49 protein-coding genes and 1 riboswitch (2 of these 50 only partly in view) are annotated in these 57,115 nt (G+C 64.0%); of the genes, 20 read left to right on the forward strand and 29 right to left on the reverse strand.

Annotated features, from left to right (window positions below; translation table 11 throughout):
* Positions 1–477, forward strand: partial view of an ABC transporter ATP-binding protein gene (locus tag ACOCG7_RS15640; protein ID WP_027801963.1) — the 3' portion only. The gene continues 243 nt to the left of window position 1, outside the view; 477 of the gene's 720 nt are visible here — the last part of the coding sequence; its start codon lies off the left edge, out of view; its stop codon occupies positions 475–477.
* 101 nt (positions 478–578) lie between these two features.
* Here ACOCG7_RS15640 and ACOCG7_RS15645 read toward each other — a convergent pair whose 3' ends face one another.
* From ACOCG7_RS15645 to ACOCG7_RS15660, 4 genes are all read right to left on the reverse strand, one after another.
* Positions 579–1,631 carry a methyltransferase domain-containing protein gene (locus ACOCG7_RS15645; protein WP_114161961.1) on the reverse strand — a complete coding sequence of 351 codons (1,053 nt, stop codon included), beginning with the start codon at positions 1,629–1,631 and terminating at the stop codon, positions 579–581.
* Positions 1,632–1,690: 59 nt separating this feature from the next.
* On the reverse strand, positions 1,691–2,923 hold the full coding sequence (locus ACOCG7_RS15650) for a glycosyltransferase family 4 protein (protein WP_114161962.1): 1,233 nt from the start codon (positions 2,921–2,923) through the stop codon (positions 1,691–1,693).
* On the reverse strand, positions 2,916–5,663 hold the full coding sequence (locus tag ACOCG7_RS15655; RefSeq protein WP_114161963.1) for a class I SAM-dependent methyltransferase: 2,748 nt from the start codon (positions 5,661–5,663) through the stop codon (positions 2,916–2,918). The genes ACOCG7_RS15650 and ACOCG7_RS15655 overlap by 8 nt, the downstream gene beginning before the upstream one ends.
* Before the next feature lie 167 nt (positions 5,664–5,830).
* Entirely contained in the window at positions 5,831–6,970 is a 1,140-nt protein-coding gene (locus ACOCG7_RS15660; RefSeq protein WP_114161964.1) for a hypothetical protein, read from the reverse strand.
* A 378-nt stretch (positions 6,971–7,348) separates the two neighbouring features.
* Between ACOCG7_RS15660 and ACOCG7_RS15665 the strand changes: the two genes are divergently transcribed.
* From ACOCG7_RS15665 to ACOCG7_RS15680, 4 genes are read left to right on the forward strand one after another with little or no spacing between them, the layout of a single operon-like run.
* A complete protein-coding gene (locus ACOCG7_RS15665; RefSeq protein ID WP_114161965.1) occupies positions 7,349–8,194 on the forward strand; it encodes a glycosyltransferase family 2 protein in 846 nt (281 codons plus the stop codon).
* Complete coding sequence (locus ACOCG7_RS15670; RefSeq protein WP_114161966.1) at positions 8,191–9,147, forward strand: UDP-glucose 4-epimerase family protein; 957 nt, start codon at positions 8,191–8,193, stop codon at positions 9,145–9,147. Before ACOCG7_RS15665 ends, ACOCG7_RS15670 begins: the two co-directional genes overlap by 4 nt.
* Before the next feature lie 8 nt (positions 9,148–9,155).
* Complete coding sequence (locus ACOCG7_RS15675; protein WP_083085737.1) at positions 9,156–10,178, forward strand: MraY family glycosyltransferase; 1,023 nt, start codon at positions 9,156–9,158, stop codon at positions 10,176–10,178.
* Positions 10,179–10,189: 11 nt separating this feature from the next.
* Positions 10,190–12,067: a polysaccharide biosynthesis protein gene (locus ACOCG7_RS15680; RefSeq protein ID WP_083085738.1), complete on the forward strand. Its 1,878-nt coding sequence runs from the start codon at positions 10,190–10,192 to the stop codon at positions 12,065–12,067.
* Between the two features lie 61 nt (positions 12,068–12,128).
* On the opposite strand, the gene ACOCG7_RS15685 is transcribed toward ACOCG7_RS15680, so the two are convergent.
* Entirely contained in the window at positions 12,129–13,229 is a 1,101-nt protein-coding gene (locus ACOCG7_RS15685) for an MraY family glycosyltransferase (protein WP_114161967.1), read from the reverse strand.
* Positions 13,230–13,501: 272 nt separating this feature from the next.
* On the opposite strand from ACOCG7_RS15685, the gene ACOCG7_RS15690 reads away from it, so the two are divergent.
* The 8 genes from ACOCG7_RS15690 (at position 13,502) to atzF (ending at position 25,144) form a co-directional block, all read left to right on the forward strand.
* Positions 13,502–15,052 carry a methyl-accepting chemotaxis protein gene (locus ACOCG7_RS15690; RefSeq protein ID WP_114161968.1) on the forward strand — a complete coding sequence of 517 codons (1,551 nt, stop codon included), beginning with the start codon at positions 13,502–13,504 and terminating at the stop codon, positions 15,050–15,052.
* Between the two features lie 172 nt (positions 15,053–15,224).
* A riboswitch (guanidine-I (ykkC/yxkD leader) is annotated at positions 15,225–15,324 on the forward strand.
* 57 nt (positions 15,325–15,381) lie between these two features.
* A complete protein-coding gene (locus ACOCG7_RS15695; RefSeq protein ID WP_073431710.1) occupies positions 15,382–16,452 on the forward strand; it encodes a putative urea ABC transporter substrate-binding protein in 1,071 nt (356 codons plus the stop codon).
* Between the two features lie 36 nt (positions 16,453–16,488).
* On the forward strand, positions 16,489–17,304 hold the full coding sequence (locus ACOCG7_RS15700) for an ABC transporter permease (RefSeq protein WP_114161969.1): 816 nt from the start codon (positions 16,489–16,491) through the stop codon (positions 17,302–17,304).
* Entirely contained in the window at positions 17,301–18,116 is an 816-nt protein-coding gene (locus ACOCG7_RS15705; RefSeq protein ID WP_114161970.1) for an ABC transporter ATP-binding protein, read from the forward strand. The genes ACOCG7_RS15700 and ACOCG7_RS15705 overlap by 4 nt, the downstream gene beginning before the upstream one ends.
* 18 nt (positions 18,117–18,134) lie before the next feature.
* Entirely contained in the window at positions 18,135–18,839 is a 705-nt protein-coding gene (locus ACOCG7_RS15710; protein WP_374709808.1) for an urea amidolyase associated protein UAAP1, read from the forward strand.
* A 14-nt stretch (positions 18,840–18,853) separates the two neighbouring features.
* Positions 18,854–19,495, forward strand: coding sequence for an urea amidolyase associated protein UAAP2 (locus ACOCG7_RS15715; protein WP_208645232.1), 642 nt, complete (start codon positions 18,854–18,856; stop codon positions 19,493–19,495).
* Positions 19,496–19,680: 185 nt separating this feature from the next.
* Positions 19,681–23,307 (forward strand): urea carboxylase, encoded by a 3,627-nt coding sequence (gene uca, locus ACOCG7_RS15720; protein WP_114161972.1) that lies wholly within the window; start codon positions 19,681–19,683, stop codon positions 23,305–23,307.
* Positions 23,308–23,332: 25 nt separating this feature from the next.
* Positions 23,333–25,144 carry an allophanate hydrolase gene (atzF, locus tag ACOCG7_RS15725; protein WP_114161973.1) on the forward strand — a complete coding sequence of 604 codons (1,812 nt, stop codon included), beginning with the start codon at positions 23,333–23,335 and terminating at the stop codon, positions 25,142–25,144.
* Positions 25,145–25,178: 34 nt separating this feature from the next.
* Here the strand turns inward: atzF and galE are convergent, their stop codons facing one another.
* The 4 genes from galE to ACOCG7_RS15745 form a co-directional block, all read right to left on the reverse strand.
* On the reverse strand, positions 25,179–26,201 hold the full coding sequence (gene galE / locus ACOCG7_RS15730) for a UDP-glucose 4-epimerase GalE (RefSeq protein WP_114161974.1): 1,023 nt from the start codon (positions 26,199–26,201) through the stop codon (positions 25,179–25,181).
* 12 nt (positions 26,202–26,213) lie between these two features.
* The gene (locus ACOCG7_RS15735; RefSeq protein ID WP_073431669.1) at positions 26,214–27,362 is read right to left on the reverse strand and encodes a glycosyltransferase family 4 protein; all 1,149 of its coding nucleotides are present in this window, start codon (positions 27,360–27,362) and stop codon (positions 26,214–26,216) included.
* Positions 27,363–27,431: 69 nt separating this feature from the next.
* Positions 27,432–28,259 carry a glycosyltransferase gene (locus ACOCG7_RS15740; RefSeq protein ID WP_244744539.1) on the reverse strand — a complete coding sequence of 276 codons (828 nt, stop codon included), beginning with the start codon at positions 28,257–28,259 and terminating at the stop codon, positions 27,432–27,434.
* Positions 28,256–29,518 (reverse strand): oligosaccharide flippase family protein, encoded by a 1,263-nt coding sequence (locus tag ACOCG7_RS15745; protein WP_114161976.1) that lies wholly within the window; start codon positions 29,516–29,518, stop codon positions 28,256–28,258. Before ACOCG7_RS15745 ends, ACOCG7_RS15740 begins: the two co-directional genes overlap by 4 nt.
* A gap of 292 nt (positions 29,519–29,810) precedes the next feature.
* Between ACOCG7_RS15745 and ACOCG7_RS15750 the strand changes: the two genes are divergently transcribed.
* The 4 genes from ACOCG7_RS15750 (at position 29,811) to waaA (ending at position 34,827) form a co-directional block, all read left to right on the forward strand.
* Complete coding sequence (locus tag ACOCG7_RS15750) at positions 29,811–31,205, forward strand: phosphomannomutase/phosphoglucomutase (protein ID WP_114161977.1); 1,395 nt, start codon at positions 29,811–29,813, stop codon at positions 31,203–31,205.
* Between the two features lie 369 nt (positions 31,206–31,574).
* Entirely contained in the window at positions 31,575–32,516 is a 942-nt protein-coding gene (gene waaC, locus ACOCG7_RS15755) for a lipopolysaccharide heptosyltransferase I (RefSeq protein ID WP_244220005.1), read from the forward strand.
* A gap of 48 nt (positions 32,517–32,564) precedes the next feature.
* Positions 32,565–33,449 carry a Kdo hydroxylase family protein gene (locus ACOCG7_RS15760; RefSeq protein WP_083085761.1) on the forward strand — a complete coding sequence of 295 codons (885 nt, stop codon included), beginning with the start codon at positions 32,565–32,567 and terminating at the stop codon, positions 33,447–33,449.
* A 67-nt stretch (positions 33,450–33,516) separates the two neighbouring features.
* Positions 33,517–34,827, forward strand: coding sequence for a lipid IV(A) 3-deoxy-D-manno-octulosonic acid transferase (waaA, locus tag ACOCG7_RS15765; RefSeq protein ID WP_114161979.1), 1,311 nt, complete (start codon positions 33,517–33,519; stop codon positions 34,825–34,827).
* Positions 34,828–34,920: 93 nt separating this feature from the next.
* Here waaA and ACOCG7_RS15770 read toward each other — a convergent pair whose 3' ends face one another.
* Complete coding sequence (locus ACOCG7_RS15770; RefSeq protein ID WP_421379016.1) at positions 34,921–35,208, reverse strand: hypothetical protein; 288 nt, start codon at positions 35,206–35,208, stop codon at positions 34,921–34,923.
* A 10-nt stretch (positions 35,209–35,218) separates the two neighbouring features.
* Between ACOCG7_RS15770 and ACOCG7_RS15775 the strand changes: the two genes are divergently transcribed.
* Entirely contained in the window at positions 35,219–35,704 is a 486-nt protein-coding gene (locus ACOCG7_RS15775) for a hypothetical protein (protein WP_421379019.1), read from the forward strand.
* 4 nt (positions 35,705–35,708) lie between these two features.
* On the opposite strand, the gene ureG is transcribed toward ACOCG7_RS15775, so the two are convergent.
* From ureG to urtA, 14 genes are all read right to left on the reverse strand, one after another.
* Positions 35,709–36,362: an urease accessory protein UreG gene (ureG, locus tag ACOCG7_RS15780; protein ID WP_114161981.1), complete on the reverse strand. Its 654-nt coding sequence runs from the start codon at positions 36,360–36,362 to the stop codon at positions 35,709–35,711.
* Positions 36,363–36,373: 11 nt separating this feature from the next.
* Positions 36,374–37,054 (reverse strand): urease accessory protein UreF, encoded by a 681-nt coding sequence (locus ACOCG7_RS15785; protein ID WP_073431678.1) that lies wholly within the window; start codon positions 37,052–37,054, stop codon positions 36,374–36,376.
* Positions 37,041–37,661: an urease accessory protein UreE gene (gene ureE, locus ACOCG7_RS15790; protein WP_114161982.1), complete on the reverse strand. Its 621-nt coding sequence runs from the start codon at positions 37,659–37,661 to the stop codon at positions 37,041–37,043. The genes ACOCG7_RS15785 and ureE overlap by 14 nt, the downstream gene beginning before the upstream one ends.
* A gap of 2 nt (positions 37,662–37,663) precedes the next feature.
* A complete protein-coding gene (gene ureC / locus ACOCG7_RS15795; protein WP_083085768.1) occupies positions 37,664–39,370 on the reverse strand; it encodes an urease subunit alpha in 1,707 nt (568 codons plus the stop codon).
* Positions 39,371–39,425: 55 nt separating this feature from the next.
* Positions 39,426–39,731, reverse strand: coding sequence for an urease subunit beta (locus ACOCG7_RS15800; protein WP_114161983.1), 306 nt, complete (start codon positions 39,729–39,731; stop codon positions 39,426–39,428).
* Between the two features lie 12 nt (positions 39,732–39,743).
* On the reverse strand, positions 39,744–40,046 hold the full coding sequence (gene ureA / locus ACOCG7_RS15805) for an urease subunit gamma (protein WP_011487082.1): 303 nt from the start codon (positions 40,044–40,046) through the stop codon (positions 39,744–39,746).
* A gap of 177 nt (positions 40,047–40,223) precedes the next feature.
* The gene (locus ACOCG7_RS15810) at positions 40,224–41,027 is read right to left on the reverse strand and encodes a transporter substrate-binding domain-containing protein (RefSeq protein WP_073431682.1); all 804 of its coding nucleotides are present in this window, start codon (positions 41,025–41,027) and stop codon (positions 40,224–40,226) included.
* 228 nt (positions 41,028–41,255) lie between these two features.
* The gene (locus ACOCG7_RS15815; RefSeq protein ID WP_114161984.1) at positions 41,256–42,173 is read right to left on the reverse strand and encodes an urease accessory protein UreD; all 918 of its coding nucleotides are present in this window, start codon (positions 42,171–42,173) and stop codon (positions 41,256–41,258) included.
* A gap of 105 nt (positions 42,174–42,278) precedes the next feature.
* Entirely contained in the window at positions 42,279–42,971 is a 693-nt protein-coding gene (gene urtE / locus ACOCG7_RS15820; RefSeq protein ID WP_114161985.1) for an urea ABC transporter ATP-binding subunit UrtE, read from the reverse strand.
* Positions 42,972–43,471: 500 nt separating this feature from the next.
* Positions 43,472–44,283 (reverse strand): IS5 family transposase gene (locus tag ACOCG7_RS15825; RefSeq protein WP_114161924.1). Its coding sequence is split into 2 segments (ribosomal slippage): positions 43,472–43,944 and positions 43,944–44,283, totalling 813 coding nucleotides; the frame shifts between segments, so codons are not numbered across the junction.
* Positions 44,284–44,863: 580 nt separating this feature from the next.
* Complete coding sequence (urtD, locus tag ACOCG7_RS15830) at positions 44,864–45,727, reverse strand: urea ABC transporter ATP-binding protein UrtD (RefSeq protein WP_114161986.1); 864 nt, start codon at positions 45,725–45,727, stop codon at positions 44,864–44,866.
* Positions 45,724–46,908: an urea ABC transporter permease subunit UrtC gene (gene urtC / locus ACOCG7_RS15835; RefSeq protein WP_073431686.1), complete on the reverse strand. Its 1,185-nt coding sequence runs from the start codon at positions 46,906–46,908 to the stop codon at positions 45,724–45,726. The genes urtD and urtC overlap by 4 nt, the downstream gene beginning before the upstream one ends.
* Positions 46,908–48,554, reverse strand: a complete 1,647-nt coding sequence (urtB, locus tag ACOCG7_RS15840; protein ID WP_114161987.1) for an urea ABC transporter permease subunit UrtB — start codon at positions 48,552–48,554, stop codon at positions 46,908–46,910. The genes urtC and urtB overlap by 1 nt, the downstream gene beginning before the upstream one ends.
* A gap of 140 nt (positions 48,555–48,694) precedes the next feature.
* Entirely contained in the window at positions 48,695–49,993 is a 1,299-nt protein-coding gene (gene urtA, locus ACOCG7_RS15845) for an urea ABC transporter substrate-binding protein (protein WP_083085774.1), read from the reverse strand.
* A gap of 431 nt (positions 49,994–50,424) precedes the next feature.
* On the opposite strand from urtA, the gene ACOCG7_RS15850 reads away from it, so the two are divergent.
* On the forward strand, positions 50,425–51,756 hold the full coding sequence (locus tag ACOCG7_RS15850) for an aspartate aminotransferase family protein (protein WP_114161988.1): 1,332 nt from the start codon (positions 50,425–50,427) through the stop codon (positions 51,754–51,756).
* A 43-nt stretch (positions 51,757–51,799) separates the two neighbouring features.
* Here ACOCG7_RS15850 and ACOCG7_RS15855 read toward each other — a convergent pair whose 3' ends face one another.
* The 5 genes from ACOCG7_RS15855 to ACOCG7_RS15875 form a co-directional block, all read right to left on the reverse strand.
* The gene (locus ACOCG7_RS15855; protein ID WP_208645233.1) at positions 51,800–53,107 is read right to left on the reverse strand and encodes a DUF3443 domain-containing protein; all 1,308 of its coding nucleotides are present in this window, start codon (positions 53,105–53,107) and stop codon (positions 51,800–51,802) included.
* 27 nt (positions 53,108–53,134) lie between these two features.
* Complete coding sequence (locus tag ACOCG7_RS15860; protein ID WP_114161990.1) at positions 53,135–53,602, reverse strand: DUF2844 domain-containing protein; 468 nt, start codon at positions 53,600–53,602, stop codon at positions 53,135–53,137.
* A 215-nt stretch (positions 53,603–53,817) separates the two neighbouring features.
* Complete coding sequence (locus ACOCG7_RS15865; protein WP_114161991.1) at positions 53,818–55,335, reverse strand: TolC family outer membrane protein; 1,518 nt, start codon at positions 55,333–55,335, stop codon at positions 53,818–53,820.
* Positions 55,336–55,351: 16 nt separating this feature from the next.
* The gene (locus ACOCG7_RS15870) at positions 55,352–55,675 is read right to left on the reverse strand and encodes a rhodanese-like domain-containing protein (RefSeq protein WP_114161992.1); all 324 of its coding nucleotides are present in this window, start codon (positions 55,673–55,675) and stop codon (positions 55,352–55,354) included.
* A gap of 81 nt (positions 55,676–55,756) precedes the next feature.
* Positions 55,757–56,410 (reverse strand): protein-L-isoaspartate O-methyltransferase family protein, encoded by a 654-nt coding sequence (locus tag ACOCG7_RS15875; protein ID WP_073431694.1) that lies wholly within the window; start codon positions 56,408–56,410, stop codon positions 55,757–55,759.
* A gap of 288 nt (positions 56,411–56,698) precedes the next feature.
* Here ACOCG7_RS15875 and ACOCG7_RS15880 point away from each other — a divergent pair, with 288 nt between their 5' ends.
* Positions 56,699–57,115 carry the 5' portion of a LacI family DNA-binding transcriptional regulator gene (locus tag ACOCG7_RS15880; protein ID WP_114161993.1) on the forward strand. It continues 642 nt past the right edge of the window, so only the first 417 of its 1,059 coding nucleotides appear in the window; the start codon lies at positions 56,699–56,701; the stop codon falls past the right edge of the window.

Below are 57,115 nucleotides of genomic sequence, written 5' to 3' on the forward strand. Positions count from 1 at the left end.
GCGGGCGTGTATCCGCCAGTGTCCGGACGCCTGGTCGTGAAAGGCAGCATCGTATCGCTGATCGACATGTCTCTCGGCATGGAACCTGAGGCGACCGGCTACGAGAACATCTTTCTGCGCGGAATCATCATGGGTTTGCGGCCCGCCGAGATCGAGGAAAAGCTCGACGAAATCGCGGCTTTCAGCGAACTCGGCGAAGACTTCCTGAACATGCCCGTGCGTACCTACTCGAGCGGCATGATGTTGCGTTTGGCATTTGCGGTGTCGACCGCGGTCAAGTCGGACATCGTGCTCATGGATGAATGGCTCTCCGTGGGCGATGCGTCGTTCAACGACAAAGCCGCAAAGCGCCTCACTCAGGTTGTCGAGGAATCGGCCATTCTCGTTTTGGCGTCGCACTCGCCGGACATGGTCAAGCGCATGTGCAATCGGGTATTTTCATTCGAGCACGGCAAGATTACCGAGATATCGGTGTGAACGTATCGCTTGCGCAGGCCGTTGAACGGCGAGATAGCAGGGCGTCCGCCGCTCCCGTCAATCGTGCGCGGAACGGGAGCAACAACCACTCGCCGGCGTGTTTATCGACTGGCGCGTCTATTGAGCGTGGTTTTCATTTTTCTTAGCGGCTCGGTCACTCGCCACGAACTCGAGTGATGTATCGACTCGATGGTCTTGAGCGCGTTTTGCAAGCGAGCCTCGGTAACGTTGAGCGTCTGTTGCAGTCGCTCGACGTCGGCTTGGGTTGCCGCTAACGCTTCTGTCGCCATCGACAACTGGTTGGTGAGATCGCTGATAGCGGTGCTCTCGGCGGTATCGGGAGCCTCGACATTGCACGTCTCGGCCATGCGTCGCCAGCTATCGACGACACGTGCCCTATCTTCACAGGGGCGGAGGGCGACGAAAAACTCTATGGTGTCCCGCTCCGTGTCGAAAAACTGTTCGCAACTCAAGGATACGAGCCCCGCCGCGGCCAATTGCTCCATCAACGTTGCGAACGAATAAGGGGTAAAAACCCAGCAGTGCGCATCGCAATACACGCCTGTTTCCAAAGCGTTCTTCGCGCGCTCTAATGTGCGACGCACATCGGCGGTTCGGCTCAGGTTCTCGGCGTGAATGTCGCCTCGCCACGCGGCCATGGCATCGATTGGAATGGCATTCAGAAAATAGTCGAGAATGAAATAAGGCTGTGGCGCTCGAGGGTGCGTCAGATGAGCCGCCAGAACTTCCGCGAGTTGGGTTTCCCTGCGGAGAAAATCAAAGGTAAAGCGTCGGTCCGGCACCGCGAGTCGGATTTCACCGGAGGGAGACAAGACTGAATGGAGTTCATTGAGCCAGGCAACCAGGTCCGGGACATGTTCCACGACATGGGATGCGATGACGAAGTCAATTTCCCGGTTCAGGGACTCTTTTAATGTTTTTGCTCCCCAGATAACGTCGGTCTCGACGATCTTTGCCGGATCGACGTGGGGATTGCCGTGATAGTGCCGTCTAAGTGTGTCGGCGTCGGCGTAGTCCACGTAAATGACCGCTGCATCGGCCTTGGTCAATATCGGATTGCAGAGGGCTCCTATCTCGACGCCGACGGCCGTTTGTAGATCCAATCCATCAATCAATTTGCCTCTGCGGTCCATGCATGTCTCCGGTTTTAGGGCGCCCTCCGTCGTCTTGCGAACGGCGGGGCGGGGCGCGCCTAGAGTTGAGCTAATGCTGCTTCGGGACTACTCATCTGGTCGCTGTGGGGTGAAATCTGTTTGCCGAAAATGGTGTTGACGATTGTCTTGCCATATTGGTCCCAGCCATAGTTCTGCTTCGCGTAGTCGAAACCGGCTACCGCCATTTTCGCGTACTCGTCCCTGTCGCGTAATAGCATCAGCGCACGCGACAACTTGGCTTCCCACTCGTGAGACTTGGCGAGAAACCCGGTCTTTCCATCGACGATCGAATTGCGGAATGTGAAGATCGGCGTGGCTATCGAGATCGTGCCGGCAATCGCCGCTTCAAAAAACTTGAGTTCGGATTTGCAGTTCGTGAACGTATTGTCGATGAGTGGCGCAATATTGATTTCGGTTTGCGCGATTAGCTGCTGAAGATTCAGATAATCCTGGAGCGGGTATCGGTCGATGCGATCCGCGTACTGTTCGAGCGATGGCCCCGGTTGCAGGAATCCGACGATCACCAACCGAAGGTCGTCGTCTTGCCTGAGCAACTGCGCTAACGTTTGCGAAACCACGGCGAAGTCACGGTTATGCGTGGGAGATCCGCTGAAATAGCCTATGTGGTATGGAGCGCTCGACTTGAAGCCAGTGACTTCCTTGCGCCTGAAAAGTCGCTCTGATACCGCCTGCTGCTCGCGGTTAAGAAAATTGGGTATGACGCCGACGGTGACATGTGGCGCAAAAGTCCGTATCTGCTGCGCCAAAAATGTATTGGTCGTAATCGCGCCATCGCACGCCCGTAACAAAGCACCGTTTCGCGAGCAATAAGCGAAGAAATCGTCGAGCACAGGTTCCTGGTCGACGTCCCGGTCCAGCGTGTCCAGGACCAGATGCACGTAGTCCGCGTTGAACACCAGATCGTCGACGTCGTACAGCACTCGCACGCCACGGTTTTTCGCGTGGGACACCAGTTGCGCAATACACGGCGCGTATCTGGTGCGGCAAAACACGAGCGCATCGACTTGATCGATCACCGCGTGCATTCTCTTTATGTCGCCGTAGTGGAACCAGGACGCGGACACCTCGCCTTCCGCGTTGAGCGCCTCGACCATATTGAAAATTCTGTACCGGAACGTGCTGTTGTCTGGCCTTTCATAGAAATAGGCGACACGCGTCGGCGCGGTGTTCAGCATCGAAAAGCGCTGTTCGAACGTGAGGTGCCACGGGTCACTGTATTCGATACGGTCCGTGAGGGCAGACTCAAACATGACGCCCCTCCGAGCCCGCGTCAGGGTAAAGCTGGTACAGGCATTGGCTTAGAGATTCGGACCAGTTTTCGCCGATCTTGTTTTGAGCGAAGTTCGCCGATCTTCTCACTGGATCGTTTGCCAATGCCACGGCTTTGACGATTTCCTGCTTGAGGCTGCTCACACTGTGATCGGCGCAGAGAATGTTGCGGGAATATCGTTCCAAAGACTTCTTGAGCCCGCTTCGATTAGTGACGACAACGGCGCCCGTAGCCGCGAGATCAAGCGGCGGATAGCTGGGATGGGGAGTATCCATGAGGCACAGTCCAACGTCCATGGTCCGCACCAGATCGATATAGTCTTGCCACGGCAGATTCTGGTGAAAGAACGGCCGAATACCATGAGGCAGTTCGATGTCGTGCATATCCTTGCCAACGAAATGGAACTCCCACTGCTCGGCGGGAAGCGTTCCATCTTCCAGGCACGCGCTAATCGCTTCGAGGCCTCTCCAATACAGATTGCGAAGGTTATGCGGGCGAGCGTAGAAAAAGAATCGACGCACGCCGTTCGTCGCCTTCGGATGGTTCTCGCCGTTAAACAGTGTCGGAAATGCGGGTTCGAACCACGCGCCGTTCCGCGATACGTTCGCAAGTGCATCAGGACCGGTTGTCAAATGATCGAATAGCATCCTGGTGTTGATCACGATGCGAATGTCCGGATCGCTGACCGTTTCAATGCAGCGAAGTCGCTCATCGCCGTGCGCATAGAACATTCGCTCATCTTCCTGCATCAGATAAATAATGCGGTCCGGGTGAGCTATCTGTCGCACCGATCTGGTGGTCCACCATGAGGTGGTGACGAACAGTTCGTCGGGTCCTACCGGTACTTCGTGTCCACCGGTTATCCCCGAGAAAATGAAGTCGATGTTGTCGTGCCAGTCGATATTGTTCAGTTTGAGGATATGCCCGAATGCATTCGGATCAGCCGGTTCGCTTCGCGTAACGAGGCGCAACCGTGCGCCGATGTGCTTGGCCAGCGAAGCCGCGAACACGATCGAGGTGCCGACCCCGCCGAACAAACTACCGGGGCCAATGCTATCGGTAACCAAGGTGACGCGCCTCGGCTCGCCGGTCACCGCGTACGTGCGCAATGGGGCGATTGACGCAAAGTGTTGGCTGAGTAAATCGCGGACGTCGATCGGATGACGGATTCCCTGCGCCGCATGAACATACGTATTCGACGCTACGGAAGGCGAGCGGGAAACCGGTTGAATGGCGCGATTTTGTTCTCGTCCATACTTTTCGTAGTGGACGAGAGGATTGAGTTGCATTGCCGCAGCATCCGCGTAGTGGCTCAGATACCAGTTGGCGTCGAACTTGAGGCTGGGATTTCTGCGATCGGTCCAGACCACCGCGTAGTGCAACGCGGGCGGCAGACCGGAGGCTGCGACATCGGGGTATTGAGAGACGTACCAGGCGGCGTCGAAAAGAGGAGAGCGGCTGATGATGGCCGCGGCCTCCGTTCTTTGCCTGCGCTCCACGAGCTTGGTGCGGAGTTGGCCTCGCAGCGACCAGAACACGACCTTGGCGGCGCGGACGGCATTGCGATGCACTGCCGGGTGTGAAGTAAGAAAGCTTCGAGCCGGGCTTGTCAGGCGCCAGAATATGCTCGATTCGATCGCCATGCGTTGCGCCCGCTCATCGGCGAGCGCTTTCTCCACTTCTGGACGAACTGCCGGAGCGGCATGAATGCGCTCACTCATCGCCGCTATCTCGCGCGCATGATCGTCCCGCTCGCGTCTGAGCGTTGCTTCGAGTTTGGCGGCACGCGCGTTGGCGGTTCGCTCCCTGACCTCGGCCTCCACGACATGAGCGGCCATCTGCCGCTCGCCGACTTTGGCCTGTTCGAGTTCCGCGTTCGCGGAAGCTCGCGCGTCGTTCAGAGCCTGGACGTGTGCTTGAGCCTGAGCGCCCGCGTATTCGATATGTCCTTTTTCTCTTTGCTCCGCTTCCCAGCGTCCGCCTATCAGGGCGAACCGGTTGCGGACCGTCGCCGCGTCCGCATTGCCGAGTGCGCACAGCGTGCTGACGCTTTCACTGACATTCGCGCCGACGGCAAGGACGCCGAGACCATGCGCATGAAGAAACTCGAACGACGGAAATTGCGTTCGCAGTTCCGCCCATAATTTCCATACGCCGAAATCGTCATGTCGCTCGTTGGTGTCGTGAAACAGAACGACGGCTCGATCGCTTAGCTTGCTTTTCCAGGTTTCGAAATCGTGCTTGACCGCTTCGTAGGTATGGAGACCGTCGATATGAAGCAGATCGATCGTTCCATCCGCGAAATGCGGTGCCGCGTCGTCGAACGTGCAGCGCATGAGCGTGGAGAATGCCGCGAACTTGGTGCGGTGATACTGATCCAGATCGGCAAAGATCTGGTCGCCGTATCGTCCTGCGTGCGGGTCTCCGGTCCAGGTGTCCACCGCATAACAACGCGTATTGAGGCCGAGGCGCTCGATGGCCAGGCAGAACGCGGCGTAGGAAACGCCCGTATGAGTGCCCAGTTCTACGAATAGCCTTGGCTTGACCGCACTTATGATCCAGTGCGCGAAGGGAATATGCCCGCTCCACGCGCTATGCGCATCAATTCGGTCCGCTACCCAAAAAAGAGGGTCGAGCCGATCATCGTACAGTCGTTGGACGGATAGATCGGGGAGGTCGGCCGGTCCAGCGGTACCGACAGGCAAGTTGGCCGTATTCATGCGCCTCGAGATATTGTTGCGAAAGGAGGCACAAATTATATCCAGAGATTACGGCGGCTTGTCGTTCGTTACCACGAAAGGTCATTTCACGGGCACCGCTGGCGCCGGTGCGGCCCGCCTGGCAGCGGCCTCCGGGCGAATCGATCCGCGAAGAACGCGGATATGCGCTACGATCTGCCGCGGACTCGCCGGGCAATCACACGGATCGGTTCGGTGACGCGCCACGAGGTGGAGTCGCGTAGATGGGCGATCGAATGTTCGAGCGCCGCGATTCGAGCACTGGCTTCTGTTCGCTCATCTCGCGTTCTTTGTTCGTAATCCTGCTGTAACTGCTGCTCAAGCTCGCTGGCGTGCATTCGCGCTGCTTCTTCATGCGCTTTCAGATCGGCTTCCGCTCTGGCTTGTGCGTCAGCCGCTTCCCGTATCGTTTGTTCGAGTTGTGAGCGGAGCCCCTCTTTCTCCGCGGACAAACGATCGGCGAGTGCGCTCGCTTGCTCGGCCTGACCTTGCCAGTGAACCGCGTCCGCCGACCTGGCCTTGACTTCGCCTCGCAGGCGGGTGAGTTCGCGTAAAAGCGCCGCGCGATCGAGCGTTTCATGCGACGGAAATGAGACCTGGCTCTTCGACAGCTTCTCCGGTTGGCCCGACTGCGCCTGTTGCTTTGCAGCTTCGCCAATCTCCTTGCCGGCTCTCACCTTGCCGGAATCCGCGATCCTCGAGTGGACAGCGTTCGCGTCCTGCCGATTGATGCGGGTCTGCAGAATCGGTTCGAGCTTGGACCAGAGATAATCTCCTTCCTCGACGAGCCGGGGGAAGTCCAGAAAAATCATCGGGACATCTTTTTTGACGAGCGCCCTCACCGTTTCATGGAAACCCAAGGCGAGGATTCGCGCCTGGTCGATCGGATTGAGCGAATAGACGATGCCGCCGGGCGTCTGGCCCCAGGTCTCCCATTGCGCCACCTGGGGATCCACGTTTTCGTTGCCGTAGCGAGCGCGCATTTCGAGTATGACGCGGCTTGTCGCCGCCTCGACGATGTCGCGCATCGGCATGATGACCGCGTCGAGGGTGATGTCGGTCCTCGCCATCAGGTCGTCGACCACCTCGAACAACCACGGAGACTTGACGATGTACGGCAGCGCATGGCCGGCGATCGGCGTGTCTTCCAGGCCCGCGTTTGCGTTCTCATCGAGCTTGTCGTCCGGGTTCGCCGCCAGATGCGTTTCCAGGCCGCAGGCGGCGAGATATTGAACGAGAAAGCTGGTGCCGGCACGTCCGGTGCCGGCGATAATTACGTGGTGGCTCATATTTAGCGGCTAAAGACGCGAATCGATTTCGACGGGTGGCGAATTGTACAAGAGGAGCCCCGGCGGGCCGTCAATCGAGCTTTCATCGCTCTCGTTTTCCTCAATGGGCATTAATTGTCCAATTTACTTAACGTTTGACAACCCCCGACCTCGGCGTCCCATGCTTACCGTGGCTTACCCGGCTTGCCGCGACGTCTTGCCGAACCACGTGGCGTGCATATTCAACGCAATTTTTCTGTTTTATGCCGCTATCCGCATGCCGTTCGAGTAACAAAGCGCAAAGCCTGTTGCTCTAATCGGCGCTTTTAAGCACACTTGCGCTTTTGTTGCGGCCCTCCTTACGATAATTTCCAAGAGGCGCCAGACCGCTTCGTCCACATGAATGCCACAAGCGCGCCCCGTTCCACAATTGAAGGTTTGTCCGTCTCCGTCGTGGTCTATCGGCCGGATATGGCGAAATTGCAAAGCACGCTTGCAAGCCTCGGCGCTGCCTGTGATGCGTTGATTGCCAGGCGGCCGGGCTTTCCGATCGCACTCCACCTGATCGACAACGGCGGGCTGCCCGACGTATCCGCGACCCTTGACGCGCTCCGGGCGCACGGCGTCGTCTGCACGATCGTCGCCGGGCACGGTAACGTGGGCTATGGGCGCGGTCACAACCTGGCGATCGAGCGCATCAGCAGCCGTTATCACCTGGTGCTGAACCCGGACATCGAACTCGAGCACGACGCGCTCGACCACGCGCTCGATTTTTTCGAGGCGCACCCCGAGGCAGGTCTCATCACGCCCTGGATCGGCGACGAGCAGGGAGACCAGCAGTTCTTATGCCGTCGCTACCCGACGCTTCTCGATCTGTTCGCACGCGGTTTTCTGCCTGCGCAACTGCGCCGGCTCTTCAGGCGTCGTCTTGCTCTCTACGAGATGCGCGACCGGATCAATGCGCACGACGTCGTATGGGATCCGCCGATCGTCAGCGGCTGTTTCATGTTGTTCCGCACGTCCGTGCTCAAGGAGCTGAAGGGCTTCGACGCCCGTTATTTCCTTTACTTCGAGGACTACGACCTGAGCCTGCGAGCCCATGACGTCACCCGGGTCGTCTACACACCCGCGGTGCGCGTGCTGCATCACGGCGGCGGCGCGGCGCGCAAGGGCTCCGCGCATATCCAGATGTTCGCGGCATCGGCGTACAAATTCTTTCGCCGCTTCGGCTGGAAATGGCTATGAGCCGGATTCTCGTCACCGGTGCGAACGGCTTCGTCGGGCGGGCGCTATGCCGAACCCTGGTCGACCACGGTCATAACGTCACGGGCCTGGTGCGGCAAGCGGGCGGCTGCGTGAGTGATGTGGATGAGTGGGTCGATGCCACCCGGGATTTCGCCGGTCTTGCAAGCACATGGCCCGAAGCGCTGACACCCGACTGTGTCGTCCATCTCGCGGCACGCGTCCATGTCATGCGCGACAACGCCGCCGACCCCGACGCGGCGTTTCACGCGACCAATGTCGAAGGCGCTTTACGCGTCGCGCAGGCCGCGCGGCATCACGGCGTGCGGCGCTTCGTATTCGTGAGCAGCGTCAAGGCGCTGGCTGAAAGCGACCCCGGCCGTCCGTTGCGTGAAGACGACCCGCCGGCCCCGCAGGACGCCTATGGCCGCTCCAAGCTTGCCGCCGAACAGGCCCTGTCGCGCTACGGCGAGGAAACCGGCCTCGACGTGGTGACGGTGCGTCCGCCGCTGGTTTACGGGCCCCAGGTGCGCGCCAATTTCCTGCGTCTGATGGACGCAATCTGGAAGGGCGTGCCTTTGCCGCTCGGCGCGATCAGCGCACGGCGCAGTCTCGTCTATGTCGACAACCTGGCCGATGCGCTGATGCACTGTGCAATCGACCCGCGCGCCACGCCCCAATGCTTCCACGTCGCGGACAGCGACGCGCCCACGGTCGCCGAACTGGCGCGCGCGCTCGGCCGTCATTTGCACAAGCCCGCGCGGTTGCTGCCGGTGCCTGCCGGCTGGCTGCGGCTCGCGGGCCGCTTGAGCGGGCGCACGGCGCAAGTCGACCGGCTGGTGGGCGCCTTGCAGCTCGACACCGCCCGGATTCGCGCGGCGCTCGACTGGCAGCCGCCGTATTCGACCGACGACGGGCTGGCTGCGACCGCCCGCTGGTATCGATCCACGCACTGAGGGCGCGCATGTCGACGTACATTTCCACGCTCCCGATCTGGATGACCGTGACCTTGATCGCGCTCGGTTCCGCTGGCGCGTGCGCCGCCATTCTGTGGGCGCTGCTCAAGACCGGCATCGCCTGGCGGCTTGCCACCGACGTCCCCAACGACCGCTCGCTGCACGTCGCGCCGACCCCGCGCGTCGGTGGCTGGGGCATCGTCCCGGTGGGCGTGGCGGCAACGCTGCTGCTCGCGCCGAGCCTGTGGTACGCCGCGCTGGGCACGGCCTTTCTGGCGGCGGTTTCGCAACTCGACGACCGTCGCGGCTTGCCGGCGCGCGTCAGGTTCGCCGCGCACATGGTCGCCGTGGTCGGACTGGTCGCGCTGTTTCCCGCCGACGCGCCCTGGTGGTTCCTGGCAATTCTTGCGTTTTTGATGTTATGGCTGGTCAATCTTTACAATTTCATGGACGGCGCGGACGGTCTTGCAGGCGGCATGGCGCTGTTCGGTTTCGCCGGCTACGCGGCGGCGGCCCTGCTCAGCGATCATCCTCTGCCGCAACTCGCGTGGTCGGCCAGCGCGCTTGCAGGCGCGGCGCTCGGCTTCCTGCTGTTCAATTTCCACCCGGCGCGTATTTTTCTCGGCGACGCCGGTTCCATCTCGCTGGGCTTCCTGGCCGGTGCGCTCGGCTATTGGGGCTGGCGCGCGGCCGTCTGGCCCGTGTGGTTCCCCGTCATGGCGTTCGCGCCGTTCATCGCCGATGCGTCGGTCACCTTGGCGCGGCGGCTGCTTCGCGGCGAAAAATTTTGGCAAGCTCACCGCGAGCACTACTATCAACGTATGGTGCGTTCCGGCATCGGGCACGCCCGGACAGCTTTGGCGTGGTATGTCCTGATGGTAGCTGGCATAATGCTTGCTCTTTGTGCGCTGGGCAGCGCCCCTGTTTTTCAGTGGGGCGTGGTTGCCGGTTGGATCGTCGTTCTCTGTGTAGCAGGCGCGGTAATCGATCTGCGCTGGCGTCGGTTTCAATCAACACTGTCCGATAACTGAGGTAGACGCTGATGCTAAGAACCAAGGCCACCTGGCTGTCTTTCAGCGCTTTCCTTTTCGACTTATGCGCGGTGGCCGGCTCCTGGCTCGTCGCGTACATCATCCGCTTCAACGGCACCGTTCCCGAAGACTTCCGGGTCGGCGCCTTGCACTCTCTCCTCTGGGTGCTGCCGGTCTACGGCGTCATGTTCCGCATCTTCGGCCTGTATCGCGGCATGTGGGTTTTCGCGAGCTTGCCGGATCTCGTCCGCATTTCAAAAGCCGTGGTCGCCGGCGCGCTGGTTGCCATGGTCGTCTCGGTGATGGTCCAGCCGGTGCCGATCGTGCCGCGCTCCGTGCTGGTCGTGTCGCCGTTATTTCTGTTCCTCGCAATGGGCGGCGCGCGCGCGCTGTATCGGGCGACCAAGGAGTTTTATCTATACGGCGGACTCGTCGGCCAGGGCAAGCCGGTAGTCGTGCTCGGCGCCGGCAACGCGGGCGCCAATCTCGCGCGTGAACTCTCCCGTTCGAGCGAATGGCGTCTCGTCGGCCTGCTCGACGACGACGTTTCGAAGCATGGGCGCGAAATCTACGGCTACAAGGTGCTGGGCTCCATCAGCGCATTGCCGCAAATGGCCGAGGAACTGAAGACGGAATACGCGATCATCGCGATTCCGTCGGCTTCGGTGGATGTTCAGCGTCGCGTCGCGACACTGTGCGTGCGCGCCGGCGTGCGCGCCCTCGTGCTCCCCGCGCTGACGGATGTCACGCAAGGCCAGGCGTTTCTGTCGCGCGTGCGGCAGATCGATCTCGAGGATTTGCTGGGCCGTGATCCCGTCCACATCGATACGCCGCATGTCGAGGCGCTGCTGCGCGACAGGATCGTCATGGTCACGGGCGCGGGCGGATCGATCGGCTCCGAGTTATGCCGTCAGATCTTGCGGTTTCAGCCGGCTCAACTCATTGCCTATGACCTGTCCGAATTCGCGATCTATCGGCTCACCGAGGAGTTGCATGACCGCTTCCCCGGCCTGTCCGTGATTCCGGTGATTGGCGATGCGAAGGACTCGCTGCTGCTCGATCAGGTCATGTCGCGCCACACGCCGCACATCGTATTTCATGCGGCCGCCTACAAACACGTCCCGCTGATGGAAGAGCAGAACGCGTGGCAGGCCGTCCGCAACAACGTGCTCGGTACTTATCGGGTCGGGCGCGCCGCGATCCGGCACGACGTCAAGCACTTCGTGCTCATCTCGACCGATAAGGCGGTCAACCCGACCAACGTGATGGGCGCAAGCAAGCGGCTGGCGGAAATGGCTTGCCAGGCCTTGCAGCAGACCAGTTCTCGCACCCAGTTCGAAACCGTCCGGTTCGGCAACGTGCTCGGCAGCGCCGGCAGTGTGATTCCGAAATTCCAGCAGCAGATCGCGAAGGGCGGTCCGGTCACGGTCACTCACCCGGAGATCACGCGCTTCTTCATGACCATTCCCGAAGCGTCGCAACTCGTGTTGCAGGCATCGAGCATGGGGCATGGCGGCGAGATTTTCATTCTCGACATGGGTGAACCCGTCAAGATCGTCGACCTGGCTCGTGACCTGATCCGCCTGTACGGCTTTACCGAGGAGCAGATCAGAATTGTGTTCACCGGTTTGCGTCCTGGCGAAAAGCTTTACGAAGAACTGCTCGCATGCGACGAAACGACGACACGCACGCCGCATCCCAAACTGCGGATCGCGCGTGCGCGGGAAGTATCCGACGATCTATTGGACAAGTTGTTGCCGTGGCTGATGCAGCATCGCGTGCTAAGCGACGACGAGGTGCGCCGCGATCTACGGCGCTGGGTGCCGGAATACCAGCCGGCCGCCGCGCCCGCATTGCGCAGCGTCGAGGTGGCGACGCGGGCGTCGTAGAACCGAAGCGGTGCGATGAGTCTGCACGATGAAAAAAGGCGCCCACGGGCGCCTTTTTTCATTACCGCTTCGCCTTTCGCACCACCATCCATCTTGGCGACTTGAAGCGCACGATGCTCATATAAAGCCATACGTAGGTGGCCGCGAACACCACCACGAAGCAGAACAGATGCAGCGTATGCCGCCAGAACAACGTCGCCGGCACGACCGCGATCAGACAGAGCAGCCACAGATACGGCGACGTCAGCGAATTGCGCCGCGTCAACTCGCGAGCGGTGCGCGCGCCGACCGCCCAGCGCATCAGCCGCTTGTACACCAGCATATGCAGATGCACGCCATCGGGAATGCCCGGCGACATGCCGCGAATGAACTTCTTGCGGTAGATCGAGAAGCAGGTCTCGAAGATCGGATACATGAAGAGCAGCACCGGATACCACGCCGACACGTCGCGATTGCGCATCACCAGCATGATCGACAGTTCGGCCAGCATGAAGCCGATGAAATACGCGCCGCCGTCGCCGAGAAAGATCAGCCCCGCCGGAAAGTTCCAGATGAAGAAGCCGAGCACCGCGCCCATCATCATGAACGACGCCGACAGCACGATCGGGTCGTGCACCTGGAACGCCACATAGGCGAGCGACGCCAACATCATGAACGCGACCATCGACGCAAGGCCGTTGAAGCCGTCGATGATATTGATCGCGTTGGCGAGCGCCGCGACGGCAAGCACCGTCACCGCAAACGAAATCACCGCATACGACAGCAGAAAATCGAGCGGCGGCACGCTGATGCGCGTGACCGCGATATCGAGCAGGAAATAGGCGAGGGCGGCGGCCGCCATCGTGCAGACGAGGCGCGCGAGCGGCGACACGCGCTTGGTCAGATCCTCGATGAGCCCCGAGCCGAACGCCGGCATGCCGCACGCGATCAGCCCGAGAATGCCGCCCGACACGGCCGGATAAGCGCCATGCAACTGCACGGCCGACACGATCAGCCCGAGCAGAATTCCGGTTCCGCCGATGCGCGGCACCGGCCGCACATGGAACTTCTGCACGCCGGCCAGATCGGTGTCGGTGGAGAATTTTTCATGCAGATGCGCGTAGCGCACGATCAACAGCGTGATCAGCAGTGAAACGAGAAAGCCGAGCGCAAAACTGAGCATGAAAGTGGGCCTGAGCGAAGACGCCGAATTATACAAATGAAATCCGGGCCGCCCGGAAAAGCGGCATTCCCGCCGAGCCCGCGCAAAATCCCAGATAGTGAGGTTCGAACTGCCCGCAAACGCCCGCCAGTCATGGATTCCACCTATTTAGCGAGCACTCGCGCGCGTCGTTAACCCGGGATGCGGCGACGTGTCGGTCATGCGCCGAAAGAAGCATGCCGCGCATGCCAGCCTGTTTTCGCCGCCGATCGGCAAGACGTTCCGGAGACCCAATGCTAAATAACATCACAATTCGTGGCGGCCTGACGCTGGTGATCAGCGTATTCGTCGTTTTCCTGCTGACGGTGATCGGTGTCGGCTATGGCGCGCTCAAGCTCGCCAACAGCAGTCTCGACGACACGCAGCGCAGCGCCGTCGCGCTGTCGCATCTGAAGGCGAGTTCGGAGAAGCTGCTGCAAGTGCAACTCGCGCTGGGCACGTATCAGACGCTCTTTAGCGTCGGCAAGCAGACCGACGATCTGTTGCCGGCCGCGCACAAGGTGCTGGTCGAATCGAACAAGGATTTCCGCAACTACATGGCGGGCCCGTTCACCAGCGAGGACGAAAAGAAGCTCGCGCAAAGCGTCGAGCAGGCGCGCGCGACGCTGGTCGATAAGGCGATCGAACCGGAGTTCAAGGCGCTCGCCGACTTCGACTTCAATACCTTCCGCAACATTCAGGGCGAGACGGCCAACGGCTTTTACGCGAGCTATTCGAAGGCCATCGACGCGCTCGAGCGTTCGCAGACCGGCAACCAGCGCCAGCAAGCCGCAACCGCCGAACAGCGCTTCGAAATGGCGACGCTGCTGTTCGTCTCGGTCGGCGTCATCGCGATCGTGATCGGCGTGGCGGCGCGCGCCGCTTTGTCGGCGGCGCTGATCAAGCCGGTGAACGCGACCGTCAAGCATTTCGAGCGAATCGCCGCCGGCGATCTGACGGTTGCGATCGCGAGCAAATCGCGCAACGAGATGGGCCAGTTGCTGAGCGCGCTGACGAAGATGCGCGACGGTCTTGTGGAAACCGTGGCCAAGGTGCGCGGCAGCACCACGGCAATCACGCTGGGCGCGAACGAAATCGCCTCGGGCAATGCGGATCTGTCGTCGCGCACCGAGCAGCAAGCGGCCGCGCTTCAGCAGACCGCGGCGAGCATGGAACAGCTTTCGGCCACGGTGAAGCAGAACGCGGACAACGCGAAGCAGGCGAACCGCCTCGCGCAAGGCGCGCTCGATACGGTGACGCGCGGCGGGGCGGTGGTGTCGCGCGTCACCGAGACCATGGACGGCATTACCGAATCGTCGCGCAAGGTGGCCGAGATCATCGGCATGATCGAGGGCATCGCATTTCAGACCAACATCCTCGCGCTGAACGCGGCGGTGGAAGCGGCGCGGGCGGGCGAGCAGGGGCGCGGCTTCGCGGTGGTGGCGTCGGAAGTGCGCAGTCTCGCGCAGCGTTCGGGCGCGGCGGCCAAGGAGATCAAGGAACTGATCGGCGAATCGGCCGCCAAGGTGCGGGAGGGCGCCTCGCTCGTGTCCGACGCCCAGAAGACGATTCAGGAAGCGCTCGGCGCGGTGCAGCGCGTGACCGGCGTGATGAACGAGATCGAGGCATCCGCGCACGAGCAGAGCGACGGCATCGAACAGGTCAACAAGGCGGTTTCGCAAATCGACGAAGTCACGCAGCACAATGCGGCGCTCGTCGAGGAGGCCGCCGCGGCGGCGAAGTCGCTGGAGGAACAGGCGGGGCTGTTGCGCGACGCGGTCGCGGTGTTTCAGGTGGCGGCCTAGCGCCCATGCACGAATGAGGTGCCGGTCGCGCATGCCGCGGTGCGCCCCGTCCCCGCAGCGGGGCACATATCCGCCGCGCCGGGCCGAAATGCGGCGATTTCCCGCTGGCACGCTTCTGGCATAAGAACAGGCGCAAGGAGCCGGCGCGTCATCCGGTTCAGCACACAATCTGGAAATGGACGGCTAGGGTTCCGGCCTGCTTCACGCAGGCGCTGGTCCGAGAGCTGTCGACCTCAGGCGAGGTTACACGGCGGGATAAAAGCCCGGGAGAGAACGCGATGTTTGCGCTGCTCCCTGCCGCCGCTAACCGTCCCTTCGAGGTCAACCTCATGCGCAAGCTCGTCCGCTTTCTCGGCATTGCCGCCGTCTCCCTCGCCGCCTTCACCTCAACGACTTCGTTTGCCGCCGGCCGCACCGACTTCAAGGTGTGCTGGACCATTTACGCCGGCTGGATGCCGTGGGGCGAGGCCAAAACCCAGGGCATCGTCTCGAAGTGGGCGAAGAAATACGGCATCAACGTCGATGTCGTGCAACTGAACGATTACGTCGAATCCATCAACCAGTACACCGCCGGCAAGTTCGACGGCTGCGCGATGACGAACATGGACGCGCTGACCATCCCGGCCTCGGGCGGCGTCGATTCGACCGCGCTCATCGTCAGCGATTATTCGAACGGCAACGATGGCGTGCTCATCAAGGGCAAGGGCAAACAGGTCGCCGATCTGAAGGGCCAGCAGGTCAATCTCGTGCAGTTCTCCGTGTCGCACTACCTGCTGGCGCGCGCGCTGGACAGCGCGCACATGAGCGAGCGCGACCTCAAGGTGGTCAACACGTCGGACGCCGACATCTCGGGTGCGTTCGCGACGCCCGCCGTCCATAACGCCGTGACGTGGAACCCGATGCTCGCCGATCTCAAGGCGCAGCCGAACGTCACCGAGGTCTTCGATTCGAGCCGGATTCCCGGCGAAATCATGGACATGATGGTGGTCAACACGCAGACCCTGCGCGACAACCCCGCGCTCGGCAAGGCGCTGACGGGCGCCTGGTTCGAAATGGTCGCGCTGATGCATGCCAACAGCGCCGGCAGCACGGCCGCGCTCACCGCGATGGCGAAGGCGTCGGGCACCGATCTCGCGGGCTTCAAGGGCCAGTTGTCGACCACCGCGCTGTTCTACACGCCGCAGGCCGCCGTCGACTTCGTCACCAATCCCGATCTGCCGAAGATCATGGCGCGCGTCGCGAAGTTCTCGTTCGATCACGGTTTGCTCGGGCAGAACGCGAAGAGCGCCGACGTGGTCGGCATGGCGTTCGACAAGGGCGTGGTGGTCGGCAGCAAGAGCAACGTCAAGCTGCGCTTCGATCCGACCTACGTGAAGATGGCCGCGGCCGGCCAGCTCTGAGTCCGATTCCTCACGCTTTCTGCAAGGCAGGCATCCATGCGACTCATCAATCGACATCCGAGCCGAAGCGGCGGCCTGATGCTGCTGTTGCTGCCGTTCATCGTCATGGCGGCGGTCTATTTCACCGGCTCGTCGATGCGGCTCAAGGTCAATCCCGATGACAAGCTGCTGCCGGGCGCGACGCAGATGAGCGACGCCATCAAGGAAGTGGCGTTCACCGAGGACAAGCGCACCGGCGAGTATCTGCTGTGGGCCGACACCGCGTCGAGCTTGCGGCGGCTCGGCATCGGCCTCGCGGTGAGCGCCGTGATCGCGCTCGCGGCGGCGCTCGCGACGTCCGCTTTTCCGCTCGTCAGCGCGACGTTTTCGCCGTTCGTCACGGTGATATCGATGATCCCGCCGCTCGCGGTGCTGCCCATCCTGTTCATCGTGTTCGGGCTCGACGAATTGTCGAAGGTGGTGCTGATCGTGGTCGGCATCACGCCGATGATCATTCGCGATCTGCACGCGCGCGGCCGTGAGATCCCGACCGAACTGTGGGTCAAGGCGCAAACGCTCGGTGCGACGAGCTGGACCTTGATCCTGCGCCTCCTGCTGCCGCAATTGCTGCCGCGCCTGCTGGTCGCGATGCGGCTTTCGCTCTGCTCCGCGTGGCTGTTTCTGATCGCAGCCGAAGCGATTGCGGCGACGGACGGGCTCGGCTATCGCATCTTTCTGGTACGCCGTTACCTCGCGATGGACGTGATCCTGCCTTACGTCGCGTGGATCACGCTGCTCGCCTGGGTCACCGACGAACTGCTGCGCCGCCTCACGCGCTGGTCGTTCCCGTGGTACGGCGGAGACGCGCGATGATCGAGGTGCGCAACGTCTGGAAGTCTTATGGCGATCAGGTCGTGCTCGAACGGCTCGACCTGCGGATCGAAGCAGGCGAGTTCTGTTCGATGGTCGGCGCGTCGGGCTGCGGCAAGTCGACGTTCCTGCGCCTGCTGCTCGGCCAGGAACGCGCGACGCGCGGCGAGATCCTGCTCGACGGCGAACCGCTGCCGGCGGAACCGGATGCGCATCGCGGCGTGGTGTTCCAGCGCTATTCGGTATTCGGGCATCTGAGCGTGCTTCGCAACGTGATGCTCGGCCTCGAACTGCCGCGCGCGAAACTGACCGGCCGCCTCTTTGGTGCGAAGCGGCGCGCCGCGCGCGACGAAGCCGTCGCGATGCTGGAACGCGTGGGCCTCGGCGCGTCGCTGGACAAGTATCCGCAGCACCTGTCGGGCGGCATGCAGCAGCGTCTCGCGATTGCCCAGGCGCTGATGATGAAGCCGCGCGTGCTGCTGCTCGACGAGCCGTTCGGCGCGCTCGATCCCGGTATCCGCAAGGACATGCACGACTTGCTGCTGGGGCTATGGCGCGAAGCGAAGCTGACGATCTTCATGGTCACGCACGACCTGAAGGAAGGTTTCACGCTCGGCAGCCGCGTGCTGGTGTTCGACAAGGTCCGTGTCGATCCGCAGGCGCCCGGCGCCTATGGCGCGCGCATCACCTACAACATTCCGCTCGACCACAGCCGCGCCAGCGCATCGTCCCTCCATCTGGCCCAGGCGGTGGTGCGGGGCGCGGAACGGGTCGACGCGCGGACGGACTCGCGGATCGCCACGATCCCGGTGTGAAGAAAAATCATGAACGACATGAACGTGTTACTCGAAGAAACCATTCCCGGCGGCGGCCACGCATCGCTGATCGTCAAGCGCGGCCAATCGTTGCGGGTCACCGACCTGCGCGGCGGCGCGAACGTCAGCGTCATGCTGGTCAACGCCGCCGAGAAGAGCGAACGGCTCAACCTGCCGGATACGCTCAAATGCCAGCACACGGCGAAGCTCACCGCCGGTCATTGCCTGTACTCCGACATGGGCCGCGTGCTCGCCGCGATCGTCGCGGACACCTGCGGCTGGCACGACAGCATCGGCGGCGTATCGAATGCCGAGGAAGTGCACGAGCGCTACGGCACGGGCCGCTATCAGGAACTGCGCAACGCGTTCCATCGCAACGGCGCCGACAACCTGCTCGTCGAAATGGGCAAGTGGGGGCTCGGCATTTCCGATCTGCTGATGACGCTCAATCTCTTTAGCCGCGTCGACGTCACGCATGCGGGCGCCTTGAATTTCGTGCCCGGCAATTCGAAGGCGGGCGACTACGTCGAACTGTATGCGCCGATGAACACGCTCGTCGTGCTGACCGCGATCCAGCACCCGCTCGATCCCGATCCGCATTACGCGCCCAAGCCGGTCAAGCTCACGTTGAGCCATGCGTCGCCCGACGTCGCCGAGCTGTGCCGCACGTCCTGCGACGAAAACGTGCGCGGGTTCATCAACACCGAACGTTTCTTTCTTTGACGGGAGCCGACATCATGACGAATACGCTGACGCTCAGCGACAAGCGCCCCGAACAGGCGGTGTTTCGCGAGACGCTCGCGGCCGGCGAACCCTGGCTGCACGAACTGCGCGCCGGACAGACGCTGCGCATTCTCGATCTCGAAGGCAATCAGGCGGTCGATACGCTGTTCTACAGCCTCGCCGATCCGCGCGAGCGCTTCGACCCGCAACGCACGTTGCGCCGGCAGGGAAGCCTTTATCTCACGACGGGCACGGTGCTGTATTCGAATCTCGGCAAGCCGATGCTCACGATCGTCGCCGACACGTGCGGGCGTCACGATACGCTCGGCGGCGCGTGCGCGCAGGAAAGCAACACCGTGCGCTACGCGCTGGAAAAGCGCCACATGCATAGCTGCCGGGACAACTACCTGCGTGCCTGCGCGCACGACGGCCGCCTGTCGAAGCGCGATATCGGCGCGAACATCAACTTCTTCATGAATGTGCCGGTGACCTCGGAAGGCGGTCTCACGTTCGAGGACGGCATCTCGGCGCCGGGCAAGTACGTCGAACTGCGCGCGGAAATGGACGTCATCGTGCTGATTTCCAACTGCCCGCAACTGAACAACCCGTGCAACGCCTACAACCCCACGCCCGCGGAGTTGCTGATATGGAACTGAAGCGCATCCGCCTTTGGCTCTACTACGTGCTGCTGGTCCGTTCCGGCCGCTGCTGCACGCTCACGCGCGAACAACTCACGCACGCCGGGCGCTGACGCGTACCTCTGCCGTGCATGCTGCCGCGGACGACCTCGGCATGCATCTCCCACGTGGCGGGACGACCCGCCGATGAATCCAGTCATCTCATGTTCGAGAAAATCCTGATCGCCAATCGCGGCGCCATTGCGTGCCGCATTCTCAGAACGCTGCGTGAACTCGAGGTAACCGGGGTCGCCGTGTATGCCGAAGCGGATCGCGCGAGCCTGCACGTGAGCGAGGCGCCCATCGCGCACGCGCTCGGCGACGGTCCCGCGTCGGCCACCTATCTCGACATCGACAAGATCCTCGACATCGCGCGCCGCGAGGGCGTTCAGGCGATTCATCCGGGCTACGGGTTTCTCTCGGAGAACGCGGCTTTTGGCGAAGCATGCGAAGCGGCGGGCATCGCGTTCATCGGACCGACGCCCGAGCAGTTGCGCGCGTTCGGCCTCAAGCACACGGCCCGCGCCATCGCCGCAAAAGAGCGGGTACCGATGCTGGAGGGCACCGGCCTGCTCGACGACCTGCGCGCCGCACTCGCGGCGGCCGCGGCGATCGGTTATCCGGTGATGCTCAAAAGCACGGCGGGCGGGGGCGGGATCGGCATGCGGGTGTGCTGGAACGCCGACGAACTCGGCGCGCATTTCGACGCGGTCAAGCGCCTCGGTCAGAACAATTTCAGCGACGCCGGCGTGTTCCTCGAAAAATACATCGAGCGGGCGCGGCATCTGGAAGTGCAGGTATTCGGCGACGGCCGCGGCGACGTGATCGCGCTCGGCGTGCGCGACTGCTCGGTGCAGCGGCGCAACCAGAAAGTACTGGAGGAGACGCCTGCTCCCGGTTTGCCGGACGGCATGTCGCAAGCCTTGTGCGAGGCCGCGATCAAGCTCGCGAAAGCGGTGCGTTACCGCTCCGCCGGCACGGTGGAATTCGTCTACGACAGCCTCGCGCGGCAATTCTATTTTCTCGAAGTGAATACGCGCCTGCAGGTCGAGCATGGCGTGACCGAACAGGTGTGGGGCGTGGACCTGGTGCGCTGGATGATCGAACTGGCGGCCGGCACGCTCGCGCCGTTGCACGAACTCGCGGCGGGTCTGGAGCCGCGCGGTCACGCGATTCAGGCGCGGCTCTATGCCGAGGATCCGGGCCGCGACTTCAAGCCGAGTCCGGGCCTGCTGACCGACGTTGCGTTTCCTCCGGCCGAGGGCCGCGCGCTGCGCATCGATACGTGGATCGATGCGGGTTGCGAAGTGCCGCCATATTTCGATCCGCTGCTGGCGAAGCTGATCGCCTGGGCGGCGACGCGCGACCAGGCCCGCCACGCGCTCGCCGACGCCTTGGGGAACACGCGCCTCTATGGCATCGAGACGAACCGCGACTACCTGCGCCAGATTCTCGACGACCGGCCCTTCGCGTCCGGCGAGCCGTGGACGCGCTGCCTCGAAGGGCTCGCCTATCGGGCGAGCACGGTCGAAGTCGTCAGCGGCGGCCGGCAGACTACCGTGCAGGATCATCCGGGGCGGCTCGGCTATTGGGCCGTCGGCATTCCGCCGTCGGGTCCGATGGACGATCGCGCGTTGCGGCTCGGCAACCGGCTGCTGGGCAACGCCGCCGACGCCGCCGCGCTCGAAATCACGATGAGCGGACCGATCCTGCGTTTCAACACGGATGCGGTCGTCGCCGTGACGGGCGCGAGTTTGCCGCTGACGCTCGACGATATCGAACAGCCTTTGAACACCGCGCTGTTCGTCGCCGCCGGCTCGACGCTCGCGCTCGGCACGATACGCGGCGCGGGCGCGCGTGCGTATCTGTGCGTGCGCGGCGGCTTCGATGTCGCCGTGTATCTCGGCAGCCGCAGCACGTTCACGCTGGGCCAGTTCGGCGGCCACGGCGGCCGAGCGCTGCGCGCCGGCGACGTGCTGCATCTTCAGCCGTTGCGGGACAAGCGTGCGGGCGCTGCGCTCGCCCACGTCCCGGCGCTGGCGGCGGTGCGCACGCTGCGCGTGATCTATGGTCCGCACGGCGCGCCCGAATACTTCAGTCCGCGTTATATCGAACGGTTTTTCGACACCGAATGGGAGATCCATTTCAACTCCAGCCGCACCGGCGTACGCCTGATCGGACCGAAGCCGGAGTGGTCGCGCGAGGACGGCGGCGAGGCGGGCTTGCATCCGTCGAACATTCACGACAACCCGTATGCGGTCGGCGCCGTCGATTTCACCGGCGACATGCCGGTGATCCTCGGACCCGATGGTCCGAGCCTGGGCGGCTTCGTGTGTCCGGTGACGATCATCGAGGCCGATCTGTGGCAGATCGGCCAGTTGAAGGCGGGTGACAAGCTGCGCTTCGTGCCGGTCCAGATCGCCGAGGCGCGCGAGGCGATGCGCCGGCGCGAGCACGAACTGCGGACGCTCGAATGCGACGCACAAGCGGCGGAAGCGGCTGAAGCGACACAAGCGGCCACCACACCGCACGCGCCCCTCACGTCGCCGATCGTCCTCGATACCGGCGCGGATCGCGAGCGCCTCGTCGCGCGCGTGTCGGGCGATACGCATCTGCTGCTCGAAATCGGTCCCACCGAACTCGATCTCGTGCTGCGTTTCCGCGGTCATGCGCTGATGCAGTCGCTGCAAGCGCTGGCGTTGCCGGGCGTGATCGATCTGACGCCGGGTATCCGTTCGCTGCAGATTCACTATCGGCCCGACAGCCTGCCGCTCGCGCGCTTGCTCGCGATCGTCGAGCGTGCATGGCAGGACGTGCTGTTGCAGAAGGACTTGCGCGTGCCGTCGCGCATCGTGCATTTGCCGCTGTCGTGGGACGATCCCGCGTGCCGGCTCGCGATCGACAAATACATGACGACGGTGCGCAACGATGCGCCCTGGTGTCCGAGCAACCTCGAGTTCATCCGCCGCATCAACGACCTCGATTCGATCGACGCGGTCAAACGGATCGTCTTCGACGCCAGCTATCTGGTGATGGGTCTCGGCGACGTGTATCTCGGCGCGCCGGTCGCCACGCCGCTCGATCCGCGCCACCGGCTCGTGACGACCAAGTACAACCCCGCGCGCACGTGGACGGCGGAGAACTCGGTGGGAATCGGCGGCGCGTATCTGTGCGTGTACGGCATGGAGGGGCCGGGCGGCTATCAGTTCGTCGGCCGCACGCTGCAGATGTGGAACCGCTATCGCGACTTCGCGGATTTCGCGGGGCGGCCGTACCTGCTGCGCTTCTTCGACCAGATCCGTTTTTACGAAGTCAGCGCCGACGAACTGCTGCGCATCCGCGCGGATTTTCCGCTCGGCCGATACCCGCTGAAAATCGACGAGAGCATGCTGTCGCTGGCGGACTATCAAGCGTTTCTCGCGCGCGAAGCCGCCGGCATCCAGGACTTCCGCGCGCGTCAGCAAGCCGCGTTTCAGACCGAGCGCGAGCGTTGGCGCGAAGCCGGGACAACGGAAGCGTCCTTCGATGCGCCTATCGCCGAGGGCGCCGAACCGGCGCCGCTGAAAGACGGCGAAGTGGCGGTCGAGAGCGAGATCGCCGGCCGCCTGTGGCAGGTGAGAGCGGCGTCGGGCGACACCGTCGCGGCGGGCGACGTGCTGCTCGTGATCGAGTCGATGAAGATGGAGATTGCCGTGTGCGCGCCGTGTGCGGGAACCGTCGGCGAGATTCATGTGGCGCCCGGCTCGCCGGTGCGCGCGGGGCAGCGTGTCGCCGTCATCGAACGTATTTGAATTGGACCATTCGGGGAACCCACTCATGTCTTCATTCGATTTGCGCCTCTCCACGCTGCGCGCCGCCTACCGCGCGAAGACGCTCACGCCGCGCCAACTGATCGGCGATCTGCTGGCGAAAGCCGCGGCGCTCGATCCCGAGTTTCATCTGTTCATCCGCCTTCTGGACGACGCCGAACTCGCGCCCTACCTGGACTGGCTGGAGACCCAGCAGATCGATGCATTGCCGCTCTACGGCATTCCGTTCGCCATCAAGGACAACATCGATCTCGCCGGCATTCCGACCACGGCGGCGTGTCCGGCGTTTGCCTATACGCCGGCGGAATCGGCGACGCTGGTCGCGCAGTTGATCGCGCTGGGCGCCGTGCCGCTCGGCAAGACCAATCTCGACCAGTTCGCCACCGGCCTGAACGGCACGCGCTCGCCCTACGGCAAGTGCCGCAACAGCGTGCATCCCGACTATCCGTCGGGCGGATCGAGCGCGGGCTCGTCGCTGGCGGTCGCGCTGGGCCTCGCGAGCTTCGCGCTCGGCACCGACACCGCCGGCTCCGGCCGCGTGCCCGCGGGACTGAACAACCTCGTCGGACTGAAGGCGACCAGGGGATTGCTGTCGACGGCCGGCGTCGTGCCGGCCTGCCGCACGCTCGATTGCGTGACGTACTTCACGGCCACCGCGCACGAGGCCAGCGAACTGCTCGCGTTGACCGCGCGGCCCGATCCGCGCGATGCCTACAGCCGAAGGAATCCGCAGTGGAACGACGCACGCGCGTTCGGCACGCCGACGAAGTTCCGCTTCGGCGTGCCGTCGGCACTCTATTTCGCGGACTGCGCGGAAAGCCCCGCGCTGTTCGCAGCGGCGCGCGCGATACTCGAGGCGGCGGGCGGTGAAGCCGTCGACATCGACTTCGCACCTTTCGTCGAAGCGGCAAAACTGCTCTATGAAGGTCCGTGGGTCGCGGAGCGGTACAGCGTCGTAGGCGAGTTGCTGGAGGCCGACGCGGATGCCGTGCTGCCGGTCATTCGCGACGTGCTGGCGCGCGCGCCGGGCGCGAGCGCTGTCGAACTCTTTCGCGCGCAATACCGCCTGCAGGCGTTGAAGGCTGTCTGCGATGCCGCGCTCGAACCTTTGGACTTCGTGCTCACGCCGACGTATCCGCGGCCCGTCACGCTGGCGGAACTGGAGCGCGACCCGATCGGGCCGAACTCGCTGCTCGGCTACTACACGAACTTCATGAACCTGCTCGACTATGCGGCCGTCGCGACGCCGACCGCGTTCATGGCGAACGGTTTGCCGTGGGGCGTGACCGTGTTCGGCCGCGCGTTCACGGATCAGTATCTGTTGAGCGTGGCCGACACGTTGCAGCGCATGAGCGGTGTTGAATGCGTCGGGCACGGCAAGCCCGATACCGATACGAGCGAGCGCTCGGCGGCGCTCAACGATCGGGTGCGCGTCGCGGTGTGCGGCGCGCATATGCAGGGTTTGCCGCTCAATCGTGAACTGGTGTGCCGCGGCGCACGCCTGATAGCGGCGACGCACACAGCGCCGAATTACCGGTTGGCCGCGCTGGCGGCCACGCCGGGCGGTACGAGTCGGCCCGGTATGTGGCGAGTGTCGGACGGCGGCAGGGCGATCGCGGTGGAGGTCTGGGAGATGCCGAGCCTGGAGTTGGGTTCGTTCGTCGCCAGCATTCCCTCTCCGCTTGCGCTGGGGAAGGTTGAGCTGGCGAATGGCGAGTGGGTCACCGGCTTCGTGTGCGAAAGTTTCGGGGTGGACTCCGGGACCGACATCACCGGGTTCGGCGGTTGGCGCGCGTGGCTTGCCGGTGAGCGCGCATGACGCGTGCGTGGGCCGGCAAGCCGCTGCTGTCAGGTCACACGAAGCCGTTGGGATTCGACGACTGCCAGCGCCAATGGTCCGCGCACATCCGCTCGATGCCGAACTGCGCGCGCCAGCCGAGGATTTTCTCGGCCGCAGCCGGATCGGCGAAACACGAAGCCACGTCGCCGGGGCGGCGCGCGACGATCTCGTACGGCACCGGCTTGCCCGAGGCTTTTTCGAACGAGCGCACCACGTCCAGCACGCTATAGCCCTGGCCCGTGCCGAGATTCACCACGAAGCTCGCATCCTGGGTGACGAGCGCGTCGAGCGCGGCCAGATGCCCGCGTGCGAGGTCGACCACATGAATGTAGTCGCGCACGCCCGTGCCGTCCGGCGTTTCGTAATCGCCGCCGAACACGCGCAACTTCTCCAGCTTGCCGACCGCCACTTGCGCGACATAGGGCATCAGATTGTTCGGAATGCCGGCGGGGTCCTCGCCGATCAAGCCACTCTCGTGCGCGCCGACCGGATTGAAGTAGCGCAGCGTCGCGATCCGCCATGAGGGATCGGCCACTTCGAGATCGCGCAACACCTGCTCCGCGATCAGCTTCGACTGGCCATAAGGGTTGGTGGCCGACAGCGGAAACGATTCGTCGATCGGCGAGCTTTTCGGCACGCCGTACACCGTGGCCGACGAACTGAACACGAACTGCTTGACGTTGCGATCGCGCATCACGCCGAGCAAGGCCAGCAAACTGCCGACGTTGTTGCTGTAGTACTCGATCGGCTTCGCCACCGACTCGCCCACCGCCTTGAGCGCGGCGAAGTGAATCGCGCCCGTGATCGGATGCGCGTCGAAAATGCGGTTGAGCGCCGCTTCGTCGCGCGCGTCCGCTTCGTAAAAGCTCACCGCGCGGCCGGTGATCCGCTCCACGCGCCGCAGCGATTCGCGGTTGCTGTTCACGAGATTGTCGATTACCACGGCGTCGTAACCGCCGTTCAGCAGTTCGACACAGGTGTGCGAGCCGATGAAGCCCGCGCCGCCCGTTACCAGAATCGTGCCCTTCGTGGTCATTCTGTTGCTCCGTTAAAGTAAAACGCCCGTCATTTTTTGCACCAGGTCCTTGTACGTCTCGACGACCACGCGTTCGTCGAATTCTTCCGCGACTTTCTTGCGGCCGCGTTCAGCCATTGCGCGGCGCTCGGCGCCGCTCATGTCGAGCATCCGCGCGAGCCGCGCCGCGAGACTTTCCGCGTTGCGCACCTCGCACAGCAATCCGTTGACGCCGTCGGTCACCACTTCGCGGCAGCCCGGCACGTCGGTCGCGACGATGGGCCGGCCCATCGCCGATGCTTCCATCAGCGTGCGCGGCACGCCTTCGCGATACGACGGCAAGACGACGCAATCCGCCTCGGCGATGACAGGCCGCACGTCGTGCGCCTCGCCGAGATAGTCGATGATGCCTTCCTGTTGCCACGCCGCGACTTCGGCGTGCGTGATCGCGCTCGGATTGTCGACGCCCACCGGACCGAGCAGTTGGAACCGCGCGTGCGGATAACGTTCACGCAAGCGCCGCGCGGCTTCCACGTATTCGCCGACGCCCTTGTCCCACAACAGCCGGCCGATCAGCACGAACCGGAATTCGGCGCGCTCGGGCAAGGGCGTGAAGGCGAATTGCTCCAGATCGACGCCTTCCCCATGCAACAGCCGCGCACGCTCAGGATGCACCAACAAATTCTGCTCGACAAACGCTCTCTGATCGTCGCGATTCAAAAACCAGATTTCGCGCGGGAAACGGAACGCGAAACGATACAGCTTCTTGGCGACCTGGGCGGCGCGGCTGTGCTGGATGAATACGTAGCCGAGGCCGGTAGTCACCGCAACCGACTGCACGCCCGCGAGCTTCGCCGCGATCGAGCCGTAGATGTTCGGCTTGATCGTATAGTGAAACACCACGTGCGGGCGGATGGTCCGGTATTGCCGGTAGAGCGCGACCAGCGTGCGCAGGTCGTCGCGCGGATTGGTGCCTTTCGACGCCACCGGCAATTCGATGCAGCGGCAGCCCATTGCCGTGAGCAGCTCGAACGTGCGATCGCGCGGCGCGAGCACCGTCACGTCGACGCCGCGCCCCACCAGCATGCGAATCAGCCCTTGCCGATACGTATAGATTGCCCAGGCGGTGTTACACACGAGTGTAATGCGCAGCGCGGGCGTCGACTTCAGGACAGGCTTCATGCGGGAACGGGCTCGGCGGTGAATGGGACGGCGAATCGGGCGTTGAATGGAGAATGAATCGTTCACGGGCTAATGGCTCGCACGGGGCGCGAGCAAGCCGCGCTTGACCCGCTGCAACGCGCGGTAGGGCGTCACCAGATGCAGCAGATTCTTGGCGAGGCCGAGCCAGTCGTAGAAATTGGCGGCGTTGAAGTAACGCAGTTGCAGCCGCAATGTCGAGCTCACCTGGCGGCGCCTTCGGGTCGCGCTGATGCCGCCTTCGTTCAACTCGTAGTAAAGGCCGAGTTCCGGCAGGTTCGCGCAGTCATAGCGCTCCATCAGACGCACGAACAGATCGAGGTCCTCGGCGGCATGGTAGTCGGCGCGATAGTTGCCGACCGCGCGCACGGCGTCGATGCGCAGCATCATCGAAGGATGTGCGAGGCATGAGCGGAAGAAGCGCAAGCGCCGGATCGCGTTCGGTTCGGCGGGCGGCGTCAGCATGAAGAGCGGCTTGCCTTCGCGCGTGACGACTTGCGTCCACATGCCGAGGCCCGCCACGCGCGGATGCAGTTCCATGAACATGCGCTGCCTCGCGAGCCGTTGCGGCACGCTGCGGTCGCCCGCGTCGATGCGTGCCGCGTAGCGAAAGCCGCGCTGCGCGAGGGCGTCGATGCCGGTTTGCAACGCGCGCTCGATGCCGCCGTTGCGCGGCATGCGCAGCACCTCGATGTGCATGTTGGGGATCGCCGGCGCGACGATCGGCGGCGTGCTGCCGTCGTCGACGATCATCACGTGAATCGGCGCGCTCTCGCTGAACGAAGCCAGCGTGAGATCGACGTCGGCCTGGCCGTTGTAGGCGGGCATGAGCACCGCGACGTCGTCGAGCGAAACATGCGCGGCGGATGAATTCGTCATGGGCGCAATTTGAAACGAATGTAATAAAGATTAACCGACACGGCGGCCAGATAACCGGCGGCAAGTCCCACGAGCGGGCCGTAAGCCCCGAGCCGTGGGATCGCCAGCAGATTCACCACGAACGCGACGGCCAACGCCAGCAGCCATTTCGTGAGCAACACGAATTTGGCCTGATATTTGAGCACGATAAGATTGCTGACCGCCTCGATGCCGGCCGGCACCGAAAGCCACACGGCCCAGCGAAAAATCTCGATCGCGCCTTCGAAGCCCGGTCCGAACACGCGGCGGATGATGAACCCGGCCAGCAGATCGAGCACGAGCGCGCCGCTCACCATCAACACGGCGGTCAGCGCGCTCAGGCGCCACACGTTGCGGCGCAGTTGCGCGGCGTCCTGCACGCGGTAGATGAAGGCGGGCGCGATGGTCTGCGCGAGCATCAGCGCGAGCATGATCCAGTTTTCGTTCAACTGCTGCGCGGCGGAATAGCGCCCGAGGTCGGCGAACGAAATCGCGCGTTCGAGCATCAGCCGGTCGAGTTTCAGGAACAGATACATGCAGATGAGGCCCAGCCAGAACACCGTGCCCGCGCTCGCGAAATGCTTGAGAAGCGAGCGCTCGACATGCCAGCCGAGCTTGCCGCCATGCCGGCGCGCGTAGTAGATCAGCAGCACGGCGCCGATGGCCGCGGATTCGAGCGCCCACAGCCAGCCGAAGTGCGCGGGCGCCGTCGCCGTGCGCACCAGCAGGTAGACGAGCGCGGCTTTCAGCACCGCCGTGCTCATGCTGGTGAGCAACTGCGGCTTGCTGTACGTCATGCTTTGCAGCCACGCATTGATCACGCCGACGAAGGGCTCGCGAAACAGCATCGTCACCGCGAGACCGGCGAGCATCGCGCCGACGAGCGGCTCGAAGACGTGCAGCACGATGGCGAGCCAGGTGAGCAGCAAGGCTGCGGCCGAGACGTAAAAGCGCAGCGCGAAAGCGCTGCCGAGTACGGTGCCGAGTTGAGCGGGCGGGCGGTTGACGATGGTGGGCACCAGGATTTCGGCGCCGCATACCCAGGTGATGGGCGAGAGCACCAGCAGCAGCGTGTTCGCGTACTGCCATTTGCCGAAGGTGTCCGGGCCGAAGTAACGCGCCACCATGCCGCTGATCAGAATCGCCACGCCGATCTGCGTGAGCCGTTCGAGCCCGAGCCAGATGATATTGGTGAAGGCGCGCGTCACGTCGGGATTGGCGAAGCGCTTGAGCGTCAGCATCCGGTGAGCGCTCGCCGGTTCGCTTCTCCGCGGCGCCCGGATGGCGCGAGTTGCGCGCACGGTGCGGTGGCGATGCGCGTCGCTGCCCACCTGGCCGATCGTCGCGGCAACTTTACAAAGGGAGGGCGTCTAAGCATTAGAATGGCGCTACCAGGCTGGTCCGAAAAGCGCAATTATAAGTTGGAACCGGATCGCTTCCGGCAAGGGTGCATCGCCCGGTATGACAGCTAGTTTTACCGATCATTCGGCGATGTGCCGGTCAAAATTTTCCATTGCACGCAAGTGAGCCAACATGATCTCCAAATCCATTTTCAAGGCGTATGACATTCGCGGTGTGATCGGCAAGACGCTCGACGCCGACGCCGCGCGTTCGATCGGCCGCGCATTCGGCAGCGAAGTGCGCGCGCAAGGCGGCGACGCCGTGGTGGTCGCGCGTGACGGGCGCCTCTCGGGCCCCGAACTGATTCAGGCGCTGTCGGACGGTCTGCGTGCGGCCGGCGTCGACGTGGTCAATGTCGGCATGGTGCCCACGCCGGTCGGCTACTTCGCGGCCAGCGTGCCGTTGCAGCTCGACGGCGGCGAAGGCCGCGTCGATTCGTGCATCGTCGTGACGGGCAGCCATAATCCGCCCGACTACAACGGCTTCAAGATGGTGCTGCGCGGCGCGGCCATTTATGGCGAGCAGATCCTCGCGCTGCATCAGCGCATCGTCGACGAAAACTTTTCGGCGGGCAGCGGCACCTACACCGAGTACGACATCGAGGATGCTTACCTCGATCGCATCGCGAGCGACATCAAACTCACGCGGCCGATCAAGATCGTGGTCGACACGGGCAACGGCGTGGCCGGTGGTCTCGCTCCCAGGCTCTTCAAGAAGCTCGGCTGCGAACTGGTTGAACTGTTCACCGAGATCGACGGCAACTTCCCGAACCATCACCCCGACCCGGCTCACCCGGAAAACCTTCAGGACGTGATTCGCGCGCTGAAGGAAACCGACGCCGAAATCGGCTTCGCGTTCGACGGCGACGGCGACCGCCTGGGCGTGGTCACGAAAGACGGCCAGATCATCTATCCCGACCGTCAGCTCATGCTGTTCGCGGAAGAAGTGCTGTCGCGCAACAAGGGCGCGCAGATCATTTACGACGTGAAGTGCACGCGCAATCTCGCCAAGTGGGTGAAAGACAAGGGCGGCGAACCGCTGATGTGGAAAACCGGCCATTCGCTCGTCAAGGCGAAGCTGCGTGAAACCGGCGCGCCGCTGGCCGGCGAGATGAGCGGCCACGTGTTCTTCAAGGACCGCTGGTACGGTTTCGACGACGGCCTGTACACGGGCGCGCGTCTGCTGGAAATCCTCACGCGCGTGGCCGATCCGAGCCAGTTGCTGAACTCGCTGCCGAACTCGAACTCCACGCCGGAACTGCAACTGAAGCTGGAGGAAGGCGAGAACTTCGAACTGATCGCGCGCCTGCAGCAGAACGCGAAGTTCACCGGCGCGGACGACGTCGTGAAGATCGACGGCTTGCGTGTCGAGTATCCCGACGGCTTCGGCCTTGCGCGTTCGTCGAACACCACGCCGGTGGTGGTGATGCGCTTCGAAGCCGATAACGATGCGGCGCTCAGGCGCATCCAGGAAGACTTCCGTCGCGTGATCCTCGCGGAGAAGGCCGACGCGAAGCTGCCGTTCTGAACGCTGTGGCGGTTTCAAGGTAGCAAGCACGCAGCAAGCAGGCAGCAAAGAAGCAGCAAAGAAGCACAACCACGGCGGCGGCGCGGTTCGAACTGAACGCGCGGGCCGCCAGCCAACGCGGCGCGGGTTTCACTTACCGCGCCGCGTTTTTTCATGCCACTTACCTGTGACGCGCTAAAATTGCCGACCTCGTGAGAAAACGCCGGGCCGCCCCGCGGTTTCTCACCCCCTCGGGAGGCCTGGCGCGAAGCGGCAGGTTCGGGGGCTCTCTCAACGCATCTTCGGGCCGGATAACCGGTTTTCCCACTCTTGAGCGCGCAAAAGATTCTGATCGTGAGGGTGTCGTCATTGGGCGACGTCGTTCACAACATGCCGGTGATCGCCGACATCCGGCGCCGCCATCCCGAAGCCCAGATCGACTGGCTCGTCGAAGAAAGCTTCGTCGGCCTGGTCGAACTCGTCAGCGGCGTGCGGCGGGCGATTCCCGTGTCGCTGCGGCGCTGGCGCAAGCGCATCCTCTCGGCCGACAACTGGCGCGAGATCGGCGCGTTTCGCCGCGCGCTCGCCGCCGAGCACTACGATCTCGTGATCGACTGCCAGGGGCTCATCAAGACCGCGTGGGTCGCGAGCATGGCGCGCGGACCGTTGGTCGGCCTCGGCAATCGCACGGACGGCGCCGGCTTCGAATGGCCGGTGCGTTTCTTCTACGGCAAGCGCGTGCCGATCGAGCCGCGCACGCATGTGGTCGAACGCACGCGCCAACTGGTGGCCGCGGCGCTGAACGACCCGCCGCCGCAAGCCACCGACGAGATCGACTTCGGCATCGACACGCGCCGCGCGGCGCTGGCGTTGTCGGAGGCGAAGGTGAATCTGCCGGTGCCTTATGTGGTGTTCGTGCACGCCACCTCGCGCGCCGACAAGCAATGGCCCGATGCCGCGTGGATCGAGTTGGGGCAGTCGTTGGTGCGGCGCGGGGCGTCGATCGTGCTGCCCTGGGGCAGCGAGGCGGAGCGCGCGACGAGCGAGCGGCTCGCGAAGGAATTCGGCGCGGCGGCCATCGTGCCGCCGAAGCTGTCGTTGCCCGCGGTGGTCGGTCTGATCGAAGGCGCCGCGGCGACGGTCGGGGTTGATACAGGTCTGGTTCACATCGCGGCGGCGCTGAAGCGGCCGACAGTCGAGTTGTACAATTTCGCGACCGCGTGGCGCACCGGCGGCTACTGGTCGCCGAACGTCGTCAATCTCGGCACCGCCGGCAAGCCGCCCACGCTGCAAGAGGTCAAATCCGCGCTGGCCGGCTTCGGCCTGTTGTAAAGAACCGGCGCGCCTCGCCTTACGCTCCATCCGTTTTCAAGGGCGACCATGAACGAAACCCAGATCATCGAAGTAGCGAGCGCCGACTGGCACGCACGCAATCTGTCCGTGCCGCGCGAGACGCTGCTTGCCGGCGTCGAACGCGGCAAGGTGCTGTATTTCCCGAACCTGCGCTTTGCGATCGAAGGCGGCGAACAGGCGCTGCTCGACCCCGCGCTCGCCGACCCCAACCGCAAGAACATCAGCCTCGAACCGAACGGCGGCGCGCTGCACGGCGTGGCCGGCGACGCGGTCACGCAATCGGCGGTGCGCGCGCTGATCGCGCGTTATCAGGCCAATGCGCGCACGCTGGTCGATGGACTTTTTCCCGAATACAACGGCAAGCTGCGCGTCGCGCCGACGAGCTTGCGGCTGCATCAGGTCGAAACGCGCCAAACGTCATGGCGTAAGGACGATAGCCGCCTGCACGTGGATGCGTTCCCGTCGCGGCCCAACTACGGCGAGCGCATCTTGCGCGTCTTCACCAACATCAATCCGCATGGCGCGCCGCGCGTGTGGCGCGTGGGCGAACCGTTCGAGGACATGGCGAAGCGCTTTCTGCCGCGCATCAAGCCGCAAATGCCGGGCTCGGCATGGCTGCTGAATCTGCTGCATGTGACGAAATCGCCGCGCAGCGAATACGACCATCTGATGCTGAATCTGCACGACGGCATGAAGGCCGACCTCGACTATCAGAAGTCGAGTCCCCAGGAGACCATGCCGTTCCCGCCGGGCAGCGTGTGGATCTGTTTCTCGGACCAAACCTCGCACGCGGTGATGTCCGGCCAGTTCATGATGGAGCAGACTTTCTTCCTGCCGGTCAAGGCGATGGCGCAGCCCGAATGCGCGCCGCTCGGCATTCTCGAGCGCCTGAAGGGCAGGGCGCTGGTTTGAGCGCCGCTGTCCGTTGGCCGGTTTTGCGCGGCGTGTTCAGGCGCGCGCTCAGCAACGCGGAGCCCCGATGCTGAGGGCGGTTTATAACGCGCTCTGGTGGATCGTCGCGCCGCTGGCGGTGCTGCGTCTTTTGATCCGTTCGCGCAAGGAGCGCGGCTATCGCGAGCATATCGGCGAGCGCTTCGGTTATGCGCGCGGGCGGCTGCCCGAAGACAGCGCGCCGTTGATCTGGGTGCATGCGGTGTCGGTGGGCGAGACGCGCGCCGCGCAACCGCTGATCGACGCGCTGATCAAGGCGCGCCCCGATGCGCGCATCCTGTTGACCCATATGACGCCGAGCGGTCGCGCCACCGGCGAGCAGATTTTCGGCGACCGCGTGTTGCGCAGCTATTTGCCCTACGACATGCCGCATGCGGTGCGGCGTTTCTTGCGGACATGGCGGCCGTCGTTGGGTCTCGTGATGGAAACCGAAGTGTGGCCGACGCTGATCGACGAATGCCGTCGCGCGGACGTGCCGCTGGTGCTGACCAATGCGCGGATGTCGGCGCGCTCGTTCGGGCGCGCGGCGAATTTCGGCCAGGCGGCCAAGGGCGTGTTCGGCGGCTTTGCGCGCGTGCTGGCGCAGAGTCCGTCGGATGCGGAGCGGCTCACCGCGCTCGGCGCGCGCAACGTCGCGGTGCTCGGCAATCTGAAGTTCGACATGAGCACGCCGCCCGAGCTGGCGGCGCGCGGCCATGCGTGGCGTGCTGCGATCGGCGCGCGGCCGGTGTGGGTCGCGGCGAGTACGCGTGAAGGCGAGGAGCAACTGGTGCTGCAGGCGTTCGCGGCGCTCGGCGTCGACGATGCGTTGCTGATCCTGGTGCCGCGTCATCCGCAGCGGTTCAACGAAGTGGCGGCGCTGGTCGAGAAAGCGGGGCTGCGGCTGGAGCGGCGTTCGGGTTGGGCGCCGGCGGCGCAGGTGGCGTCGGGCGCGGGCGTGTTGGGCGACGTGCCTGCGTTGCCCGCTGAAGTCAACGTGCTGCTCGGCGATTCGATGGGCGAGCTGGGTGCTTACTATGCCGCTGCCGATCTGGCGTTTATCGGCGGCAGCTTGTTGCCGCTCGGCGGACAGAACCTGATCGAGGCGTGCGCGGTGGGCGTGCCGGTGCTGATCGGGCCGCACGTGTTCAACTTCACGCAGGCCACCGCGGATGCGGTCGCGGCGGGCGCCGCGGTGCAGGTGCAAGACCCGGCCGATCTGGCGCGGGCATTGCGCGAGCTGTTCAACGACAGGGCGCGACGGCTGGCGATGGGCGGCGCGGCTTCGGCGTTCGCCGCTCGGCATCGTGGAGCGACCGCGCGGACGGTGGATGTGTTGATGGCGGTGTTGCCGGAGTGAGGGGCATCGCTCGCGAGATGCCGTGCGTGGCTCAGGTTTCGAGCGTCGATAAATAATATATTCTGCGAACATCGGGCACGCGCTGCGCTGGCCCTAAGACTTGAACTGTTTCTTCTTCCGCCTGCGATGACGCTCTTCACCGACCTCGGCTTTCAATGGGATCGCGCCGCGATTCCACAAGACATTCCCGCCCATTCGATCAAACGGGTGTGCTTCCGTTTTCATCGAATGCTGCCGGAATTCGTGTGGGACGCGAGTGTGCTCGAAGGCAATCCCTTCACGTTTCCCGAGGTAAAAACGCTGCTCGACGGCGTCACGGTCGGTGGCCGGAAAATCTCCGATCACGAACAGATCCTGAACCTCGCGGAGAGTTCGAAGCATCTGCTGGCCATTGTGCAGACGGGGGCGGTTCGCGCTCGACAAGCCGACGTTTTGCGACCTGCATCGTCTCGTTGCACGTAACGAGACGCTTGAGTGGGGCGTATTCCGAGGAGAAGGCGAGGAAACGCGCTATACACCTGACGTTGCGTTGGGTGAGGCGGGGCGGCACACGCCGTTGCCCACCTTGCCGGGCGCCCCCGAACTGAATCGCGTTTTTGCCGCGGGCGCGCGTGCGCTGACCGATCAGGTGCCCAACGCGTTCGAACGCGGCTGCGCTTTCTTCCTGTTCGGCGCGTTGCAGCAGTTTTTCTTCGACGGCAACAAGCGCACCTCACGTTTCATGATGAACGGCGTGCTGATGTCGAACGGCATCGACGCGATCAGTGTGCCGGCGCAGCGCGCCGGTGACTTCAACGAAAAGATGGTGCGCTTTTATCTGTCGAAAGACGCGACGGAGATGATGGCGTTCTTGCTCGAGTGTCATCCGGGCGAGTAACGCCTCAAACCTTCAACAACCCCTTCGCCTCGATAAACCTCACCACCTCCGCGAGCCCGTCGAGCGCCTTCAGATTGCACATCACGAAGGGCCGTTCGCCGCGCATCTTCTTCGCGTCCGATGCCATCACGTCGAGGTTCGCGCCGACCATCGGCGCGAGGTCCGTCTTGTTGATCACCAGCAGATCCGACTTCGTGATGCCGGGGCCGCCCTTGCGCGGAATTTTCTCGCCGCCCGCCACGTCGATCACGTAGATGGTCAGGTCCGACAGTTCCGGGCTGAAGGTCGCCGCGAGATTGTCGCCGCCCGATTCGATGAACACGATGTCGGCATCGGGAAAACGCGTCAGCATGCGATCGACGGCTTCGAGGTTGATCGACGCGTCCTCGCGAATCGCCGTATGCGGGCAGCCGCCCGTTTCGACGCCCATGATCCGCTCGGCGGACAAGGCGCCCGCCACCGTCAGCAGACGCTGGTCCTCTTTCGTATAGATGTCGTTGGTGATCGCGACGAGGTCGTACTGCTCGCGCATCGCCTTGCAGAGCATTTCGAGCAGCGTGGTCTTGCCCGAGCCGACCGGGCCGCCGACGCCCACGCGCAGCGGCGGCAGTTTCTTCGTGCGGGCGGACGAGTGGGCAGGATGATGAGGTGCGTTCATGATGGATCGTCTTATGAGCGAAAGAGCCGCGAATACTGCGACTCGTGACGCGCCGAGAGAATGCCTAACTGCGGCGCGAAGGTGTTGATGTCGGCGGGCGTCGTCGCCAGGGCGCGCGTGACGGCGGCGTCGATCGGCTCGCGCAGCGCGACGATGATGCGTTGGCCCGCGAGTTGGCCCAAAGGCACGGCCTTCAACGCGGCGGCGGCCTGGTTTTCCACCCAGCTAAAAGCGTAAGCGGCCAGTGCGGCGTCGACGGCCGTGTCGTGCGCGTAGGCGGCGAAGGCGAAAGCCGTGGGCTGCGCGAGCGGCGTCATCGCGGCGAGCGTGTCGCGCCTCGCTGCATCGCCCCATTCGAGCGAGACGCACAGTTGCCGCAGCGACCAGCCCATCTGCCCGGTTTCACGCCTCAATTCCGCCGATTCGCGGCTCGCAAGGAATTCGCTGTTGGCTTGCGCGAGGCCGGCTGCATCATGCGCGCGCCAGCGTTCCATTTGATGCGCGAGAAACGGCAGCTCGCCGTGAGCGAGCACGTCGGTCAGGCCGCTCGCGATCCAGTCGCGGGCCGAGTCCGCGTCGGTGATCAGTTGCGCTTCGATCGCCGCTTCGAGTCCCTGCGAGTAGCTGAATGCGCCGATCGGCAGCGCCGGCGACGCGAGATGCAGCAGCGCCGTGAGTTCAGCGATGCGCATGATGGTGGTGATGCCCGTGGCCGCACGATTCGTCGTGGACGTGATCGCCGTGGTCGTGCGCAGGGTCATGCTCATGCGAATGCTCATGCCCGTGATGCTCACCGAACACCTGCTGCGCCAACGCATAGTCTTCAGCGAACGTCTCGTCGTGACCGTGCTTGTGGCCGCCGCCATACGCGCCCGACTCCGGCTGAAACGGCATCGATACCTGATCGACGGTCGCGCCGATGCGCTTGAGCATATCGGCCAGCACCGGATCGTATTCGAGCTTCAGATAGTCCGCGCCGACTTCCACCGGCGTATGACGATTGCCGAGGTGATAAGCGGCGCGCGTCAGCGTCAACCCATCTTTCGCGCGAACATACAGCACCGCTTCCGGCGCCGCGATCACCCGCACCAGACCGCCGTCGTCGGCGACCAGCACATCGCCGTCGCGCAACACCGTGCCGCGCGGCAACAGCAGCGCGACTTCCTCGCCGTTATCGAGCGTTGCCGCGAGCCGGCTCTTGCGGCGTTCGTCGAACGCGAGCGTCAAGGTCGGCGCGCGCTTCACCAGCACGGGCGCGAGCTTCAGATGCGGGGCAATCAGTTTGTCGATGGTGCGCATGGTCAGAACAGGAAGTAGCGTTGCGCCATCGGCAGCACGGTGGCCGGTTCGCAGGTCAGCAACTGACCGTCGGCGATCACCTGATAGGTTTCCGGATCGACGCTGATGCTGGGGCGCCACGCGTTGTGAATCATGTCCGCCTTCGAGATGTTGCGGCAGTTCTTCACGGCAACGATACGCTTGTTCAGGCCATAGCGCTCGCCGACGCCCGCATCGGCCGCCATCCGCGAGACGAAGGTCAACGACGTGCGCCCGAGCGCGCCGCCGCGCGTCGCGAACATCTCGCGATAGTGGACCGGCTGCGGCGTCGGAATCGACGCGTTCGGGTCGCCCATTTGCGCCATCGCGATCATGCCGCCCTTCAGGATCAGCGACGGCTTGATGCCGAAAAACGCCGGCTCCCAGAACACCAGGTCGGCCCACTTGCCCGGCTCGATCGAACCGACTTCATGCGCGATGCCGTGCGTGATCGCCGGGTTGATCGTGTACTTCGCGACGTAACGTTTCGCACGGAAGTTGTCGTTGCGGGCGTTGTCCTCGGCCAGCGCGCCGCGTTGCACCTTCATCTTGTGCGCGGTCTGCCACGTGCGGATGATCACTTCGCCCACGCGGCCCATCGCCTGCGAATCGGACGAGAGCATCGACAGCGCGCCGAGATCGTGCAGGATGTCCTCGGCGGCGATGGTCTCGCGGCGAATTCGCGATTCGGCGAACGCGATGTCTTCCGCGATCGAGGGGTCCAGGTGGTGGCACACCATCAGCATGTCGAGATGCTCTTCGAGCGTATTGACGGTGTACGGGCGCGTCGGATTGGTGGACGAAGGCAGCACGTTCGCCTCGCCGCACACCTTGATGATGTCCGGCGCGTGGCCGCCGCCCGCGCCTTCCGTGTGATACGTGTGAATCGTGCGGCCCTTGAACGCGGCCACGGTCGCTTCGACAAAACCGGCTTCGTTCAGCGTGTCCGTGTGAATCGCGACTTGCGTGTCGGTGTCGTCGGCGACGGAGAGGCAGTTGTCGATCGCGGCCGGCGTCGTGCCCCAGTCCTCGTGCAGCTTCAAACCGATCGCGCCCGCCGCGATCTGCTCGAGGGCCGGTTGCGGCTGGCTCACATTGCCCTTGCCGAGAAAGCCGAGATTCATCGGATAGCCGTCGGCCGCTTGCAGCATGCGTTCGAGATGCCACGGCCCCGGCGTGCAGGTCGTCGCGTTGGTGCCGGTCGCGGGGCCGGTGCCGCCGCCGAGCATCGTCGTCACGCCGCTCGCGAGTGCTTCCTCGATCTGCTGCGGGCTGATGAAGTGAATGTGCGTGTCGATGCCGCCCGCCGTGACGATCAGGCCTTCGCCGGCGATCACCTCGGTGGCCGCGCCGATCGCAATCGTCACGTTCGGCTGGATGTCGGGATTGCCCGCCTTGCCGATCGCGGCAATGCGGCCGTTCTTGATGCCGATGTCGGCCTTGACGATGCCCCAGTGATCGAGAATCACCGCGTTCGTCACGACGGTATCGACCACGTCGGCATGCACGCGTTGCGACTGGCCCATGCCGTCGCGAATCACTTTGCCGCCGCCGAATTTCACTTCTTCGCCGTAGGTGGTGAAGTCGCGCTCGACTTCGATCAGCAGTTCGGTATCGGCGAGGCGCACGCGGTCGCCGGTGGTGGGGCCGAACATTTCCGCGTATGCGCGGCGGCCAATGCGTAGGGTCATGGTGTGGATCCGGAAATGAGCGGGGCGGTCAGGGCAAGCGCGCGCAAGCGGCGCATCACAGCTTGCCCATCACCTTGCCGTTGAAGCCGTAGACGACGCGATCGCCCGCCAGTTCGACCAGTTCGACGGTGCGTTCCTGACCCGGCTCGAAGCGCACGGCGGTGCCCGCCGCGATGTTGAGGCGGAAGCCGCGCGCCGTTTCGCGGTTGAAGGCGAGCGCCGCGTTCACTTCGTAGAAGTGATAGTGCGAGCCGATCTGCACCGGCCGGTCGCCGGTATTCGACACCACCACGGTGACGGTGGCGCGGCCCGCGTTGAGTTCGTGTTCGCCGTCGTCGATCAGGAGTTCGCCGGGAATCATGGAGCCTGCCTGTTAGGGGATCGGGTGATGAACGGTGACGAGCTTGGTGCCGTCGGGGAAGGTGGCTTCGACCTGGATGTCGGGGATCATCTCCGGCACGCCTTCCATCACGTCGTCGCGCGTGAGCAGCGTGGTGCCGTAGTGCATGACCTCGGCGACGGTCTTGCCGTCGCGGGCCGCTTCCATCAGCGCGGCGGTGATGAAGGCGATCGCTTCCGGGTAATTCAGTTTGAGGCCGCGTGCGCGGCGCCGTTCGGCGAGCAGCGCGGCGGTGAAGATCAGCAGCTTGTCCTTCTCGCGGGGTGTCAGCTTCATCGAGTCAGCTTCGTCGAATGGGTGCGTTGGATTGCGCCGGGCCTGGGCGGGGCCGGCTGTGGCAAGGTTAGGCGCTGCGTGTCATGGCCGCGATCGCATGCTACGCACGGGATGCGGCCACGACAAGTGCAATGCCGGATAAGCCCGCCACGCTATCAAGTTTGGCTAACGACGCGCTTACAGATCGGTCGGCAGCGCCGCGCCGAACCACTTCTTCGACATCGTGTTGAGCGTGCCGTCCTGCTTGGCTTGCGCGAGCGCGGCGTTCACTTTCTGCTGCAGGCGCGCTTCGTTCTTGTTCATGCCGACGAAGCACGGCGAATTCTTGATGACGAACTTCGGCTCCGGGCGGCGCGGCGGATTCTTCGCGAGAATCGCGGCGGCGACGATATTGCCGGCGGCGATCAGTTGCACCTGGCCGGACAGGAACGCGGCGATGGTCGCGTTGTTGTCCTCGAAGCGCTTGATCGTGGCGTTCGGCGCCATTTGCGTGAGACCGATTTCCTCGAGCGCGCCGCGCGTCGCGCCGACCGTCTTGCCGGTGAGATCGGCGGGGCCGGCGACCTTGACGTCGGCGGGACCGAACACGCCCTGGTAATACGGCGCGTAGGCGGTCGAGAAATCGATGACCTTCTCGCGATCCGGCGTCTTGCCGAGCGACGAGATCACCAGATCGACCTTGCCGGTTTGCAGATACGGAATGCGGTTCGCGCTGTTGACGGGCACCAGTTCGAGCTTCACGTTCATCGACTTCGCGAGCAGGGCGGCGGTCTCGATGTCGTAGCCTTGCGGCTTCATGTCCGCGCCGACCGAACCGAACGGCGGATAGTCTTCCGGCACGGCGACTTTCAGCACGCCGGCCTTGGCGATGTTGTCGAGCGTGTCCGCGTGAGCGGCGGGCGCATTGAGCGCGAGGACGGGCGAGAGCAGCAGTGCGGCGAGCCAGGCGCGACGCGCGGGGCGAAGAGTCGATCGGTTCATGTGATGTGAGCGGTGGTGGTGGCGGCAAGCCGGTCGGCTGCCGTCAGGACGCGGCAGCATCGTGACGGTTCTCAACGCAAGGTGTGTGCCATGCCGGTGCAGCATGCGCTTGCTGGACGTAAGGCGCGGCCGCGCACCGGGTTGGGGCTCGCGAATGCCTCGGCTTGGTGCGCTGCTGTGCTTACGGCGGTGAAAGGCTCGATGCAGCGGCACGAGCCATGAAGCGAATCAGGTGGACCAGATTCTTAGCGGCACCGCATCGACACCATGCACGACCGGCCTGAGTTGAAGCCAGCACGTCGTCAACGCGTTTTGCAGCGTCTCCATGGAACGCGACACCGCTCGCACGAGTAGCACGCCTTGCGTGACGCAGGAGGCCGCCGCGCGCAGCGTATCGTCGAACGGTAGTTGCGCGGTGAGCGCTTCGGCGAGCGCATCGTCGCAAGCGGCGCCGAGCGCCCACAGCGCGCCATATGCCGGAAAGCCGGCCAGCCCTTGCGCGGCATCGCGCAGCGGATCGTCGGCGGTGAGGCTCGCGCGTTCGAGCCACAGCAGTTCGCCATTCGCGCCCACGATGCGCGACACCGCCTGCAAGCGTCCCGCCGACCACCGCTCACCGGCCGCTTGCCGCCCGAGTTGCGTCGCATCCCAGCCGAGGGCGGTCGCGCCTTCGCTCAGTGTCAGCGAGAAATCGAGCATCGCGTTCGCGTGATCGAAAACGATATTGTTCTGCGGCAGCCAGTCGAGCCTCGCGTGCTCGCCGACGCGCACGGCGATGGTTTGCTGCGCGGCGCGTCCATTGGACTTGTACCACTTGGTCGCGCCAGGCGTGGTGATGACGGCATGCGCGCCGGCGCCGACGGCCACGTCGATATCGAGCTGATCGCCGCCCGCGATGCCGCCTGGCGGATGCACGATCACCGCATGACAGATCGCATGGCCTTCGGGATAGAGCGGCCGTTGCACGCGCAGCGGTCCATCGTGCAGCCGATGCTTGAGCGTGGTGCGTTGGTCGTGCTTGACGAAGCCGAGTTCGAGACGCGCGCGCCATTGCGAATGGGCGCCGGCTTGGGTGCCGGATTGCGTGCCGGTTTGCGTGTCGGCTGGCGCGCTCGCGAGCGTGATGTGGTTTTCGTGAAGCGACATGCGAATGGACTTGCGGTGGACGGAGTGAGGCGGAGCGTGCCTATGCGAGTGAGCCGCGTTGCCCCGGCATGCGGCGAGAATAGCACGCGGGTTGGCTCATATCCGTCACACGGCGATGAGTGTGCGCACGCCGTCCGCGTCCATGTTGGCGCCTTCGCCGCCCGCGATGATTTCACCGCGGCTCATGACCCAATAGCGGTCCGCGATGTCTTTCGCGAAGTCGTAATACTGTTCGACGAGCAGTACCGTCATGCCCATTTCCTCGATCAGTTGACGCAGCGTGCGGCCGATGTCCTGAATGATCGACGGCTGAATGCCTTCGGTGGGTTCGTCGAGAATGAGCAGTTGCGGATCGCTCATGAGCGCGCGGCCGATCGCGAGTTGTTGTTGCTGACCGCCGGACAGATCGCCGCCGCGACGGGTGCGCATGTCCTTCAGGACGGGGAATAGTTCGTAGATGCGGTCGGGGATTTTTCTTGGGGCTTTTTTGCTGGCGGCGCCCACTAGCAGGTTTTCCTCGACCGTTAGCCGCGGGAAGATGTCGCGGCCTTGGGGGACGTAGGCCAGGCCTTTTTCTACTCGCGAGTAGGTGGGGAGTTTGGTGATGGGCGTGTCACGCCAGGTGATCGAGCCGCTTTTGGTTTGGACTACGCCCATCAGGCATCTCAGCAAGGTTGTCTTGCCTACGCCGTTGCGGCCCAATAGGACTGTTAGTTTGCCGGCTGGCACTGTGAGCTTCACGTCTCTTAGGATGTGGCTGCCGCCGTAGTACTGGTTTAGGTTTTGTACTTCTAGCATTTTTTGAACGTCCGTTGGGGTGGGGTTTTTGCTGTGGTGGCCTTTGCTTGATTTGTTTGTGGTCTCTTGATTTGTTAGTGGTCTATTAGCGTTGCCCCTGTGCGGGGCGGCACCTACTTTTCTTTGCCGGCCGCAAAGAAAAGTAGGCAAAAGAAAGCGGCTCAAACCGCTAACTTTTAAGTGGGTCCCCTGGCTTGGAGGGGATCGTGGTGCATCTGGAATCCGTGCTCTCGCACACTCCGCGTTCGTGACAAAGCAGTCATTCTTCCGGCGACGCTGCGCGCGCCGTCGCGGTGCTTCATCAAACCCCGCGGCGCTCTTGGGGTTAAGTGGTACTTCGTCGAACCATGCGGCGCTTTTGGGGCTAAGCGGTGCTTCATCAAACCCCGCGGCGCTCTTGGGGTTAAGCGGTACTTCATCGAACCATGCGCTGCTTCTGGCGCTAAGCGGTACTTCATCAAATCACGTGCAGCTTCTGGGGCTAAGAAGCTGTTGCGAAATTAGTTAAACCAAGGCTTGAGGCGCGTCCAGCAAATCAAGGCGCAAGCTAACGAGAGGAAAGCCTCGTGGATATGGGCGTAGCGTTCATAGCGAATCTTCAGGCGTCGAAACGAGTGAAGCCAGGCAATCGAGCGCTCGACTTGCCAACGCGTTTTGCCGAGTCCGCTGCCATGGGGCGAGCCAATTTTTGCGAGCACGGGCGTGATGCCACGTTCGCGCAAGCGCTGCCGATGTGGCTCGGAACTGTAGCCCCGGTCGCCCTGAACGATTTGCGGCTTGTGCAGGGGACGTCCCCGTTTGCCCCGGATATGTGGAATGGCCTGGACCAGTGCATCGAGCTGCGTAATGTCGTGGCGGTTTGCGCCGGTCAGGATGACCGCGAGCGGGATGCCTTGCGCGTCGACGATGAGGTGGTGCTTGCTGCCGAGCTTGCGCCGGTCCGTGGGATTCGGGCCGGTTTTTTTCCCGCCAGCATGGCGCGAATTGATGAGCTGTCGACGATGGCACGCGTTAAGTCGATTTCGCCACGGCGGCGCAGTTCGGCCAGCAGCGTTTCGTGGATACGTTGCCAGACACCGGCCTTCTGCCATGCGACGAGCCGTCGCCAGCAGGCGGTGCCTGAGCCGCAACCCATTTCCTGCGGCAGCAGGTTCCACGCAATGCCCGAGCGCAGCACGAACACGATGCCAGTCAGCACTGCTCGGTCTGGCGTCGGTTTGCGGCCCGCGTACTGGCGATTGCGCGGTGCTCGCGCGGGCAGAAGCGGTTCGATGAGTGACCACAATTCGTCGTCTATGAGTTCTTTAGGCATTGCTTCCTGTCAGGCAAAACAAGACAAGAAGTTAACACCAAGTCAGAAAAGTTAACAGACCCAAAACTTAATTTCGCAACAGCTTCTAAGTGGTGTTTCATCGAACCATGCACTGCTTTTGAGGCTAAGCGAAACTTCGTCAAGTTATGCGCCGCTTCTGGGCTAAGCGGTGCTTCCATTCAACTCGTGCCTGGCTCTGCGCACACATTTAGCGCCACGCCGAGGCGAAGCCGACGGCCCCCACGCGCACAAACGAAGCCGTTGGTTTGCGGGCAGACCCTTCCGCCGAGCGCGGAGCGCGAGGCGGGAAGTATGACTGCCTTGTCACGAGCGCGGAGTGCGCGAGAGCACGGATTCCAGATGCACCACGATCCCCTCCAAGCCAGGGGATCCACTTAAAAATTAGCGGTGTGAGCCGCTTTCTTTTGCCTACTTTTCTTTGCGGCCGGCAAAGAAAAGTAGGTGCCGCCCCGCACAGGGGCAACGCTAATAGACCACTAACAAATCAAGTAAAGGCCAAAAAATCAGAGAACAGAAAGACCAGAGAACAAAAAAAACCAGAGAACAAAAAAATCAGCCCTCACCTCCCAAGATAAGACTCAATAACAGTCTCATCCCTCTTCACCTCATCCAAACTCCCATGCGCCAAAACACGCCCTTCGGCCATGACAGTAACCTTCCCGGCCTCGCCGGCCAAAGCAGCGACAAACTCCATATCATGCTCGACAACCATCATCGAACAAGTCCCCCGCAAATGATTGAGCAATTCAGCCAACCGCATGGTCTCGTCATCAGTCATCCCAGCCGCAGGCTCATCGAGCAACAACAACGCCGGTTGCTGCATCAGCAACATCCCAATCTCGAGCCGCTGCTTCTGCCCATGCGACAACTCGCCGGCCAGCCGCCGCGCCTCACTCTCGAGCCCGATCAACAAAAGCGTCTCTTCAATCCGCGCCTGCGCCTCGCGATCCAACCGCGCCCGTAACGACGACCACCACCCCTTGTCAGCCTTCATCGCCAACTCGAGGTTCTCCCACACGGGATGCTGCTCGAACACCGTCGGCTTCTGAAACTTGCGCCCGATCCCGGCACGCGCAATAGAAGGTTCATTCATGCGCGTGAGATCGATCGACTGCCCCAGAAAAACCTTGCCCGAATCGGGCTCGGTCTTGCCGGTAATCACATCCATCATCGTGGTCTTGCCCGCGCCATTCGGGCCGATGATGCAACGCAGTTCCCCGGCGTCGATGGAAAGCGTCAGCGCATTCAACGCGCGAAAACCGTCGAAACTCACGGTCACGTCTTCAAGGTACAGAATCGTGCCGTGCGAGATGTCGATTTGCCCCGGCACCACCGCGTGCCCCATGCTCGCGACGCCGCTCAACGAATGTTCAGCGGGTTGTTCCGGTAATGCCAAGTCGGGAACCATCGGGTTTTCGTTCATGAACGGTTCCTCTTGCGCGTCACGATGTCGATCAGCCCCATGATGCCGTTCGGCAGGAACAGCGGAACCAGCACGAAAATCAGACCAAGAAAGAACAGCCAGTATTCAGGGAAGTTCGCCGTGAAAAAGCTCTTCGCGCCATTCACCGCGAACGCGCCGACGATCGGCCCGATCAGCGTGCCGCGTCCGCCCACGGCGACCCAGATCGCCATTTCAATCGAGTTGCCCGGCGACATCTCGCCGGGATTGATGATGCCGACCTGTGGCACGTACAACGCGCCGGCGATTCCGCACAAGACGGCGGACACGGTCCACACGAACAGCTTGTACGCGAGCGGGCTGTAACCGAGGAACATCAAGCGCGTTTCGCCGTCGCGCACCGCGGTCACCACGCGGCCGAGCTTCGACGTGACGATTGCCCGCGCGCCGATGAACGCGAGAATCAGCACCGCGAACGTGATCAGCAACAGCGCCGTGCGCGTGCCCGCATGCGTGATCGGAAATCCGCCGATGCGCTTGAAATCGGTGAAGCCGTTATTGCCGCCGAAACCCGTTTCGTTGCGGTAGAACAGCAGCATCGCGGCAAACGTCATCGCCTGCGTGATGATCGACAGGTACACGCCCTTCACGCGCGAGCGGAACGTGAAGAAGCCGAACACCCACGCGACCACCGCCGGCACCAGCACCACCAGCAGCAGCGCGTAGCCGAGATGCTGCGTGCCTTGCCAGTACCAGGGCAGTTGGTGCCAGTCGAGAAACACCATGAAGTCGGGCAGGTCGCTGCCGTATTTGCCGTCGTGACCGATCGAACGCATCAGGTACATGCCGATCGCGTAGCCGCCCAACGCGAAGAACAACGCGTGCCCGAGACTCAGGATGCCGCAGTAGCCCCACACGAGATCGAGCGCGAGCGCGGCGATCGCGTAGCACATGAACTTGCCGGTGATCGTCATCGCGTAGGCGGACAGATGCAGCGGGCTCGTCTCCGGCACCACGAGTGTCGCGAACGGCACGCCGAGGCCGAACACGATGATGAGCGCGATCAGCGCGAGCCACGCGCGGCGCGACAACAGCGCGGGACGCGGCGGCAAGCCGAGCGCGAAGCCGGAATCGGCGCCGCGTCCGGCCGCGGCACGGCTGCCCGCCGTGCCGACGTGGGGCGATGAAGTAGCCGATGTCATCATGCCTCCGCGCTGCGGCCCTTGAGGGCGAACATGCCCTGCGGACGCTTCTGGATGAACAGCACGATCAGCACCAGCACCGCGATCTTCGCGAGCACCGCGCCCCAGAACGGTTCGATCGCCTTGCTGACGAGTCCGAGCCCGAAGCCGCCGATCACCGTGCCGGCGAGTTGGCCGACGCCGCCGAGCACCACGGCCATGAACGAATCGATGATGTAGCTCTGGCCGAGGTCGGGTCCGACATTGCCGATCTGCGACAACGCGCAGCCGCCCAAACCGGCGATGCCCGCGCCGAACGCGAACGCATACGAATCGACGCGCGCGGTCTTCACGCCGACGCACGCGGCCATGCGCCGGTTCTGCGTGACGGCGCGCACGAAGAGGCCGAGGCGCGTTTTAGTGAGCACCGTCCACGCGATGCCGACGACGATCAGCGAGAACGCCAGGATCGCGAGGCGGTTGTACGGCAGGATCAGATTCGGCAGCACGGTCACGCCGCCGCTCATCCACGCCGGGTTCACCACTTGCACGTTCTGCGCGCCGAACAGCATGCGCGTCGCCTGAATCAGGATCAGGCTGATGCCGAAGGTGGTCAACAAAGTCTCCAAAGGCCGGCCGTACAGATGCTTCAGCACCAGCCGTTCGAGCACGATGCCCACCAGCCCCGCCGCGGCGAACGAGGCCGGCACCGCGAGAAGCGGATACCAGTCGAACGCGCCGGGCGCATAGCGCTGAAACAGGTTCTGCACGACGTAAGTGGCGTACGCGCCGATCATCAGGAATTCGCCGTGCGCCATGTTGATGACGCCGATCAGGCCATACGTGATCGCGAGGCCGAGCGCCGCGAGCAGCAGCACGCTGCCGAGCGACAAGCCGGCGAACAGCGTGCCGGCGATCTGGCTGCGGCGCTGGATCGCATCGAGTTCGTCGATGCCGCTTTGCGCGGCCGCGCGGATGCGCTCGTCGGCTTCATTGAAGCTGCCGTCCGGCTTCTTCGCGACGAGCGGGCGCAGCAGTTCGTTCATGTCGAGATCGTGCCGGGCGGCGACCAGTTGCACGGCTTCGAGACGCCTCGCCGGATCGGCGTCGTGCAGGGCGGTCATCGCCCACAGCGTGTCGAGGCGCTTCTTCAGCGCGGGATCGGTTTCCTTCGCGCGGGCCGCGTCGACCAGCGGCTTGATCGCCGGGTCGGGGTTGCGCAGCAGCGCGGCGGTCGCGGCTTCACGGGTCGCCCTGTCCGGCGAATCGAGTTGCAGGCCGGACAGCGCGCCGGCCACTTTCGAGCGCAGCAGGTTGTTCAGCGTGACCGGTTGCGCGTCGCCGGCGGCGACGGTCTTGCCGGTGACCGCGTCGCGCGCGGCGTCGCCGTCTTGCAGCAGCACGGCGCCGGCATCGGTGGCGAGCGCGCTGTCTTCGGAGAGCGCCTTGAGCACCGCGACCGATTCCTTGTCGTGGTTGGCGATCAGCTTGTCGATGGCGGCGGACTTCGCATCGAAGTCGTCGGCGGCGAGCGGCGCGACATCGGCCGGGACGAGCGCGAACGCGGCAAGCGGCGCACCCGCGAGAAGCGCGAGGAGCGCGAGCGCCACGCCGGCGATGGCGCGCCGTGCGCCTGGTCGTACAAACGTCGGAAATGAAAACGCCATGATGGCCTTTGAAGATAAACCAGCGGGGCGGCGCGGCATCGCGCGCGCGAGAGCCGCGGCCGCGACGGGCGCGCCCCTCTGTCGATCACACCGGATCGCCGCGCCGGCCGACTGCGCCCGCATGACGATCCGGCGTGCGGTCAGGCGACGCGCGCGCGCTTCAGGAACGCCGGAATCGAGCTGACCACGTCCGGCTTGCTCGAATTGCCGGCGATGAACGGGCTCCACGGCTGCGCGCGAATCGCGGTCTTGGTGCGCCACACCACGTTGAATTGGCCGTCGGCGCGCACTTCGCCGATCATCACCGGCTTGTGCAGATGGTGATTGCCGTCCATCTCCAGCGTGAAGCCCGACGGCGCGACGAACTGCTGGCCGACCATCGCGACGCGCACCTTGTCCACGTCCGTGCTCTTGGCCTTCTCGACGGCCTGCTTCCACATATGAATGCCGACGAAGGTCGCTTCCATCGGGTCGTTCGTCACGCGCTTGGTGCCGCCCGGCAGATTGTTCTCCTTGACCCACGCGGCCCATTGCTTCTTGAACTTCTCGTTGGCCGGATTGCGTACCGACATGAAGTAGTTCCATGCCGCGAGATTGCCGACCAGCGGCTTGGTATCGATGCCGCGCAGTTCTTCCTCGCCGACCGAGAACGCGACGACCGGCACGTCCGACGCCTTCAGCCCCTGGTTGCCGAGTTCCTTGTAGAACGGCACGTTCGAATCGCCGTTCACCGTCGAGATCACCGCGGTCTTGCCGCCTTGCGAGAAGGTCTTGATGTTCGCGACGATGGTCTGATAGTCGCTGTGGCCGAACGGCGTGTAGACCTCCTGGATGTCGGCCTCCTGCACGCCCTTCGACTTGAGGAACGCGCGCAGGATCTTGTTGGTCGTGCGGGGGTACACATAGTCGGTGCCCAGCAGGAAAAAGCGCTTGGCGCCGCCGCCTTCCGCGCTCATCAGATATTCGGTGGCGGGAATCGCCTGCTGATTCGGCGCGGCGCCCGTGTAGAACACGTTGCGCGACATTTCCTCGCCTTCGTACTGCACCGGATAGAACAGCAGGCCGTTCAGTTCCTCGAACACCGGCAGCACCGACTTGCGCGACACCGAGGTCCAGCAGCCGAACACGACCGCGCACTTGTCCTGCGTGATCAGTTGGCGCGCCTTTTCGGCGAACAGCGGCCAGTTCGACGCCGGGTCCACCACCACCGGCTGCAACTGGCGGCCCATCACGCCGCCGCTCTTGTTGATCTCCGCGATGGTCATCAACGCGGTGTCCTTCAGCGAGGTCTCCGAAATCGCCATCGTGCCCGACAGGGAATGCAGAATCCCCACCTTGATCGGACCGCTGCCGGACTGCGCCTGGGCAAACGGAACCTGACCAGCAAGCGCCAGCGCGCCCGACATGGAGCCGAACTTCAACAGACTGCGACGTTTCATGTGTATCCCCTTGCCATTGATGATGAATGTTTATGGGCGTCGATTTCGGTCAGCGTTGCCTATCCCGTATGACTTGCCGCTCCTGTACTGCAAGGCACATGCCATGCGGCAAGTTCGACTGGAAGTGCGTGCGGTTCACGCTGCGGCGCGGCTGCGAGCGAGGTAAGTTATGCGCGCTGCGGCGCCGTTGTGGTGCACGCGGGGGGCGTGCGCTTCGTTGGGGTGCGTGCCGCGCCGCGACGAGGCGTGCGCATCGGCCAGCGGGCGTCGGCGGTGCATGGCCGCCGCGCGTTTGTGCATGGGCCGCGGTTTGCCTACACTGAAAGGCCAGTCATGCAGGCTTTGCGTGGCACCGGAGCGCGCTGCGTGGACCGGCGTGAATGCCGAAGCATGAACTCCGATCGACATGGGCGCTTTGCAGGAGACATGAAATGACCGAGCACGCCGGCGTCAATCCACCGGATATGTCCGCTTTCTGGATGCCCTTCACGGCCAACCGCCAGTTCAAGAGCGCGCCGCGTCTGCTGGCAAGCGCGAAGGGGATGTACTACACGTCGCACGACGGCCGGCGCATTCTCGACGGTACGGCCGGGCTATGGTGCGTCAACGCCGGTCATTGCCGCGACGAAATCGTGGCCGCGGTGCAGGCGCAGGCGGCCGAAATGGATTTCGCGCCCACCTTCCAGATGGGCCATCCCAAGGCTTTCGAAGCCGCCACGAAAATCGCCCGGCACACGCCTCACGATCTCAAGCACATTTTCTTCGTCAACTCCGGCTCGGAGGCGGTCGATACCGCGCTGAAGATCGCGCTGGCCTATCACCGCTCGCGTGGCGAAGGGCAGCGCACGCGCTTCATCGGACGCGAGCGCGGCTATCACGGCGTGGGCTTCGGCGGCATTTCGGTGGGCGGCATCGCGCCGAACCGCAAGGCGTTTTCCGGCGCACTGCTGCCCGCGGTCGATCATTTGCCGCATACGCTGAACCTCAAGGAGGCCGCGTATTCGAAGGGACAGCCGGCGTGGGGCGCGCATCTCGCCGACGAACTCGAGCGGCTCGTCACGCTGCACGATGCCTCGACGATTGCGGCGGTGATCGTCGAACCGGTAGCGGGCTCGACGGGTGTGCTGATTCCGCCGCAAGGCTATTTGCAGCGGCTGCGCGAGATTTGCGACAGGCACGGCATCCTGCTGATCTTCGACGAGGTGATCACCGGCTGGGGGCGCCTCGGCGCGCCGTTCGCCGCGCAGTACTTCGGCGTCACGCCCGATCTGCTGACGATGGCCAAGGGCACCAACAACGCCGCCGCGCCGATGGGCGCGGTCGCCGCGAGCACGCGGATTCACGATTCGATCGTGAACGGCGCGCCGGGCGGCATCGAGTTTTTTCACGGCTACACCTACTCCGGGCATCCGATCGCCGCGGCCGCGGCTTGCGCGACGATCGATCTATACGAGCGCGAGCAGTTGTTCGAACGGGCCGCGCGGATGGCGCCCGTCTTCGAGAACGCGATTCACGCACTGCGCGGCGAGCGGCATGTGATCGACGTGCGCAATCTCGGCCTGGTGGGCGGGGTGGAGTTGGCGCCGCGTGACGGCGCGCCCGGCGCGCGTGCTTACGACGTATTCGTGCGCTGCTTCGAGAAGGGCGTGTTGACGCGTTATACGGGGGACATTCTGGCGTTCTCGCCGCCGTTGATTATCGAGGAGGCGCAGATCGAGGAGATCTTTGCGACGGTGGGCGAGGTGTTGAGGGAGACGGAGTAGGAGGCGCGCCCACGAAGCAGCGCCTCCCTGATTCATGCGGTTATCAGAACGCGACGAACGGACCGGTCAGCGTGCCGATCTTGCTGTCGCCGATCACCGTGTAGACGCTGCGGCCGTAAAAGAACGGCAAGCCCCACAGGAACCAGCGGCCGGACGACATGGACGCCCCCACGTTGTTGAACGCGGCGTTGCCGGTCGCCGCCAGGTTCAGCGCGTTCTCGATCTGGAAAGGCACCGCAAGCGGCGCACCGGAGCCGGCCGAGGCCTCGATCGTTGCCGACAGGTCGAGCGCGCTCGCCGGCGTGTAGAAATCCGAGGTCGTGGGAATCGCGCTGTCGGCGAAAGCGTACACGTTGGTGCCGCTGTCGATCGCGCTGTAGTTGAACGCGGTGCCCTGGTAATGGGTGGTCAGGAAGCCGTATGTGTCCACCGTGAAGATGTTGGCGTCGGCGGGCAGCGCATTGTTGGCCTGCGTGCCCACGCCGAATATCAGTTCACCCGTGACGGAGGCCTGGCCGCTCGCGGGCACTGCCGGCAAGCGGATGATCGTGCCGTTGTAATCGGCGCTGAATGCGGCAACCGGGTTCATCACTTGCTTTTCGGCCTTCACGCGGGTGCTGACGCACGAGTTCGCCGACGGGCAGTAGTAGTAGTTGCCGGGTATCGCGGTGGTCAACGCGTCCTTGGAATCGTGGACGCCGTGCCCGATGCCCAGGATGCCATTGGCGCCGAGGCTTCGGGCCGTGCTGTAGTCGGCTCCGCCGTGCGCGGTGCAGTCGGACGGCGTGGTGAATGCGCCGTCGCCCATCACCTGGACCGGAATGTTGCTGGCCGTCCTGCTGCCGATCTTGACGTCGGCGCGCTTGACCGAGCCCCAGGTGAAGCCCGAGGCGAACGGCATGCATTCGGCGATCGGGAATGCGCCCGTCGTATCGTCGAGCGCGCCGATTTGCGTGAGCAGTTTCGGGTTGAGCGACTGAAGCGCGCTGGCCGCAATGCGCACGCCGGTCGAACCGGTGTCGACCAGCATGTTGTCGACGGTCACGCATTGCCCCCGACCCGGTTGACCCGGCACGCACACGGTGATCGAGGCCGACAGCATGTTGAGGTTGCCCATCGAGTTGTCGACGCGGATCGGCACCGTATTGTCCGACTCCGTTTTGATGCCCGCCGAGTTACCGTCGTTGTTCGAATTCCCCGAATTGCCGGGGCTGTTGCCGACCCAGTCGGGGGTTGCATTCCAACTGACGGAATTGTTGCCCTGGCCGTCGCCGCCACCAGCGCCGCAGGCCGTCAATATGACGGTGGCGGCCACCGTGGCGACCCGCAGCGTCTTGTTCAATGTGTTCATTTTGTTTTTCCTGATTCGACGGAGGGCTTATTGGAGATCGCCAGGACGCACGCCCGCGGGCATCAGACGAGGCAGGTAAGCCATGCCGAAGAAGCGCCCGAGGCGGCCGGCCGACTCGACGCGAAAATCGTCGTTGCCGTCGATGAGCGGCCCCGTGCCGCGCGCACGGCTGTGACCCGCGCTCACGTAGTTGGGGAAGTAGCTGCCGAGCAGCGCCGTCATGTCCGGGCGGATCGGCCCGTCCCACGTGACGGCGAACACGACGTTGCCAGGCAACACGTATTCGCGGATCGTCACGCCGTTGGCGTCGATCGATTGATGCAGGGTGTAGGACGCCGCGCGCGCGGCCCCGGCCGCTGATGCGCCGGCGACCGACTGCATGGCGCGCGGCGCCGACTGGGAGGAAGCGCCGGCGCTCGGCGCGCCGCCCAACGTTGCATACGAGGAGAGCGGCAACAGCGTTGCGGCCAGTATTGCGAACTTCAAAACGCTCATCACACGGCTCCGGCAAAAAAGGTCGGAGCATGGTGCCTGTGCGCTGGCCGGGAATTCGGGTGAAATTTCGTGGGTGGATGCGCGAAGCGGCGCAATGGCTACGCAGTGTTCGCGACGTTGCGAAGCGTGCAAGGTCGGGCTGCGGCTAGTGAAGCCACAAATAACCGTGCACTGCGCAACGCGGAAAGAGAGGAAGCGGTGAAGAAGAAAGAGACCTACCGCGGCGTCGTCACGTTCGGCATCGTGTGTCGTCCCGACTTGCCCGCCGCGCCTTTGGCCGCCGCACCCGGATGCGGCACCGTCGGCGCCTGGGGCAACGCGGTCAGCGAACCGTTGTCGACCGGCGAGAGCAGTGCGCTCAACTGCAGCACGTCCTGATCGGTGAGACTCGCCGTCGCGGCCTTCAGCTTGAGGCTGTTGATCAGCGTGTCGTAGCGCGCCTTCGCCAGATCGCGGCGTGCGGAAAATAGCTGATCCTGCGCGTTGAGCACGTCGGTATTGATCCGCACGCCGACCTGATAGCCGAGCAGGTTCGATTCGAGCGACGTGCGCGCCGATTGCTCGGCGGTTTGCAGCGCGCGCACCTGCGCGAGTCCGCTCACCACGCCGAGAAACGCTTGCCGCGCCGAGAGCGCCGCGTTGCGCCGCGCGGTGTCGAGATCGGCGGACGCCTGGTCCTCGAGCGCGAGCGTCTGACGCACGCGGCTTTGCGTCGCGCCGCCGGCAAAGAGCGGGATTGTGACCTGCACGCCGATCGCGCTGCTCGTGTACGAGCCCAGGCCGCCGAAGCCGGCGGCGAGCGGCGGCGTGCCGGCCGCGGGCGAATTCGCGCCGCTGCCGAAACCGCCGAAGTTGCCCGCGCCCGCCGAGCCGAGACTGCTGCGCGAGCGGCTTGCCACCAGATCGACGGTCGGCAGATGGCCGGACCTGGCCTTGGAAGTTTCGCGCTGCGCGCTGTCCAGCGCGATCTGCTTCGACACGACCTGATAGTTGGCGTCGGTCGCGGCGTCGACCCACTGGTTGATGTCCGCGGGCATGGGCGGCGGCAGCGGCGTACCGGCGGCGAGCCCGTCGACATGCTCGACCGGATGCCCGACGATCTGCTGCAGCGCGGCCAGCTTCACCGCGAGATCGTTCTGCGCGGCGATCTCCTGCGAGATCGCCTCGTCGTATTTGGCTTGCGCTTCGTTGGTGTCGGTGATGGTGGTGTTGCCCACCTCGAATGAACGTTTGGCCTGTTCGAGCTGCTGCGCGATCGACGCCTTCTGCGAACGCGCGATCGCGACGCTGTCCTGCGCGGCGAGCGCGTTGAAGTAAGCCTCGCCGAGACGCACGATCAGGTCCTGGCGCGCCTGCGCGAACGACGCCTGCGCCGCATCGACCGCGAGCTTGCCTTGCGCGTAGCCGTACCAGCTATCCACATGAATCAGCGGCTGCGTGAGCGACAGCACATAGCCGTGGCTGTTGCCGTAGGAAGCGGGAAAGCCGCCGCCGAAATCGGTGTTCTGACGGCTCGCGTTGAGCGACGCGGACAGTTGCGGCAGCAGTTTGGCGCGGGCGAGCGGCAGTTCCTCGCTGTTGGCGGCGAGCGCGGCGCGCGCGCTTTGCAGTTGCGCGTCGTTGGCGAGCGCTTCGTCGTAGAGCTGGGCAAGACCCACGGCTCGCGCGGGAAGCGCGGGCAGCGCGCACGCGAGCGCCACGGCGGCCAGGAGGACCGCCACCCGCCAGCGCATCGTCAAGGCCGTTCGATCAGTAAGTGGGGACGGCCGGATCGACCTGACGCGACCACGCGTCGATCCCGCCTTGCAGATTGAAGACGTTGGCATGGCCGCGCGATTCGAGGAACATCGCGACCTGGGCGCTGCGCGCGCCGTGATGGCAGACGCAGACGATTGGCGCGTCGTCGTCGAGTTCCTCGCTGCGCGCGGGAATCTCGCGCATCGGAATCGACACGGCGCCGGCGATCGACGCCGTCTGGATTTCCCACGGCTCGCGCACGTCGAGCAGCACGGGCGCGGGACGCGACGGATCGGCGAGCCATTCGGCGAGCGCGGGAGCGGTCAGGTTTTGCATCAGCGGGACATCCAGTTCAGGTGACGGCGGCGAGCCGGCCGTCCGGAAAAACACGCAAGCGAGCGAGCCGATCGGAACCGATCAGAACTTGAAACGCGGCGGCTGCACGGCGTTGACGAGCGGCTCGACATAGGTTTCGAACACGTCGGCGATGCGGTACTGCTTCTCGTCGATACGCGTGATGATCTGCGCCTTCATGACCGGCGCGGTGCCGACGAACGCCGCGAGCCGGCCGCCGACCTTGAGTTGCTCGAGGATGTCCTGCGGCAGCACCGGCAGGCCGCCCGACACGCAGATCACGTCGTACGGCGCGGCGTCGGCCCAGCCGCGCGAGGCGTCGCCGGTGGCGACTTCCGCGTTCAGCACGCCGTTGGCGATCAGGTTGTTCCTGGCCAGTTCGGCCAATTCCGGTTCGATGTCGACCGTCAGCACGTGCTGCGCGCGATGCGCGAGGAGCGCCGCCATGTAGCCGGAGCCGGCGCCGATTTCGAGCACGCTTTCGTGTTTCTTCACCGCCAGTTCCTGCAGCACGCGCGCCTCGATGCGCGGCGCCAGCATATGCTGGCCGGCCGGCAGCGGCACTTCGAAGTCGACGAAAGCCAGATCGCGGTAGACGGTGGGGACGAAATTTTCACGCTTGACGATCGAGAGCAGATTCAGCACGTCCTGGTCGAGCACTTCCCAGGGGCGGATCTGCTGTTCGATCATGTTGAAACGCGCTTGCTCGATGTTCATGATGGATTCGGCGGTTTGATTTGGCGGGTTTGGCGGTTTTGCCTCCGACCGGGGTCTCGCGGCGCCAAGGTACGGCGGGCACGTAAGCCACGGCAGGGTAACCGCCGGATTGTACCAAAATGGCGACGCCCGGCCGGCGCCCGCGGGCAGTGCGCTGCTCGGCCGCAGCGCGAGGCGGACCGTGGCTCGGTCCGCTCGCCTCCGTGTTAATCCCTAGCGATCGGTGCTTGCGATTCCGGCTTGAATCGTCCAAAAATGTAATCGATTACATTTTCGAGGGCATTCAACTTGTCCAGATCGTCGTCCAGGACGGATTCCACCTCCGCGTCCAGCGTGCGTCCGCCGCGCGCGGCCGAAGGGGTCTCGATTGCCGGCGTCGCCGAGCAGGCGGGCGTATCGGTGGCGACGGTCTCGCGTGTGCTGAACGGCCACGAGAACGTGCGGCCCGCAACCCGCGACAAGGTGCTGGCGGCGATCGACGCCAGCGGCTACCGCGTCAACGAACTCGCGCGCAATCTGCGCACCGCCGAAAGCCGCCTGCTGCTGACGATGGTGCCCGACTTCGGCAATCCGTTTTACGCCGAGATCGTGCGCGGCATCGACAGCGTCGCGCGTCAGCACGGCTACTTCATGCTGCTCTGCGACACCGGCGCCGATCCGGGCCGCGAGCGCAGCTACTTCGACCTGTTGCAGCGCCGCCGCGCG

It is taken from the genome of Paraburkholderia sp. DD10, assembly GCF_049177125.1.
Taxonomy (GTDB): Bacteria; Pseudomonadota; Gammaproteobacteria; order Burkholderiales; family Burkholderiaceae; genus Paraburkholderia; species Paraburkholderia terricola.

What these genes read in the sequence shown, in the direction of transcription:
- ACOCG7_RS15645 (WP_114161961.1), bottom strand. Translation starts at nt 1,631, where the DNA reads ATGGACCGCAGAGGCAAATTGATTGATGGATTGGATCTACAAACGGCC.
- ACOCG7_RS15650 (WP_114161962.1), bottom strand. Translation starts at nt 2,923, where the DNA reads ATGTTTGAGTCTGCCCTCACGGACCGTATCGAATACAGTGACCCGTGG.
- ACOCG7_RS15655 (WP_114161963.1), bottom strand. Translation starts at nt 5,663, where the DNA reads ATGAATACGGCCAACTTGCCTGTCGGTACCGCTGGACCGGCCGACCTC.
- ACOCG7_RS15660 (WP_114161964.1), bottom strand. Translation starts at nt 6,970, where the DNA reads ATGAGCCACCACGTAATTATCGCCGGCACCGGACGTGCCGGCACCAGC.
- ACOCG7_RS15665 (WP_114161965.1), top strand. Translation starts at nt 7,349, where the DNA reads ATGAATGCCACAAGCGCGCCCCGTTCCACAATTGAAGGTTTGTCCGTC.
- ACOCG7_RS15670 (WP_114161966.1), top strand. Translation starts at nt 8,191, where the DNA reads ATGAGCCGGATTCTCGTCACCGGTGCGAACGGCTTCGTCGGGCGGGCG.
- ACOCG7_RS15675 (WP_083085737.1), top strand. Translation starts at nt 9,156, where the DNA reads ATGTCGACGTACATTTCCACGCTCCCGATCTGGATGACCGTGACCTTG.
- ACOCG7_RS15680 (WP_083085738.1), top strand. Translation starts at nt 10,190, where the DNA reads ATGCTAAGAACCAAGGCCACCTGGCTGTCTTTCAGCGCTTTCCTTTTC.
- ACOCG7_RS15685 (WP_114161967.1), bottom strand. Translation starts at nt 13,229, where the DNA reads ATGCTCAGTTTTGCGCTCGGCTTTCTCGTTTCACTGCTGATCACGCTG.
- ACOCG7_RS15690 (WP_114161968.1), top strand. Translation starts at nt 13,502, where the DNA reads ATGCTAAATAACATCACAATTCGTGGCGGCCTGACGCTGGTGATCAGC.
- ACOCG7_RS15695 (WP_073431710.1), top strand. Translation starts at nt 15,382, where the DNA reads ATGCGCAAGCTCGTCCGCTTTCTCGGCATTGCCGCCGTCTCCCTCGCC.
- ACOCG7_RS15700 (WP_114161969.1), top strand. Translation starts at nt 16,489, where the DNA reads ATGCGACTCATCAATCGACATCCGAGCCGAAGCGGCGGCCTGATGCTG.
- ACOCG7_RS15705 (WP_114161970.1), top strand. Translation starts at nt 17,301, where the DNA reads ATGATCGAGGTGCGCAACGTCTGGAAGTCTTATGGCGATCAGGTCGTG.
- ACOCG7_RS15710 (WP_374709808.1), top strand. Translation starts at nt 18,135, where the DNA reads ATGAACGTGTTACTCGAAGAAACCATTCCCGGCGGCGGCCACGCATCG.
- ACOCG7_RS15715 (WP_208645232.1), top strand. Translation starts at nt 18,854, where the DNA reads ATGACGAATACGCTGACGCTCAGCGACAAGCGCCCCGAACAGGCGGTG.
- uca (WP_114161972.1), top strand. Translation starts at nt 19,681, where the DNA reads ATGTTCGAGAAAATCCTGATCGCCAATCGCGGCGCCATTGCGTGCCGC.
- atzF (WP_114161973.1), top strand. Translation starts at nt 23,333, where the DNA reads ATGTCTTCATTCGATTTGCGCCTCTCCACGCTGCGCGCCGCCTACCGC.
- galE (WP_114161974.1), bottom strand. Translation starts at nt 26,201, where the DNA reads ATGACCACGAAGGGCACGATTCTGGTAACGGGCGGCGCGGGCTTCATC.
- ACOCG7_RS15735 (WP_073431669.1), bottom strand. Translation starts at nt 27,362, where the DNA reads ATGAAGCCTGTCCTGAAGTCGACGCCCGCGCTGCGCATTACACTCGTG.
- ACOCG7_RS15740 (WP_244744539.1), bottom strand. Translation starts at nt 28,259, where the DNA reads ATGACGAATTCATCCGCCGCGCATGTTTCGCTCGACGACGTCGCGGTG.
- ACOCG7_RS15745 (WP_114161976.1), bottom strand. Translation starts at nt 29,518, where the DNA reads ATGCTGACGCTCAAGCGCTTCGCCAATCCCGACGTGACGCGCGCCTTC.
- ACOCG7_RS15750 (WP_114161977.1), top strand. Translation starts at nt 29,811, where the DNA reads ATGATCTCCAAATCCATTTTCAAGGCGTATGACATTCGCGGTGTGATC.
- waaC (WP_244220005.1), top strand. Translation starts at nt 31,575, where the DNA reads ATGCCGGTGATCGCCGACATCCGGCGCCGCCATCCCGAAGCCCAGATC.
- ACOCG7_RS15760 (WP_083085761.1), top strand. Translation starts at nt 32,565, where the DNA reads ATGAACGAAACCCAGATCATCGAAGTAGCGAGCGCCGACTGGCACGCA.
- waaA (WP_114161979.1), top strand. Translation starts at nt 33,517, where the DNA reads ATGCTGAGGGCGGTTTATAACGCGCTCTGGTGGATCGTCGCGCCGCTG.
- ACOCG7_RS15770 (WP_421379016.1), bottom strand. Translation starts at nt 35,208, where the DNA reads ATGCTTCGAACTCTCCGCGAGGTTCAGGATCTGTTCGTGATCGGAGAT.
- ureG (WP_114161981.1), bottom strand. Translation starts at nt 36,362, where the DNA reads ATGAACGCACCTCATCATCCTGCCCACTCGTCCGCCCGCACGAAGAAA.
- ACOCG7_RS15785 (WP_073431678.1), bottom strand. Translation starts at nt 37,054, where the DNA reads ATGCGCATCGCTGAACTCACGGCGCTGCTGCATCTCGCGTCGCCGGCG.
- ureE (WP_114161982.1), bottom strand. Translation starts at nt 37,661, where the DNA reads ATGCGCACCATCGACAAACTGATTGCCCCGCATCTGAAGCTCGCGCCC.
- ureC (WP_083085768.1), bottom strand. Translation starts at nt 39,370, where the DNA reads ATGACCCTACGCATTGGCCGCCGCGCATACGCGGAAATGTTCGGCCCC.
- ACOCG7_RS15800 (WP_114161983.1), bottom strand. Translation starts at nt 39,731, where the DNA reads ATGATTCCCGGCGAACTCCTGATCGACGACGGCGAACACGAACTCAAC.
- ureA (WP_011487082.1), bottom strand. Translation starts at nt 40,046, where the DNA reads ATGAAGCTGACACCCCGCGAGAAGGACAAGCTGCTGATCTTCACCGCC.
- ACOCG7_RS15810 (WP_073431682.1), bottom strand. Translation starts at nt 41,027, where the DNA reads ATGAACCGATCGACTCTTCGCCCCGCGCGTCGCGCCTGGCTCGCCGCA.
- ACOCG7_RS15815 (WP_114161984.1), bottom strand. Translation starts at nt 42,173, where the DNA reads ATGTCGCTTCACGAAAACCACATCACGCTCGCGAGCGCGCCAGCCGAC.
- urtE (WP_114161985.1), bottom strand. Translation starts at nt 42,971, where the DNA reads ATGCTAGAAGTACAAAACCTAAACCAGTACTACGGCGGCAGCCACATC.
- urtD (WP_114161986.1), bottom strand. Translation starts at nt 45,727, where the DNA reads ATGAACGAAAACCCGATGGTTCCCGACTTGGCATTACCGGAACAACCC.
- urtC (WP_073431686.1), bottom strand. Translation starts at nt 46,908, where the DNA reads ATGACATCGGCTACTTCATCGCCCCACGTCGGCACGGCGGGCAGCCGT.
- urtB (WP_114161987.1), bottom strand. Translation starts at nt 48,554, where the DNA reads ATGGCGTTTTCATTTCCGACGTTTGTACGACCAGGCGCACGGCGCGCC.
- urtA (WP_083085774.1), bottom strand. Translation starts at nt 49,993, where the DNA reads ATGAAACGTCGCAGTCTGTTGAAGTTCGGCTCCATGTCGGGCGCGCTG.
- ACOCG7_RS15850 (WP_114161988.1), top strand. Translation starts at nt 50,425, where the DNA reads ATGACCGAGCACGCCGGCGTCAATCCACCGGATATGTCCGCTTTCTGG.
- ACOCG7_RS15855 (WP_208645233.1), bottom strand. Translation starts at nt 53,107, where the DNA reads ATGAACACATTGAACAAGACGCTGCGGGTCGCCACGGTGGCCGCCACC.
- ACOCG7_RS15860 (WP_114161990.1), bottom strand. Translation starts at nt 53,602, where the DNA reads ATGAGCGTTTTGAAGTTCGCAATACTGGCCGCAACGCTGTTGCCGCTC.
- ACOCG7_RS15865 (WP_114161991.1), bottom strand. Translation starts at nt 55,335, where the DNA reads ATGCGCTGGCGGGTGGCGGTCCTCCTGGCCGCCGTGGCGCTCGCGTGC.
- ACOCG7_RS15870 (WP_114161992.1), bottom strand. Translation starts at nt 55,675, where the DNA reads ATGCAAAACCTGACCGCTCCCGCGCTCGCCGAATGGCTCGCCGATCCG.
- ACOCG7_RS15875 (WP_073431694.1), bottom strand. Translation starts at nt 56,410, where the DNA reads ATGAACATCGAGCAAGCGCGTTTCAACATGATCGAACAGCAGATCCGC.